Origin of the sequence: Desulfogranum marinum (assembly GCF_016918565.1) — a bacterium.
Taxonomy (GTDB): domain Bacteria; phylum Desulfobacterota; class Desulfobulbia; order Desulfobulbales; family Desulfobulbaceae; genus Desulfogranum; species Desulfogranum marinum.
On record NZ_JAFFQD010000042.1, the window covers coordinates 1 to 42,848 of the forward strand.

Here is a 42,848-nt window from a genome sequence, read left to right on the forward strand (position 1 = left end):
CGGGGCGATTGAGTTGTTCGCTGCAACCCCAAAAACACGAAAATTTAAATGTTGAATTGACCCTGATTTCCATATTTATCGCATAATTAAAGACGCTGGGGAATAAACCATTTATTCGAGATTCCCTATTGGTAGTAGATCGGACTTTTTACGACGCCATCATCCCATGCCAATCTTTGGATAGAGAAAGAGGGGTTACACCTGCTGAGTTCTACGTATGTGGCTGTAATTAAAACCGGCAACAAAAATACTTCCGCCTATCAGGTTACCGACCAGGGCAAGCCCGATAAATTTCAATCCCTGCAATATATGGTACTCATCACTGACCATTAAAACAGTAAACATCTCGACAGACCCGGCTATTGAATGATGGAGTCCCCCCAGGCCGATAAGAAAAGTAACAATATAGATGCAAACAATCTGGCTTAATGCAGGAGAGGTTACCAGAACAAGCCATCCGCCCAAAGCCATCAACCAGCCTGCCAGCAAAGCGCTGACAAGGAGGGTCAGGTTATCCTGGTGCACCAGATGATGACCAATCAGGATATACCCCTCCCGGGCCATTATCACCTTGTCGGCAAGTGTCAGAAGGCCTGCGCTACCAAGCGCCCCTATTAAATTACCAAAGATAACAACCAGCCATAACCTCACAAGTCGTTTCATGGTGATCTTTTTAGCAAATAAAGGGTATACCGCAGTGGCTGTATGCTCGGTAAAAAGTTGGGTCCCGCTCATTATGCATATAATAAAACCCAATGGATAAACAAGAGCCATGGAGATTCTTAAGAATTGCGATGCATTCAACTCACTGGTAAGAGTAGCCATGACAGCCACTGCCATAGCGGTGAACCCCAGAATCAGGCCGGCGCCAATCGAAGATAACAACAGTGACCAAAATGGCCGCTCCACTTGTTCAAGGCCTTCACCTATTGCCTTCTCAAGCACATCATCAGGGTGACGGACTGTTTCATCGCTCCGCTTTATGATAACCGGAACATATTTTTCGTCTTCGTTTTTCCGCTCTAGCCCTCGCTCTGTATAGACTTCCTCAGTAGATTGCTCAATATCTTCATCTGAACGTCCGGAAGCAGGCCGGCTTTCAGCTCCATGATTATTCTTTATTTCTGCCATTGTACAATCGCCCTTTTCCTCTCATTGATATTATAAGTTGCCCCATTGTGCCATGATATGGAGGTAGATGATATAGCTTATCAAATAAAAAATTCCACTTGGAGGAAAAACAAAGGTAATCCTGAATTCAGGCGACAGGTTTATCCCGGCGCTTTCGACCCTACTCCTCCAATGCCCCATGCAAAGAAATGGCAACGATTTCATTACCCTCACCCGTCGAGGAGTCTTATAATGTAGTATATATTTAATAATTATATTTTCGCACGAGATTAAGGCATGCTCAAAAAGATCTCCTTAGTCATATAATCCATGCTCGAGTCTTAGCTTACCTCTGAGGATATTTTTTTGAGCATAACAATCTAGACACTAACAAAAACACTACACCTGGTACCGCCTGAAATGACGGAAAATCTGGGCTGAATCCGAGAGAGTGGACAATAAGGCAATTATGCTGGATGGTCTCTATATTGCGTAAGAAATAGTGTACTCATAAATACCCGCAAGATGTCTGCGAGGGAGAATGTGATGCGCGAGAAATTGAAGAAATGGCTGGACCTGATTTTGTTCATGGGCAAACCAGAGGACTCTTCTGCAGGTCATGTCTGTCATGATTACAAAGAAGAAATGCCATCGGCTGTCAATCCGAGGTGGGCAGGAGTGGTTAAGATACTGCTCTTGATAGCGGCTGCAATTTTGATCTTATGGCAGCTTATCCAGCTCCTTCTTTAACGGGTTGGTGAACACTGTTAAAAGGCAGGCCATGGAAAATACCTCTCGACCTGCCTGCTGCTTGTCATATGCCGGCTGTATACGGAGTCTGCAGTGCGTCTTGTGCACCCCAGTGATGTTCTTTGCTTCATCAACTCGCGCAAATCAGGCCGGTAACAGGGGGGCTGTTACCTTGACCTCTGTAAAGAATAAACACGTTATCGAAAAAGCCGTTCTCTAGTATTTCCACCCTGTTTGTGGCTGCTCTGCAGGCTCCATACAGAGACAAAAAACGAGTGCAACAATCGGCTTGCACATGCCCTTTTAAAGAACCGCAAACAGAAAGAGCAAGGGTAACGCAATACCTGCAGAAGTAAAAAGAATACCACGGAGTTTATTTTTCCCCCTTATCATTAACAAGCCTGTTACAGCAAGGAGTCCCAGAGCAATGGCGTAGATGTCTGCGATCAAGGTCCAACTTTTTTTGTGTTTATTCAGATGTAGGTAGTTCATCTCAAACAGACCTGGTTTTCGGGCAATTTTTTCTTGGATTACTGCCCCTGTTGCAAGGGTTACATCAATGCTGTTACCTTCAATAAAAATTCGCATGGTACTGGGATTAAGCATGGCAACATTTTTAAAAGTGCCGGTTTCCCCGAGCTCAGCCAACACCTGGTTCACATACTCTCTATCCGGTTGTTTACCATCCTCAAGCTTTGACACAGTGGCAGCACTTTTTTCAATGGTGTAACTGGGATTGAAACTATGAGAGGTGTGATTAACCGCTACCCCGCTTATGGCATATATCAGGGTCAGGCCGATACAAAGATAGCCGATATCTCTGTGAAGAATAAAATTCCATTTTCGCCAACGCATGGGTCAACCTAGGTAGAGTAAAAAAGCTTAACTCTTTAATTTAAACGAAGGGTTCGAGAGAAAGGCATTTTTTTAATTTTAGGCTGCTTTATTGTATAATAGCACCCAAGCCCCGAATACGAAGGAAACTTACAGGACCGGTTATACTGGATGGATCAAATTCCCCCCCCTGCTCCTCGGCTCGGTGCTTGCCCATGGCAATTGCCTGTTCTCTAGAGAGTTTGAGCTCTTCGGCAATTCCCTCTACTTTTGCGTTACGTCCTTTGGCTTCCATGGGAAAGACAATTTCACCATCAACTACTTTTACTTGAATCTTTTCAAAAGGCACATCACTGGCAATATCCATCCAACATCCGCGGGCAGCGCAAACATTAATTATCATTCCTTCAATCAAAACTTTCTTCCCTTTGTATTTTTCGGGGTGTGCATTAATTTCAGAGACTTTGGTAACCTCTGTCAGGGTTATTGGATCCCCCAACTGGAGTTCTTGTGCATATACAGACGGAGAAAAAAGGAGAGTGACGAACAAAAAAGACAAGATTTTAGACATAAAAGTGCCCCATTATTATTATTTTTTTGGATTGATTTAAATGAAACCGTGTACCACAAAGTGCGAATTCAGTCAATAGGCGAACTTACCCGCAATCAACCCAAAACAGCCCTCGACAGAGCACACAACACCGGTGTCGAGTAGTCCACCGCAAGTGTTTATCGAGTTGTAAAAATTGGTCGAGCAATAATGGAACTGCCTAGGCCCAAGCTAACCCTGGGAGCTGTGCTGAGATTCCGATAACCGGCTATCGGAGTCTACGTTTTCCTTTTACTGTTAAAATAGTGAAGAAGATGGTACCGCATGGACTGACTTTTGGTGAGCATTTTGCTACTTTTATATCTGATTGGTTTTAATAACAGGAGTCTGGAATTACCAATTTTTCTAAAAATGACAAAATGCTCATGAGAAATCCGGGTTGATAGTGCACGAATTGCGTTATTCGGCCATATGCAAATATTCCTTTTTCAAGGTTGCCATCTCACCTTTCAGGATCATCTGGTCCATCATAAAATTAACCGTATCCTGCAAACGTTCGGCGCCAGCCGACATGAGATAACCAAGTTCAGCGCGGGTGAAAGGTTTATCTGCCAGAGGAGCGCTCAGCTTTGCGTCTATAGCGGCATAATAAAGCGCCTCTACACTGTCGGTGATCATCACATCCACTTCTTGAGCAGCAACCGCTTCGGGAATCGCAAGGTTGGATTCATAAAGAATCACCTCCGCATTATGAATATTTGCCTTCACAAACTTTTCATTGGTACCACCAGGATTCACGCCTATCTTGACCCCTTTTTGGTCTATGTCCGCCAGTGATGCGTACTTTTCTGCATTACTCGCTGCAACTAAAGGGGTTTTGCCAAACATTACATATCCTTGAGAAAATCGAGCCTCTTTCTGCCTGGTGACTGTTCGCGTAATACCACTCATTCCGATATCATATTTCCCCTCTTTCAAATCACCCATCAGTGTCGGCCAAGAGGTATTAATCAACTCAAGCTTTACCCCCAGTTTAGAGGCAAAACTCTTTGCTACGGCAATATCAAAACCTTCGTAGTTTCCAGCGTTGTTAAAAGAAAAAGGTTTATAATCGCCGGTGGTTCCGACTTTCAAAACACCTGTCGAGAGTATTTCATCAAGACTACGAGCATATGCAAAATTCGCTGTTATAGCTACCAAGACACAACACATTAAAAACGATACCACTCTGCTCATGATTACCTCCGATAATTAGGTTTTATCCAAACAACGTCAGCCATTATTTCCCAGGATACACTCTACCTGCAGAATTACAATCAACAAATCAACAGAAAAAATATTACAAAATGGGGTAAATTGAAAATTTATAGATCTTGTCTGAACAAATTGCAAAATGGGTAAAGCTGGTGTGGAATAATGTGATGCAGGTGCTCATCAATGTGTGAAAAAGGATCGAGCAACGATATAACAACCCAACAGGAGCATAAAAGAGAAAAAAAGTTTGCGAAAAAGCTGTTCTGAAATGTTTCTCCGCAGTCGGTTGCCTATCAGCATACCCAAGTAGGCAGGCAAAAATGAAATTGCTGATAGCAAAAGCAACTCTCCGGTAAGCAATTTGTTTTTTTGCAAGGCAAAGGCAAGGGTAATGGTCGAGACCAGAAAAACCAGCCCCATCGTTTGGATCAATTTCTCCCTCTCCATAGCAAGACTCTGCAAATAGAGCACCCCGGGAACAATAGCTGAGCCCGTCATACCCGTGAGCAGGCCGTTTATAGCTCCAATTAATGGATTAAGCCATTGCTCAGCCTGACCAGGAGGCTTCAACTCCTTGGAAGACAGGCCAAAAAGGGCATACAGGAAAAGGATGCATCCCAACAAAGCTGAAAGCCATGAAACATCTACTCTTTGCAGAAGAAATGCCCCTAGCCAGATAGTACAGAAAGTTGCCAGAAAAAAAGACCAGCTCCTGAAAACAATGGCCTTAAAATACCCCCCAAAGACGCCCTGTTGAATATTCGTCAGGATGGAAGGTAACAAAATTATAGCCATCCCTTCTTTTATGCCAATGGTTGCTGTCAAAAGGGCCAGAGCGATTGTAGGGAGCCCGGTTCCTATGATGCCCTTTACCAGCCCCCCCACTAAAAAAGAAACAAAGAGAAGCAACAGGGTCTCAACCGAGGCAATAGATGTCATAGATCTATCTCTTTTTCAAGAAAAGCGGGAGCTACTATTTTAGTCGAACTTACTGATAGGAGGACTACATTAAAGTAACAGAACACAGCCAACCTGCATACCATTGAAAGAGCTTTTTTTGATATCAAGAAAGGTGCTTGGCCCGAATTTCTCATGAACCTTTTGGTTTCAAACTCAATTATTTGATATTATTACTTAAAAAGCAATTATGCAAATAACAGTCTGTTTTTCGTTTAAAATCAAAAAGTAAAGGTAAGACCCGCTCGGACGGCAACATTATCAAGAGGGAAACTACCATCTTGCTCTGAGGTCAAAATTCCATATTTATAGCTTGAAAAAGTCGCATCAGCTTCAACAGCTGTGTAGTGCATGGACACATCTAACGAAAAATGCTCAGTAACACTATATGCTACACCAATACCAATAAGAAATGCGATTTCATTATCAATATCCATAACCCTGGTTACACCGTTATACGACGTTGTTGGACTACCCAGGGCTGCGTACTCAGCTGGATCATAATACCCGAGGGCCCAGTCATCCGCTTCCTCAAAATCCCCCGTAAAAAAACCAAGCCCCATTGAAACATAGGGAGTAAATGAGCTTGAATTGGGGTAGCGGCCAACAAGGCTAACCGTGGGACCAGCCAAAGAGACATCACCATCAGTCTTCGTCGTAGTGTAGACTGATGGTGCTACGGTTTCAGCCTCTACACTATCGTAGGCAAGCTCGACTCCGATATATTTTGAAAAATAGTATCTGGCGAATATGTTTTTGGGGGTATAGTCTTGGATTTCATCAAGCGCATAGATTGTTCCCAAAAAAGTGCCTTCTCCTTGGGGTCCTCCTGCTGCCCCGGAATCAGAATCAGTAAGAATGGTAGAGGTTACCCGCGTACCAATTTCTAATCTGCCTGCTAAATAGTCAGCATAGAAGTGAGATTGTTTCTCGCTTGAATCTTTTTCACTTACTTCATTTTCCTCACTTTCATGCCACGTCGCATCAGAAAAGCCTTGCAAAGCAATATCCAGCTCATTGTTTTCTTTATTACCAGAATCGTCACCTGCCATTGTTTCCACCGGCGGAAAAAACAACATCAAAGTTAAAGATACAATAAAAATTATGGATACAACTTTTATTGAATTAACTCTACTCACAAAAAAATGCAAAACGCTAACAAACATTCTACTTATCAAGCATTCCCTTACCATCCTACCTCTCCTCTTTTTCTATAAAAATGCATCAAAAAACCAAACAACAACAAGCAAATAGCAAGAGAAATAAGATGAGCGGAGCAACTACCAACTGACGTAAAAATAGAAAACACACAGAATTGACATGTTACATGCTAAAGCCCTATATCTCTTAGCCGGCTTAAAACAGTACTGGAAAATGTAGGACTAAATATGAATGGAATATGGAAACCGAAAAAAATATTTGACCAAAATATAATGATGATCGGTCAAGCGTAATGGATATTTGTGAGGCTGGAAATAACCCAGAGAGGCAAGATACTTCTCTGTGCTGAGACCAATAATTGAGGATAACTACTCAGTGCTGCTCAAACTCCTTTATTGCAATTGCCACTGACCATTAGCATCACGACAGGCAGTGGTATACGTTTTTTGCTTTTTACCGTCAATAATTGCACTAATTTCCGCCTTCCTGCAGATTTGGTCAGTTGTCGGATTTTTAAAAGCCGGTTGCGGAGTGACGGCGTACTGGTTGCCGGTGTCAGGGTTAATCCATGATGATTGTTGGTTTGAAGCTCCGCGCTCATACACGTGGTTTAATTGTTGCTTATCGTATTTATCCATTTCATTGCCGACGATATAACCGAGCATAGTTCCCACAGCTGCACCTATCAAAGTGGCCTCGGTGTTATGGCCGATCATCTGCCCAATAAGAGCACCACCGGCAGCTCCGCCGACAGCCCCTGTTTGGGCTTTATTCAAATTTGCACAACCTGATAGCAAGGTCAATACAACAATTGCGGTAACAGTGATATGCCTCATGGTACTTTTTCTCCTCAGTTGATTGATATCTTGAGAGTGTCAGCCACGACTCGAGTAACTTACACTCACAAGTATTGACATGCTCAGCCCTTTGATGAACAAGTGCTGCGACTTTAGAATGGATGAATCCTATTTTTTCAAAAATTAACGACTGCTTACATCGCGTACCAGACGGACATAGTTGTATATACGGATAGCGTCTCCCTGGGGCCCGTACCCTTCTGGAAAATCATCAGGGTTGCCCACTTTAGGATCACTGCGCTGGGCTCCGGCACCATGAACATCAACCCAGCCGCTGACCATTTCTCCCGTAGTTTCATCAAGCGTACTCATAAATCCCATTGCCCTGCCAAAAGCTACGTAGGCCCCATGAGAGCCTGGATTGTCGGTCCAGTTGGCATGGGTAGTGCTGCTCCAGTAGCAGGGGTAGTCTGGTTGCCCCGCCTCATTAGTAATACTGGTGGCATTAAAAATCGGATCAATAGCCGCTGAATCGGTAGCATCCGGAGAACGAGTATAATCAACAATTCCTTGCAGCTCTTTTACATTGGGCAAACGCCAATCATTGTACCCCATATAATGGAGAGCATTCATTTCTTCTACCCAGCTCAAGGCCTCCTCCCAGTTGAGACCAATGGTACTGTCATCTTTTGCCCACATCAACTGCGTCGATGTATCCGTGATAGTACCATTGCGGTTTTCTTTAAACTGATTCCGCCCGTAAATAGCATTGCCACGGACATACATAACAAAGAATTTCTTATCGCGGCCAAATAGTGTAAGGCCATATCCTTTGATTCGCCCATCGGCAAAATTCACCCCGAAAAGAAGATTGTTTTGACTGTTACCTTCTGTATTAGCAGCGTACAGGGTACTGGAAGCGTACTGGGAATCGATAATACGCTCACCTGCTGCGGTATCACCATAATTAAAATCAAAGTAACGGGTATCAATAAACGGCACCAGGAATGCTCCATCCCCTTGTTCGTAACCGCTGGGATCGATACCCCGGAAATCGATCAGCGAATAGAGTTCTTTGATTGTCGGCAGACGCCAATCGTCGTATCCACCTAGTTGAAGCTCCTCCGCTCCAAAAACGGCGACAACGTACGATACCTTATCATCAGCATCTATATCACCATCTCCATCTCTATCAGGACTTTGTTGCCACATCAGGCCGGTAACATTGTCAGTGACCGTGCCATCACCGTTGTCGGTGTAGCTGGGCATTTGACGCGAGTACTGAGCATCTTGACCGTAAAAGGCCTCCCTTTCAAAGGGGCATGTTATCTCCACGCCATTGTCGTAACATTCGTCTTGGCTGGTATCGACCACAGGAAAAGTACTTGGCATTTTCCCATTGCGAATATTGTATGCAGTTGGGGGGGAGCCTAGACGGTCTGCAAAATCTGAACTATGCCACTGGTCTCCATACGAATAACCAGCACTCTGCCGACTCCCTGATTGAGCTACCGCCCCTGTTTGTGGGCCCAGCGTGAGACTCAGCAAAACTAACAGGATGGTGGTACAATTTTTCATCTGAATTTCCCCTCTTCTTTTCACAATTTCCATGAACTCCTCACTGTTTACGATGCTCTTTCCCAAAAGGCGGAAAACCCTCTAGTAAAATGGTTTATCGTCACATTAACGGTCATTCATGGAGAGAATATGGAGGAAAAAAGGTTTTCCAGTTTGCGCTGGACGTTCTTTTGGTGAGTTAAAAGTATTCGCTACTGACTATACAGCCTTCCGAAAATGAGATACCCTACATTGTGACAAATGGCAGAGCATACAAATCTGTGAGCGGCAAGTGATGCTGATGGCCTGCGACCTCGCTTCCCCCCGGCGTCATAGAAGCTATCAGCCGGCACTCGGACATCTCAACTTGAATAGTTAGGAATATGTATGGATATTAAAGCTATTAAGGATCGCCATACCGACAAAACCAAAAAAAAATCAGGCAATAGAATCTTGCTGGTCCGACATGGGGAAACTGAATGGAACCGACTGCACCGCTTTCAAGGCCGAAGCGATATACCGCTTAACCCGAAAGGGAATCACCAGGCCCGTGCCCTGGGTTTGGCTTTAAAAAAAGAAACTATTACAGCCATTTATTCCAGCCCCCTGGAACGTGCAGTTGAAACGGCTTCTCATATAGCTCAATTTCACCCTTCCGTACCGTTGATGAAAGAATCAGGATTAATAGAGATGGATTTAGGAGACTTCGAAGGAATGGAAGCGCAGCAGTGGAAGAAAGAGCATCCTGCTTTTCGAAAAGCCTGGGAAAAGAGCCCTTCCTTTTTGTCCATGCCGGGAGGAGAGAGCCTCAATCAAGTCCAGCAGCGGGCAGTTGGTACGCTGCTGCGTATTTCCGAGTCCTGTGCCCAAGGGAGCACCCTCGTGATCTGCTCACACAATTTCGTTATCACATCCTTATTGTGTTTTGCATCCCAAACGCCGCTGGACCACTTTCGAAAATTGCGGCAGGGTACAGCAGCCCTGAATATCCTCTATCAGGATGAAACAGGTTTTCAAGTTGAAAAGGTGAATGACCGGACGCACCTCTAACCAGGACTTCTCATGCAGGCTAAACATCTCCTCTCACTGTCAACGAAAACGTTTACGTACCGTGCTATATAGAAAATAGAAAAAAGGAGGAAAAGACTTGGGGTATTTTTTGAACTGACAGGCCCCGACAAATCCAAAACCTGTCAGCTCAAAGCCGAACTACGTCCGAACTACTGCAAATGGCAATATGATCACATCTCAAAATCGACAGCTCGTCTTTCGCCGATAACTTCCTTGCCAAAGGCGAGAACTTTTTGGTGTTCAGGATGATTGTTATATGTATCAAGATCTTGCAACGATTTGAATTCTGAGAGTAAAATCAAATCAGAACCAGTTTCAGCCGGCAGAATATTCTTTTCCACTTGCAAGCTGACAATCTCATCGATCACGCCGACAAGCGCTTCCAACTTGGAAGCGAACTCGTCGATATTCTCCTCTTTTGTATTATTTAACGCACTTTCCTTGAATTTCCACATTACGACATGCTTAATCATTATTTTCCCTCTTTAATTTCTGTAATGGCTGTTCTACCAATGGTTGACAATTGGACCCTGCCGGAGGTTTCATGTTTTTCACATTTCATCCTCTTTCAAACAGTAACGATTCTATTTTATTACTCAACGAAAAAACGTCTCCCTGACAAGAGTATCAGACTCCTCCAAATCAGCAGGACTAAATACTTCCAAATTTAATATACCGCTAAAGCCGGCCGTGTGTAGAATTTGCATCCATTCTGTTACCAGGGGTCGCGGCAAGGCAGAAAGACTCACGTGTTCTTCATGCCCTTTCACACCGTGCAGATGAATTTCAGGTGTTACTTCAATATACCGGGTTAATACATCTGTGACCTTTTCATTGCCAAGCATTAAATGGCCCAGATCTAGGCAGAGTTCACAAAATTTGCTCTGCAGGAAAGGTTCTAAAAAACAAGGTGAATAGTTAATATTTTCAACAAGTATCTTTTGCCTATTGTCTAAAGCACCATAAAGAATTTCCAAAGATGCCAGAGCCCGTTGGGGCCAATCGCCCCATTGTGTGGAACGATCCTTTGCAATATAGCTTCCTGGAACCGGAACCAACGTGGGAGGCGTAAAGGGAATATGCAAAATATAGTATAAAGGCTCAAGAATGGACATTTGCAAAAACAACTCTCTTGCCAGCTGGACAGAAGCTTCCCTTTTTTCTCGCTCCGTAGAGGCTATCTCCAAAGATGTCGGCAGATGCACTGAAAACGAAATTTTTTCCCGCGCCTTTATCTCAAGCAAGGCGTCAATCTCTCTGGAAGAAGGGAAATTGTGCAGCCTTGGCGTATGAAACAGGACAATCTCGACATGGTCTACGAGTTTTGATAATCGCTGCACATTATCAACCAGGTCTTCCCCAAAAACCATGGAAGGCGCACTCATTTTATAAGGCAAGTGGGACGCTGCTTTCTTCACAATCAACAACCAATTATGACGAGGGGCTGACCACGTACTTTTCTCTTAACAACTTTTTATTGATCTTGCCGACACTTGTTTTGTCAATCGCGTCTACATACATAATCTTGGTCAGCAGAGCGACCTTACTCATCAGTCCCTTGTCAATATAGGCTTTTACGTGCCGAATAATGTCTCTTGGCCTCGGCACATCCTCATTCTCTTTTACCACGATAAGGGCAAGTGGCTTTTCCCCCCACTTTTCATGGGGCATTCCGATCACAGCAACTTCTAAAACTACGGGATGCAGATTTATAACATCCTCCAATTCAAGTGACGATAGCCACTCACCACCAATTTTTATAACATCCTTCATTCGATCAGTGATTTTGACATACCTTTTTTCGTTGATATGTGCGACATCACCGGTGTGAAGATGCCCGCCTTTCCATAATATTTCAGAGTTTCGGTTGTCTTTCCAGTATCCTTGAGTAAGCCAGGGAGCACGTACCACAATCTCGCCCACACTTACACTGTCCTTGGGTATGTCATTCATTTGTTCATCGACGACTCGCATTTGCACCAAAGGCAGCGGACGACCGGTTTTACAACGAATCTCCACATCTTCATCCTCAGTAAGCTCCTTATTTCCAACGTGAGCAATGCTTAAAATCGGACATGTCTCAGACATTCCATAGCCTGTGAAAATATCAACGCCTTTTTCTCTTCCTGATTTACACATTTTTTTCGACATGGAAGCACCACCTATCACGACTTTCCACTTCGAAAGATCCATTTTTTGATACTCAGGACTAGCCATAAGCATACTTAAGATGGTCGGCACACAGTGCGAAAATGTCACCCCTTCTTTTTTAATGAGTTGGAGCAAAGTGTTCGGCACATATTTACCAGGATATACCTGCTTCACCCCTAGAGCTGTTGCCACAAAAGGAAACCCCCAGGCATGCACATGGAACATTGGAGTGATAGGCATATAAACATCATTTTGGTGAAACCTTCCTTGCTCTGGAGATGTTGCCAGCGATGCAATGGTGCTCATGGTATGCAGAACAAGTTGGCGATGGCTGAAATAAACGCCTTTCGGCATTCCGGTAGTACCGGTTGTATAAAAAGTGGTAGCCCTGGTGTTTTCATCAAAGTCTGCAAACTCAAAGGTAGCAGCTGCATTGTTCAGCAGCTCTTCATATTCGCCTGAAAACTGCAGCGAGGTATCAGGGTGAGACGCATCGTCTTGCAAAAGAATATATTTCCGTACTGAATCAATACGACCTTTAATCTGTTCAAGAATGGGGATAAATTCGCCATTGACCAAAAGATAATCATCTTCGGCATGGTCAATGGTGTAGAGGATCTGCTCAGGAGAAAGACGGATATTGATCATGTGAAGAACAGCACCAAGCATGGGCACGGCATAATAACACTCCAGATAACGATGGCTGTCCCAATCCATAACAGCGACCGTATCTCCAGGTTTCACCCCAAGCTCAGTCAAAGCATTTGCGAGCTTGCAAACACGCTCGCGAAATTGATCATAGCTGAAACGGAATAGATCTTTGTACACAATTTCCTGCTCGGGATTTTCTACAACCGGGGCAAGAAAAAGATTTTTTATCGATAACGGATACGAGTAAGCCGATGGGGTACACTGAATCAAATTGTCTGTCATTCACTCCACTCCTTAAGGTAGTGTCTGTCCAATGGGATTAAAGGTTAAAAATTTGAAAAGGTAGATTGTCTTTTGCAAGGTGCTTTATGTTGAATATTTCAGTCCAGGTGCCAATGAGCAGTTAGGAACTATTTACAATTATATAACTAATATGAATTTAGCAGCAGCTGTTTCCTCTCAGATCGTACGCAGCTGGATGCTGCTCAATACTTGCAAACAATTTACACAGCCGGCCGCAGGTTTGGCGGCCAACTTACCATATCCTGGACGCAAATCAATATAGACTCGTTGTGTTAGGCTATAGCTATCGTTTTTATATGTAAATCTGGGCAGTTAAAAAATCAGGAAACAGCAGAGGCGGTGTTGGCAGAAAATCGATAATACACTTCCAAACCAAGAAATACAAAATAAAAGAGGCGGCTGAATTGCTGATAGGATAGCCTATACCAAACAGACAGCCGCCGCACATAAACAAGCGTATATTGACCGGAAGGGGGAACTTATTGATTGAAAACGAAAAACAGACTGTAACTGTTCGATTGCAATTTATATAATAATATCAATCAATTGAATTTAAAACTAAAAAGCTCATGAGAAATTCGGGTTAGCGCAGCAATTTCTCTAGTTCACCCTTATTTTCAAGTGCATAAAGGTCATCGCAACCGCCTATATGGGCATCATTGATAAAAATCTGAGGCACAGTTCTCATGCCGTTGGCCTTTTCCACAAGCCGACGTCGCGCTTCATCATCATTGGTAACATCGATCTCTTCAAAACTTGCTCCCTTTCGCTCAAGCAAGGCCTTTGCCTTGACACAATAGGGGCAGCGATCACTGGAATATATCTCTATTTTTGCCATATGTTTTCCTTGGTCTCATGGTTTATCAAAATCAGTGGTACGCATAGAGTAAGTATTCCCGGATAAAAAACAAACACCAACACCATTTTTTCTCCATGGTCTCGACCAGTCGCGTACTCCCCCTGGTGGTAAACACATACGCTACCCACACATTGTGCCCCCTGACATACCCCTCTGCATTCTGCTACAATGTCAACATGTTGCAAACAGCTACAAGCGATGATATACAAGAAAGCAATGATCATACAATTTTACTACATACAATTACCTGCAATACCTACTCTTTTACGAGGTGATTGACAGGCGGGCATTCAACCATTGAAATATGGATGGAGGCAATGCATGAATGACACACAATCGTTTTGGACTTCATTACCTGGTATTTTAAGTGGTATAGCTGCTGTTATCGGCGCAATCGTGAGTCTTCTTTTGGTGCTCATCCAACTGAACATACTTCCGGTAAATAATAAGCCACCACTCACAAGCGATCAAAAAGAACTATCTTCTTTGCCGACGATTCCACCTCCCCCATCACCTGACCAGGTAGACAAACTGGAAAGCAGAATACACGAGATTTCTGTGACAATAAATGAATTGGAAGAGAAATTTGCCACGATTCCACTGCCGACCGGCCTTATCGAGGAATTGGAACATCACCGAGAAGAAATTGAAAAGAATATTCGGGAACTGGAGCAAATGCTTGCAGCAGCCAGACAAGAGCGAGATGAGCTTCGCGGACAGGAAAGAACAGCACCTGATATCAGCGCTCATATTCACAAGCTGGAAACAGAGACAATACCCGACCTGGAAACGCATAAAAGGCATATGGAAAATGAACTCAATTCAGTGGCAGAGGAAATCCCAAAGGCAAAAGAGAGAAAAGAGGCAGAAGAAACGCTTCATCAACTACAAGGGGAAAAACAAATTTTGCAGGACCAATTAGACGGCCTGAGGATGGCAGAGAAATTGGAACGGTAAAATTGTGCACGGGGCCAGGTCTGCCCACCCGGAACTCAACCTATAGGGTATACTACAAACATGAACACTATAAAACCTGGTATTTATAAGCATTACAAAAGCAAGAACTATAAAGTTATCGGCGAAGCGAGTCACTCTGAAACCGAAGAAAAACTCGTTGTTTACCAATGTCTTTATGGCGACTACAGCATGTGGGTACGGCCCAAAGAGATGTTTACCGAACATGTTGAAGTGAATGGCAACCTAGTCCCACGATTTGAATTTGTGTCTGAATCCGAATAGAAGCCCCACATGGAACCATAAAAAATGGTTAATCAGCAAGTTAAACGAAAAAGCTAACCAATAAAGTTATCCACATTTTGAATGCATTTTAACAGTTTCTGCTACTCCCCCGACAATTCAAATAAGAACAGAGAATACCATCTCTGCTGGTTGAACGTAGCTAGTTGAACAGTTTCCGGCCGGAGGCGATGTAGCAATTACTAAACCCTGCAAGCTTGTTAATCTGACCTTGGTTAGTACTCGAGTTGCCGACATTAGCTTAAAATGCAAGTCAAATATATTTTTTGATTTCTGCTTACTGGATCTTTGCCGATAATAAAATTCCCCGATGTTGCCGAGCCAATATCCTCCTTATATAATCTCCTCTTTTTTCAAACCTTTTTTGCAAGTTCCCGCTGGCAACCATACAGCAAGCGGTGCAGGCTCTATGGCGGTATTGATCGGAAAAATAACGCAAGCAGCCGCTTTGAAGGTGGGAAAGAACCGTATAAAGAGGTAAGAACCTTGTACTGTAGTCTACCTTAAATAATTGCCATCTAGCCCGCTTTCTGCGTTATGCTCAAAATTTCATCCTCGGAGATAAGCGAAGACTCCGATTTTTATTATAGACCTGTGGTAAAATTTATCACATGCCTTAGAGTCAAGGCTTACCTGAACTCTAACTCAATTACTATTAATTGAAGATACCCTCTAGGTTGAAAAAAGGGATTCTATTAAAAATCCCCAAAAAATAAAAAAAGTATACTCTCCCGATACACTCTGGATTATTCATGCAGCCAAATAAAAAACGAAACTCATTACTCTGTCCCAATTGCCGTAAATTAATCAGCCGTTCTGCACCCGTATGTCCGCACTGTGGCTTAAAAAAGCCGGGTTCCATGTGGAAGGATAATATTTTCACGAGAAATTCCGTGGACCATGCAGGTATAATAAAGGTCATTATCATCGCTAACATTGCCATGTTTGTGCTCTCCCTGGTTATTGACCTCCGTCCATCAGTATTTTCCAGCAGCCCTTTTACCTTTCTCTCTCCAAGCAACAACAGCCTGTTGGTACTCGGCTCCACTGGGACCATACCACTGTTTCATTACCACCGCTGGTGGTCGCTCATTTCGGCCAGCTTTCTCCATGGCAGCCTGCTCCACATCATCTTCAACATGATCGCATTGAACCAACTAGGGCCACTCATTATTCAGGAATATGGGAAAAGCAGGATGCTCATTATCTACACACTCAGCGGGATTGTTGGCTACCTTCTCTCTGCTCTGCTTGGTGTGCAATTTACGATTGGTGCCTCTGCAGCAGTCTGCGGGCTCATCGGCGCGGCCCTTTATTACGGAAAGAGCCGTGGTGGCACCTATGGGCAAGCCATCTATACCCAAATCGGTGGCTGGGCAGTGGGGATAATCATTTTTGGTTTTATGGTTCCGGGAATCAACAATTCCGGCCATGTCGGCGGGATGCTGATGGGAGCGCTTGCTGCCTATTTGCTTGGCTACCGCGAGCGAAGAAAAGAAAATGCGGTCCACCGTGCCCTGAGCATGACTTGTATTATCTGTACATCCGGGGTACTGGTTTGGTCGGTTATTAATGGTCTATGGTATGGTTTTGCTTAACGGCTACGCGACTCGGTAAATACCGTTGGCAGGTGAAACCGATTGTTTTCGTTAAACAATAGCGCCTGATCCAAGTTTTTGAGCGTACAAGGACAAGATAACCACCTGGCTACGGTGGGAACTTTACACCATGAACTTTCTGAGGTACCAAGACTCTTCTTCCAGCAAGACAATCTATTGAAAAAATATGATTTATGATATTATTGGTGACATACACGGACAAGCGAACAAGTTAGAGAATTTACTTCTCAAGCTCGGGTACGTCATGGTGAATGGGATGTATCAACATCCTGCGCGCAAAGCTGTTTTTGTTGGAGATTTGATTGATCGTGGTGAACAGCAGCGCAGGGTTATTGAGGTGGTCAGGACTATGGTTACCCATGGGCATGCTTTCGCGGTGATGGGTAATCACGAATATAATGCCATTTGTTATCATACGCCCAAATCGGCAACCGATTATTTGCGTCCTCATAGCAAAAGCAAATTTCGTCAGCATGAATTTTTTTTAAAGGAATACCCCTTGGGGCAAAAGGATACCGATGAGTTGATAGCATGGTTTAAAACATTGCCCTTGTTTCTGGAATTTGACTGCTTTCGAGTCATTCATGCCTGTTGGGATGAAACGGCAATCATGCAGGCCAAACCCTATCTCAATACAGACAATACTATACATGAAAGATATCTCGCCAGGTCGGCCACTCAAGGAACTTCTTTTTTCAACTGTATAGAACGATTACTCAAAGGTGTTGAGGTGCGCTTACCACCGCCGCACTCATTTCAAGATAAAGATGGTAAGATACGCCATTCCATACGAGTGAAGTGGTGGGCGGGCCGAGATGCCGGTTACCAACAGCTTGCTTTTGGATACGGTGTAGGAAAAAAGAGTTTTCCTGATACCCCTGTCCTAACCTCTGCAGATATTCCTTTTTACGACTCAACAAGAAAACCGGTCTTTTTTGGCCATTACTGGCTGACAGGTACCCCTGCTTTGCAACAAAGCAATGTGTGTTGCGTCGATTACTCCGCCGGCAAAGGCGGCAAACTTGTCAGTTATAGTTTGAAAAATCCTACAGGCAGCAGCCACTTGAACGTGATGAATTTCACTTTCTCAGATTAGTTTAACCGCCAAGACAATGAATTAAGCTTATCATATCCCTTTTCGATATCCATTACCCGGTGCTCCGCTGATAATTATGATTTGGAAGTAACACTACTTATCAGTAGAGTTGCTGCTTATTCGATTTTTGCCGGTGGCAATTCCGCTCCTTCGATAATACACAACCACCTTTTACCTAAATCTTGCATGTCAAACATGACAAAAACGCTTTTAGTTATGTTTTTCCAGACTGTTATCGATTTTATCAACAAGAAATCAGTTCACTTTTTATGTGAGTTAGGTTTAAGAGCATTTTTCTCATGCTTGCCACCCCTCGGGATTGCCGATTTTACCGAATCTGCTTTCTTTGCACACACTTGAAGTACTACAGTACGTCTGCGTGTACGCAGCCTCGCACCTTCCGCAAACTTGGCAATTGCAGGATTTAGGTTTTATAAGAACACGTGTATATTACGTAGTCTTTTTAAAGCAGCTTAAATAGCAAATCGTAGATGATGACATTATTGAGAATCCTTCGCAAAAAAGTATCGAACGAAACCCGAAAAAAAAACAAACGTGTAAGGATTTCAGCTCATCCATGTCTTTGTGAGTTTTTCGTTAGGTATAATATTTTTTTTGAATCTTTGATACTTCGCTGATACACTTTTATATAGCCAACGTTTAATTTTCACCTTTTTTAAACGGCACTTTTTGTTGGAAACGCTCATAAAGACCCCTTTTTTTCATATATATGTGCAGATACATCGTTTTTTTCCTTTTTAGTTTTTTCATTGTCCACAATGGATCGGCCTCTAGCTCGAATATCGAACTCAGCTCCGAAGAATTACTCTATATAGAAAACAATCCAACCCTTAGAGTTTCGGTGGCGACCGACTGGCCTCCTTTTAATTACATGAGTAAGGGGAAAGCAAGCGGTTATATAAACGATTACATGCGATTACTTGCGCATAAGGCTGGGCTTACGTTAGAATTTGTACCAGGAAAGAGTTGGCCTGAATATATGGAGATGGTGGCCGATAATGAACTCGACTGTATCTCCAACATGACCATTACGGAAAAACGAAAAGGAAAATTCCTTTTTTCCCGTGATGCCGTGGTTGATGTTGTGAATGGACTGCTGGTGAGAAGTGATGAGAGACAACCAGCAAATATAGAGGCATTTCGCAACCGGGTTATTGCGGTTGCTCGCGGTTATTCGCAGCAAGAGCTACTCACCACCTACTATCCTGATATTGAGCTGTTGCTCACAGATAACCTGCAGGCAGCCATGTGGGAGGTTATCGCTGGTCGTGCCGACGCCGCTGTTGGGGCTCATGCTGTTTTTAAGTACTACATTAACAAATATTTACTAACAGAAGTGAGATCAACACCTATTGCCACCAATGACCTCTTTCCTTCCGCCCCGCACTATATAGCTGTTAATCCTCAGAAAACAACGTTACTTTCCATACTGGACAAAGCAGCCGCCACTATTACGCCTCAGGAAATAAATAAACTGCAAGATTACGGCTACATCACTTTTTCACAAGAAGAAAAAATACACTTTACCGAAATAGAACGCCTTTATTTAGAGAAGAAAAAGGTGTTATCCGTCTGCGTAGACCCCAATTGGATGCCCATAGAAAAAATCGAAAAGGGTGAACATGTAGGCATATCTGCGGAATACATGAAATTATTTTCGGAAAAAATCGGCATTCCCATTACCCTCCATCAAACCGCAAGTTGGGAAGAGACTGTAGAGGCTGCTACAACACGAAAGTGTGATTTTATCTCCATGGCGATCTCTACACCAGAGCGCAGAAAACACTTTCTTTTCAGCCATCCTTATTTAACCTCACCCCTGGTAATGGCCACAAAAAGCAATAGTGGTTTTCTACCTGGGCTTACTGCAGCAAATTATAAAAAAGTTGGTATTACAGGAGGATATGCCTTTGCCGGTGAGCTGGCTGGGAAATATCCAGATATACAGTTTGTGCCCGTCACATCCATCGACAAAGGTTTGTCAATGGTACGTGACGGCGAGCTTTTCGGCTATGTAGATTCCCTGCTTTCTTTGGCCTACACGATTCAAAAAAAATATACAGGTGAACTTAAGATAGCCACTGAAGCGAATCTGCGACTGGAATTGAATATGGCCATAAGAAATGATCAACCTGAGCTTTTAGCCATATTTAACAAGGCGATCCTCTCCTTAGACAACAGTGATCATCAGCAAATTCTAAATAAATGGATCTCTGTAAAATATGAAGAAGTAACGCACTACCGCCTGCTGCTGCAAATTTTTGCCGGGGCTGTCTTCCTTTTTGGAATATTGCTCTATCGACACTACACGCTGAGAAAACTGAATCGAAAATTACAGCTTCAAAACCTGGAAATTCGCAAAAACTCTGAAGCTCTCAAAAGTACCCAGCAACAACTGTTGATGACCCAGCACGCCATTGACAGCTGTGCTTTTCCCATTTTCTGGATATGCATGAACAAAGAGATGCAGGGGGGCAGAGTTGTCCATGCAAATATTCAAGCTGCCACTACTCTGGGTTACTCACTGGATGAATTTCTAGCTCTCAGCATGAACGAGATTACCCAAGGTGAGTCCGCAGACTCTCTGCTGCATTTTAATGATGCACACAATGGGGGCAGTGCACACTCTTCAATTTCCAGCTATAAAAGAAAAGACGGAACATCACTGCCTGTAGAACAGTATATCAGCTCTTTCAAATACGCTGATATATACTGTAACTTCGTCTTCTTTCAAGACATCTCCAAAAGGCTTGAAATGGAGGCTCGTCTGCACAGGTCCATGAAGATGGAGACCATCGGCATGATGGCCGGTGGCGTTGCTCATGATTTGAACAATATCTTATCTGGTATTGTTTCATACCCCGAACTCGTTTTGATGAAGTTACCTAAGGAAAGCAAAATCTACGGCCACGTAGAAACTATTCGTCAATCCGGTATAAAGGCTGCAAATATTGTGGCAGACCTGCTTACTGTTGCCAGAGGCGCAGCGGCAACAATTAAAAACATTAATCTCAACGCATTGATTCAAGAATATGTTTCATCCCCGGAATGTAAACAACTTAAAGCATCTCACCAGGGAGTGACCCTTGAGCTGCACCTTGCCCCTGATCTGGACAATGTCTCGTGTTCGCCAATTCATATTTCCAAATCGGTAATGAACCTGGTAACGAACGCCTTTGAGGTAACCAAAGCTGGTCAGTCAATAGTTCTTTCGACTTTTATCTCGGAACATCCACCGAAGACGTTAAAATCAGGGCGGTATGTGGTTATATCTGTAGAAGATACCGGTGGTGGTATTCCAGAGGATTTCCTCCCCCATATCTTTGAACCTTTTTATACAAAAAAGACCATGGGCAAAAGTGGAACCGGTCTGGGCTTAACCATTGTCTGGAACAGTGCTCAAGATCATGGAGGTGGAGTTTTCGCGGAAAATGTTGGAGGCGGTAGCCGCTTTCGTTTTTACCTGCCGGCAACAACGCAGACAGCTCCACAATCAGAGGGAGAAATACAGGTCAGCGCTTTACACGGAAGTGGAGAAAAAATCCTGGTGATAGATGACGAGTTGCAACAACGGAATGTGGCTCGACACATGTTAGAGATTCTTGGATATCAAGGAACTTTTGTAAGTTCAGGCGAATCCGGCATAGAACGGGCACTCACTGAAAAATTCGATTTGATTCTCATCGATATGATCATGGCCCCAGGTATTGGGGGACGAGAAACCTATGAGAAAATTATCGCTAAAAGAAAAAACCAGCGAGCAATTATTGTCAGTGGTTTTGCCGATGACATTGAAGTGAAAACAATGATGGCTTTAGGCGTGAGTCAGTTCGTCAAAAAACCCTATTCGCTCAAGGACTTGGCTGTGGCCATTAACAAAGGGCTGACCAGTTGAATTTATGAGAGTATTCGATTGGTCACAAAAGCTTCGGATCGTCTTGAAAAAAATCGAAAATCGGTTCACATTTGTGACCATCCACGATATTACCATAGGAACTACATTCCGATAAAAGCCTTCTCCTCTTTCCAGGGGTACTATTTTTTCCGGAACAGAGACGCCGGACAATTGAGTAATTTCTTTCAGCAAATAACTTTATGTAGTACTTCTCATCACCCAAAGCTTGGGTCTTGCCAAATAGGATCGCATCGAGTATCTGAATTGTTTTTCCAACTTATGGAAAAAAATTAAGGTAGCAATTTTACCCATCTGGTTCAAGCGTAATCCAGATGGGTGAAAAGAAAAGACGATAGAACTCCCAATAAAAAAACCTTAACTTCCCAAATATCCAACACAATGGCGATAGAATCGGCTCAAAAATACCGACAGCTGCTCTTTTTGCAGCCTTTCATTTCCCTTTGCATTCTCCTGTGCATCGGTGTCGATGGTCATGCAGCATCTTTTTCCACCCCGCAGGAGTGTATCCAGCATCTTATTTTGACCGGTCCGGACACCATGACCATGGGTGAAGCCAGAGCCGCCTGCAACACCACCACAGCAAAACCGGATGATAAACAGGCAATAGTACAAAAGAGTGATGGACCAGTGGAAGGACGTCTGAAGGTTGACAAGACGAACCTCCGTAAACCTTTCACGTTGATGTCCCACAAAAATAATTACATTCTTTTCGCTGCGTATAATTTTCAAGGCTGGGATATAACTCCTTATGCCGTAGCCTATGGTCAAGATGGCTTGGAGATAGACAACGCTGAGGTCCAGTTTCAGCTGAGCATCAAAACACCGCTTGCCGTGGAACTGTTTGACCAGCACCTTGATATTTTTGCCGGATACACAGCCCGGTCATTCTGGCAGGTCTTTAACAAGGATGCCTCCTCGCCATTTCGGGAAACCAATCATGAACCCGAGATATGGCTCCAGGAAAGGCCTCAAGATCGGACAATTTTCGGTTTTAAAAATACGGTTAACGCAATCGGCTTCAACCACATGTCCAATGGTCAGGGGGGATCGTTGTCCCGCAGTTGGAATAGAATATATGGTTTTTCCTCGCTTGAACGCGGCAATCTCGCCATAATACTCAGACCATGGATTCGCATTGCAGAAGACGTTGAAGAGGACGATAATCCAGATATTACCGACTACTACGGTCATGGAGAATTATGGCTGAGCTATAAACATAATCGCCACACCTTCAGCTTTATGACTCGTAATAATCTGGAGTCTGGTTTTTCCCGAGGTGCAGTGTCACTCGACTGGAGCTTCCCGCTTTTCGGGTACCCTTACCTCAAAGGCTACATCCAGTACTTCACAGGGTACGGCGAAAGCCTGATCGATTATAACAAGTACGTGAACCGAATAGGTATCGGCTTACAGTTCACAGACTTTTTATAGACGCATCATCTCGTACCTCACCATTATCATTTCCCCAATTCAATTGAATCTACCTGTCCGTCATCAAAATCATTACAGCTTGTCGTACATCCCAGTTAGACCACATCTATTGAAAACGAGATGCCACTTTAAAAACAATGCGTTAACAATGATGATAAGCTCCATTTATGGTATAATTGTCTAAAAAACAAATCAGGAGAACTCATCATGACACCAGCTGAGATAAAAAAACTTGTCCTCAAAACCATCTCCACGATTGCGCCGGAATCAAACCTCGACAGCCTCAAGCCTGATGTTGTTTTTCGTGATCAAATCCAATTTGATTCTGTGGATTGTGTTAATTTTATCGAGCAGCTCCAGAAAGCCCTTGATATTAAAATTCCAGAGACAGATTACCCTCAATTGACGACCCTCAATGGCTGCATTGACTACTTGAGATAACTGTTCCCGTGTCTATGCTATAATTTGAGCGAAACAGTTTTCATTCCCGGCTCGCCCGGGCTGGCTTTGACGGCGAATCCAAATGCGCTGCAAAGCCTGAGCATGGTGGTATTGTCATCTAAGACTTCACCATAAATCTCCCCGATTCCACGGTTGCGAGCATACTCAATGATGCGCCGCAAAAGCATGGGCCCCAGCCCCAGGCCGGTCATGTCACGATGGATCAAAATAGCATATTCAGCACGCTCGTTATCCGGGTCAGCACTGATGCGCACCCCACCGTATAGTTTTGCTTCTCCTTCCTGATCTTTACCTTCCACCACCAGCGCCATTTCCCGGTCATAATCGATCTGGGTGAGGCGGGCTGCCAAGGTATGGGGCATAACTTTCATCGGATGCAGGAATCGTAAACGTATTTCTTCCGGGGACAAGTTGTTAAATATTTTTTGAATATTGGGTTCATCTTCCGGACGAATCGGCCGAATAAGCAGGTTTTGCCCATCCGGAAAGGTCAGCTTTTCCTCCAACTCTTTAGGATAAGGAAGGATAGCCAATCGATCAACTGGTTGGCCAATGCTCTTCACTACCTTGATACGAGCATCCAAAGCCAGTACTCCATCCTTATCCACAAGCAGCGGATTAATATCCAACTCGTCAATATCACCAAGGTCACAGATCATCTGCGACACCTTTACCAGGGTCAAGGCTATACTGTTAAGATCTGCAGGCTGGGTCAACCGGTACCCCTGAAGGAGCTGATAGATTTTTGTCCGTTCCATTAAATCTACAGCCAAATGCATATTGAGAGGCGGCAAGGCCAATGCTTTATCCTGGATGACCTCTACTGCTGTACCGCCATGACCGAAAAGAAGCACCGGCCCGAATTGAATATCATTCTTCATGCCGATGATCAGTTCATAGGCATTGGATTTGGAGATCATGGGCTGAACTGTAAACCCCTCCAACCTGGCTTCGGGCCGGAGGTGCTGGACACGTTCAAGCATAGCAGCAGCATTATGGCTGACAACCTCTGGTGTTTCAAGGTTGAGGCTAACCCCGTTGACCTCGGATTTATGGGTTATATCCGGTGAATAAATTTTCAACACCACCGGCGCGCCAAACTTTGCTGCAATCTCAGCGGCTGCCTCTGGAGAAGCGGCCTTGTGGGTTTCGACGACGGGTATATCATAGGCTGCAAGAACGGCCTTGGCTTCCGGTTCCGCCAACCAGGCACGATTTTCAGCCAACGCTCTGTTGAGAATTTCCCTGGCCTTGTCCGTATCCGGAGTAAAAACCTCGGGTATATTGGGCGGGGTTTCTATCAACATTTCCTGACTTTTGCGGTAGCGAACCATTTGCATAAACCCACGTACCGCCTCAGTAGGGGTTGTATAGGTTGCAATCTTATTTTCAGTAAAAATGTGCCGAGCTGCCACCGCAGCCCCATTTCCCAGCCAGCAAGTAAACAACGCCTTACGATTGTATTTAAGACTCTCCTTTTGCAAAGTATCTATAACTGCTTGAGCGGCATCACTAGTATTTGCTATAGCTGTAGGGCAATTGAGCACCAGCACCGCATCCGACCCTTTATCACGTAACAGTATTTCCAGCGCATCACCGTAGCGATCGGGCGAAGCATCACCGATAATATCCACTGGGTTGGACCGAGACCAGGTGGGCGGCAAAACCTTATTGAGAGCTTGAATAGATTCCGGGGTAAGCGTTGCCAGGTGACCGCCACGGTCAAGCAGGCTGTCTGTTGCCATTACGCCGATACCGCCACCATTAGTTACAATAGCCAGCCGTTCCCCGGCAACCTGTCGTACCATTGCCACCGTCTGGACCGCATCAAACAGCGCCTGCATATCGTTGACCCGCAGTATTCCTGCTCGACGAAAAGCTGCTTCATACACCGCATCAGTGCCGGCTAGGGCACCGGTATGGGAAGCCGCTGCTTTCGCGCTTGCAACATGGCGGCCGGCTTTCACGACGATCACCGGTTTAACGCGGGCTGCAGCCCGGGCCGCAGACATAAATTTTCGAGGCTGGGTGATCGATTCTATATAGAGAAGAATTGCCCTGGTTGAGGTGTCGTTTGCCAGATAATCAAGCATATCCCCGAAGTCGACGTCGATCATATCCCCCAGAGAAACGCAGTGGGAAAAACCAATCTTACGTGAGGTTGCCCAGTCGATAACCGCTGTCAGCACGGCTCCGGATTGAGCCACAAAGCCCAGATTGCCAACCAGGGGCTGAACATGGGCAAACCCGCCATTGAGACCAACCCCGGGCACCATGATCCCAAGACAGTTTGGTCCGACAATCCGTACCAGATGCGGCTTAGCGGCTGCAAGCATGGAGCGGGTCAATTCGCGACCATGCAAGTTGGTCCCTTCAGCGAAACCAGCTGTAATGATCACCACTGCACGGGTTCCCCGTTTACCCAACTCGGCTATCAAGCTGGGAACCGTATCCGGCGGAGTAGCAATGATTGCCAAATCAGGCGCCTGGGGAAGACTCGCAATGTCTTGATAGGCTGTAACCCCTTCAATGGCCGAATATTTAGGATTCACCGGGAACATTTTTCCCTGATAGCCAGCACTAAATACATTGCGCGCCAGTACACTGCCGATGGTTCCTGGTTTTTGACTGGCTCCGATCAGTGCCACTGAAGAGGGGTTGAACATGGAGTTAAGGTTTCTCATTGACATAGCCGTTTCCTGTGTGTCGGCGTCTTTTTCGTGCCGGCCTGATGTTATTCGTTTTCGGTTTCCATGGTCGAAACATCGCCTTCAGGCATACCAAGTTCACGGTCCTTGAGAAGGCGTCGCATAATTTTGCCTGCCCTGTTTTTGGGGAGTTGGTTTTGGAACTCGATCTCTCGCGGAGCTACAGCCGGACCTAGACGACGACGGGTGAATCCTATCAGCTCAAGACGGAGTTGATCATCGGCAACAGTTCCAGGTTTAAGAGCGACAAAAGCTTTGACCATTTCCCCGAGCAGGACATCGGGTTTACCGATCACTCCGGCCTCTGCTACTGCTGGATGGGCCATCAGAGTGCTCTCGACTTCAAAAGGGCTGACCATATGGCCTGCAGTTTTAATAATATCGTCTGCGCGCCCGACAAACCAGAAATACCCATCACCATCACGCCGGACTATATCTCCGGTAAGATACCATTGATCAACAAAACACTTGCGATAACGGGTGTCCTCGTCCACATAGGCACGAAACATGGAAGGCCACCCTTTTTGCAGGGCCAGTTCTCCCTCAACATTATCCTCTGTAATGACCTCGAGACTATGATCCTTTTGCCGTCGTATAACAGCGGCTTGAATACCAGGCAGGGGACGCCCCATGGAGCCGGGACGAATTTCCATGGCAAGGTAATTGGCAATCATTATCCCCCCTGTTTCCGTCTGCCACCAGTTGTCATGAATGGCTGTGCCTAAAGCATCCTGACCCCAGATTACAGCCTCGGGATTGAGGGGTTCACCAACACTGTGGACAGCTCGGAGGTGCCGGAGATCGTAGAGGCAGCGAGGTTGAATATCCAGACGCATCAAACGTCGAATTGCGGTCGGTGAAGTGTACCAGATACTCACCTGCTCACGTTCCAGAATCTTGTACCAGCGTTCAGCATTAAAGGGTTCGGAATCAATAATGCAGGTAATGCCGGCCACCAGGGGCGCAATAATACCGTAAGCCATTCCTGTCACCCAGCCAGGATCGGCAGTGCACCAGAAGATATCGTCCGGATGAAAATCAAGGACAAATTTCCCGGTCGCGTAATGGGTGAAGACTGCTTTGTGTACATGCAATGCTCCTTTGGGCATACCGGTGGTGCCACTGGTAAAGTGGAGCAAAGCCGGATCTTCCGGATCAGTTGCCTCGATGGTGAAGTCCTCGGAAGCAACCATCATTTTTTGCGGCAGAGACCAATGTCCTTCGCAGAGGTCATCAGACGCATCTATGAGCAATATATGCTGCAATTGCGGCAGGCGCTCTCGCAGTTGCTCCACTTTTTGCTGAAAGATTTGGGTGGTGGTGACCAGAACCTTGGCATGGCCCCGCTGTAAACGCTGGTAAACCGGTTCCGGTCCGAATGCTGAAAAGAGCGGACAAAAAATACTGCCGTTTTTCAGCGATCCCAGAGCGGCAAAGTATAAAGCCGGTATCCGGTCTGCAAAAACAAAGACCGCATCACCCTTGCCTACCCCCAGCTGCCGCAATACATTGGCAAAACGGTTACTCTGTTGCTGAAGATCGGTGTATGTATACTCAAGGACAGTGCCGTCAGGTCCCAGCCAGCGAAGAGCCGGATGATGCGCCAAATGCGTGTTGGCATGACGGTCCACAGCCTCATGGGCGATATTGAGCCCTTTACCACCGGGTAACCCGTTTAACTCACGACCAATGGTTTCCCAGGAAAAATGTGCACAAGTCTCTTCGTAATCAAGCAGATGCGGGGTGATCCTGTACAAGGTCGGGGTCTTTTTAATTGCTTTCCAGTGCACATACCCACCTTTTGTTATCTAAACTTTCAGCGAACGTAACTCGTCACCGGGTTGTTTTGAGCAGTTCTCCAGCCGGTTTATTTTTTTTTGTCATTCCCTTGTTCTAATTTGCAAAATTACTGCCAGAACAAGCTATATAAACCAACGGTACAATCGATTCTGTTGAAGCCTTCTCTCCGAAATTAGCCGCATATGAATGCTGCAATTCCATAGAGCAACAAATAAGAATAATTACTAATTGGTGCTTGGTTCAAATGCACCACCAAAGTTGGTTCAAATGCACCACAATCTCTTTTCTGCATACCCATGAAACCCAACCATTTTTTCGACCTCGGCAGTTGAATTGTTTATTTTAGTAGAGACAGAAGACACTCATTCATTTTCATGTTTTTTCATGAGAATAGATCTGGCGCCTGTTTTCCAAAAAAGAAAAATAAAATCAGTCTTCTGTCTATCTATACGCATAACAGGCTAAGCATTGTACGCAAATAGAATCTATTTACTTTTTCCATTTGATTTTGGTGGAATATCCACTGAGCAAGGAATTAAATCTAATTGAAACTTTTAGGAAACACAGGAACAATATTTGCTTTGAAAGCTGTAGATGTTTTAGAACTTGTTGTGTTTATTGAAATATTAACATTTTTTAATCTCTATCCAGCTGGAAAAATACTTTTTCCACAAATCATTATTAACTAGGGAGTTTGGCAAATGAAAAAAAGGCCTCATGCAAAATACGTTATGAGCGCATGCATTTTGTTCCTATTGTTCGGCCCTAGCTTAGCAATAGCAGACGATTACTGGAGTGTGCAGTGTACTACTCAAGGATACGGCATAGATTTCAACCTCAAAGAGCAAAAGGCATTTATTATTTTCAGCACTGATAGTGGAGGCACAATTCCTGCCGCAAGCACAACAAAGATTATAAAATTCGTTAATAAGCCGAACGACAAATATGCAATTTTCGATTTTGGCAGTGCAACCAAAATTGGAGTGAACGTAAGTCGACCTGATCGGACTATTATTTATCGGCTTTTACAAGGCAAGACTTATCCAGTTTGTGATGCTAAGGCTACGATCCGGACACCCTAGATGCCTGAAGCATAAACAAATTCATGTGTATCATAGCTCAACCAGCAGGTACATTTTTTAAGGCAACTCCCATTACTTGAAGGGAACTTAATTGCTTGCAAAGCAATCTTCCGGCGCTGTTTTTTTAAGGATAGAGGAGGTCCGGCAGAAGAAACTGAGTAACAGGTGTTGCAAACCCTAAAAACGTTTCCAGGAGGAAGGTCATGCAAAACATTACAAAGATTGTCGTCCCTGTAGATTTACAACAACACACCGAAAAGCTGACCGAATTTGCCATCAACATTGCCGGTAAACTTGACGCCGCAGTAAGTTTTATTCACGTTGTAAAGCCGCTTGACAGTTATTCCGGCGTTGTTCACCCTTCCTGGGATCAAATAGAAAAGGAACTCAAGGAGCATGCACAAGAAAAAATAGATAACCTTGTCACTGATAATAAAGCTCAATGTGCAGGCTGCAGCGGCAAAGTAAGCTATGGAGACGCCGTTGATCAAATCTTGGCCTATGTAGAGGCAGAAAAGGCATCGATGATTATTATCGGTACCCATGGCAGAAAAGGTCTTGAAAAAATCATGTTAGGCAGCGTGGCCAGTGAAATTGCTAAACAAGCACCCTGCCCGACGCTCCTTTTCAACCCTTATAAGTAAAGTCGAGTTTGTAAGGCAACCATGAGCCACAAACCTCAAGAAAGTAGACAAGGAGAAAATGACAGGGTGACTTTTTCACAAAAAGTATCGGCATTCCCTGCATGTAATTATCAAACCGAACCAGGAAGATAATCATGGCAAAAAAAGAAAAAAATACTGAATTGGTCAGAAAGGAAGAAAGTCATCCTGTTTCTCCGTTTGAGGATATGGAGAGATATTTTGACAAATTTTTCAAACATCCCTTTTCTCTTATGGCACGTCCCTCATGGTCTGGTTTTGATTTTCCAGCAATGGAAGAGATGTCGCCATCTGTTGATATTTATGAAGAAAAAGGCAAGATGATAGTGAAAGCCGAAATTCCAGGAATCAACAAGGAAGACTTGGATGTATCCATTACGGAAAATACGGTGACTATCTCAGGAGAGAAGAAACAGGAGGAGAAGGTTGAGAAAAAGGATTATCACCGGGAGGAACGTAGATACGGCTCCTTCTGCCGCAGGTTCCGACTGCCCGCAGATGTAGATGCAGATAAAGCAGAGGCCTCGTTCAAAAATGGGGTGCTTGAAATCAGCCTTCCCAAAACAAAGGAAAGTAAACAAAAAAAGGTAACTATTAGTTAGCAACCCTTTTTCAGGCTAACAAGAAACCTACAGATTACACACAATGGGGGATATACTTATCCCCCATTGTGTACTCCGGATTTACCAGAGGCCAAATACCAGTTGGCCACATTAACCCGAATTTCTCATGAGCAATCGGAGTTGAGCAACCTACTGTTCCTGTAAAACTTCATTAACAGCTGTCACAAGAATTTTACTGTCGACCGGCTTTTTGAGTAATTTAATGACCCCAAGCTCTTCGGCCTTTTTTTCTGAAATAAGCCTACTGTAACCACTACAGAGAATGATAGGAGTTTGGGGGCTGTTTTTTGAAATTTCACGTGCCAATTCAACCCCTGTTAAATCAGGCATGGTCTGGTCTGTTATAATAAGATCAAATTTATCCGCAGAGGCTTGAAATGCTGCAAGGGCTTTCTTGCTGTCGCTCATGGCTGTGACCGTGTAGCCGACATTCTCAAGCATCTGCTTAAACATGTCGGCAATCAGTTCTTCGTCATCAACCACTAAAATAGATTTGCTTGCTTTTGCAGGCAATTGTGTATCTGCCTGTTCCGGTTCGGGCCCTGGAAGCTTTCCATTAGAAATCGGAAAGTATATATGAAATGCGGTTCCCTTGTCGAGTTCACTCTCAACATGGATGAACCCTCCAATCTTTTCAACGATACCATGGACCATAGCTAATCCAAGTCCACGGCCCTGCCCGCCACTTTTTGTGGAATAATAAGGTTCAAAAATACGGCCGAGTGAGTCGGAATCCATACCACGACCTGTATCCTCTACGATGAGTTCAACAAAAAAGCCTTCGCAAACACCTGGCTTTTTTTCAATGTCAGCGGCTTTTAAAAATATTTTGTGCAAGTGTACCGTTATCACTCCTTTCTCGGCTTCCATTGCATGGAGGGCATTGGTGAACAGATTGATTAAAATACGGTGAAGACCTATTGGACTTGCCACTATTTTTCCGCAATTCGGTTCAATCTCTTTTCGGAACTCAACCGTTGTCGGCAGGGAGGAGCGAAGAAGCCTAAGTGCTTCCATAACAACAGGCACCGGATTCATAGGATACGGGCAATCCGGATCTTTTTTACTAAATGTTAAAATTTGTTGAACCAATTCTTTTGCCCGATTACTCCCTTTAAAAATTGGATCTAGGTACTTTTCCAGGTCGCTAGAGTCAGGAATTGAAGATTGAAGCAGATCGGCATAACCGATGATAAGAGTTAAAATATTATTGAAATCATGTGCGATTCCACCTGCTAAGGTGCCAATTGCCTCCATTTTTTGAGCATGCGAAAGTTCCGCCTCAACTTGTTTTTGAACGGTGATATCTCTGGCAATATGCACAATATGGGTACATGTTCCATTGTTGTTCAACAAGGGAGAAGTTGATACCTGAAATATTTTATGCAGATTAGGGCAGGCAATGGTAGCGGACTGAGTTTGTTGTTTTTTTAAGGTCTCTATCTGGGGGCATTCTGCACAGGGATTGCCGGCTTCCCGGAAGAGTTCGTAACAATACTGTCCATTGAGACTGCCGAGTTCAGCCTGAAACATCTCATAAGCAGCCTTATTGGCCCGAACAACGCGCATATCTGTATCATGAATTGTTACAATATCAGCGATGGCATCAAATGTACGTTCCCATTCCCTCTTCGCGTTTTGTAGTTTTTGTTCCAGTTGCTTTTGCTCTGAAACATCCGTCAAGGCAATGCGGAACTGCCCCAGGTGTCCATCAATTTCGGGATTGATAGTACATTCCAGCAAAGCATGGAAAACGCCTCCATCTGTTTTCAGCAATCGTAGTTCACAGGTCTTTTTTCCACCAGTTGTGGAAAGCTGTTTGCGACACTGGTAATACAGTTGCTGGTCTTCGGGCACAATAAAGCTGCTCAAAGGACGCATGACAAGTTTTGCCCTTGGCAGAAACAACATATCAGCAGCCATGAGGTTAGCTTCTATTATCAGTCCTTTTTCATTGACAGTTACATAACCGACAGGTGCAAAGTCATACAGGTCTGTATATTTTTGTTGGGACAGCTCAAGCTGCTCCTGTGTGCGCAGCAAATCCTCATTCTGAATTTCCAGCTCTACCTGGTGGGTATACAGTTCATGGATCAGCTTTCCGGCCTCCTCTGCGGAAAGTTGCGAAAAATTGCATTGCTCAGGCTTGCTGAATTCCTCTGCACGTTTTCTCAGTTCAGCAAATTTTTTTGTTGAAGAACCAATTCCATCCCCCATGCCCCCCCCGTTTAAACACTTAAAATAATTACCTTATTTCAACATCTCCATATCTCTTTCAGTGGTTGCTATCAAACCAAATCCATTGTTGCCATCCACCAGTCGCGTGACGGTAAGCCAAACAGTCATTTTTTTGCCACTTTTATGTAACCGTTCGGTTACGAAAGATGGAAACTCCTCCCCCCCTACCGAACTCAGGATTCGCTGCAATTCCTCCTTCTTCTCATCAGGGATAAGATGCTCTACGTTCATACCAAGCGCTTCCAGCTCAGAGTAGCCATATAGCTTTTCCGCCCCTTTATTCCATGCAATTATTGTCCCATCATTCTCCTGCAGGGTAATAGCATCGTTAGAATCTCTGACAACCGCAGCGAGTCTCTTTTCCTTTTCCAGTAGTTTCTTCAACTGGGTGATGTTTTCGAAAGTTACCACTATACCATCGATCACATTGGTAGAGGTTCTGTAAGGACGTAACTTCATGGTATATATCCCTCCATTGGTGTCGACTACTTCCACCTCCTGCTTCTCAAGATCATGCAAAATCTTATCGGCATACTGCTGCAGGTCTACGTTTATAAGAGTAGAGGAAAAGTGGCTGATTGGTCGTCCTATATCGACACTCGTCAAAGGAAAAATTTCTTGTGCTTTCGTTGTAAACCTTCGGATATGGAATTCGGTATCAAGAAATATGGTAGCTATGTGGGTTGCATCCAGTAAATTTTTAATATCGTCATTTGCTGACAACAGTTCATCTATTCTGCTCTGAAGCTCGGCATTAACCATTCCCGATTCTTCGTTTAATGATTGAAGTTCTTCTTTAGAGGTCTCAAGCTCTTCATTTGTGCTCTGCAACTCCTCATTAGTGGACTGGAGCTCCTCGTTGGTTGATTTTAACTCCTCGTTTGTCGTTTCGAGCTCTTCAATGGTTGTTTGCAGGTTTTCTCTGGTAAAGAAAAGTTCTTCCTCCAGCCTTTTAACCTCATCACTTTTTGGTGTCTTTTTTCTTCTCGATGGCTTTTTATTTTTATGCTCGCCGGGTTGCTCAACAACATCAAAAATGATCAACATAAGCCCTTGGTGATGGAGCTGAACATCAGGCAAGGGTTTAATAATCAAATTAAGGTGGATTGAATCACCGTTGTTCTTTATCTCTAACCCTGTAAGTTCGGTCTCTTTTTTTTCGGACGCCACCTTGCGGATAGCAGTAGCTAAACCAAATTTCATCCCGGGTCGTGCCATATCCAAAAGATTCATCCTGGCCTGCCCTTCAGCCGGTTCCCAAAAACGACCTGTTCGACCGTGTATATACACAATATCAGCCGAATCATTGATTACCACACAGGCAGGCACATCAATTTGATCAAGGATAGCCTTTAAAAAGAGCGGGGTATTCATTTCAGGAACAAATTGCTGTTTTTTTTCAAAAGTGTCTTTAGTCATTTTGACATGCGGCTGAAAAGTTGGAAACTCCAACAGAGATTTTTTGAGTTTATCGCCGGGAAGGCGTTTGAAGACCTTGACCTGTTTCTCAACCCCTCGAAAAAGGTCGGTTGCCTGTCCGGTTGTTTCCGAAGTTCCAAGCAACAAGAGGCCTCCTTCTCTCAAGCTGTAATGGAAAATAGATAATAGTTTTTTTTGCAGCTCAGGCTGGAAATAAATGAGAAGATTTCGGCAGCAAAGAATATCCAGGTTTATAAACGGTGGATCCTTAATAATATTTTGCGTGGCAAAGACGACCAGCTCACGGATCTTTTTCCTCACCGTAAAATGCTTTTCAGTACGATGGAAAAACCTATGTAAACGTTGTTTACTGATATCACTTGCAACTGATTGAGGATACATTCCCAGGCGGGCCTTGTTGATTGCTTGTTCATCAACATCCGTGGCAAAAATTGAAACAGGATGAAATCTTTTTAACTTTTCCATACACTCTGCCATAACGATGGCAATGGAATATGCTTCTTCACCTGTACTGCAACCCGGCACCCATATTCTCACTTCAGCCTCTTCCGGCTTCCCTTGAAGTAACAGTGGCAGGTATTTTTCTTGTAGCACGTCAAACACTTCAGGATCTCTGAAGAAAGAGGTAACTCCTATCAGGAGATCTTGAAAAAGAATGGACGCCTCATTGTCGGAATGTTGAAGGAAGCTCACATAATCTTTTAGCTGGTCGATATTGTGAGCATCCATCCTCCTTTCAATTCTTCGATAGATAGTATTTTTTTTGTACAATGAAAAATCATTGTTTGTTTTTGCTCGCAACAAGGCAAAAATTTTTCGAAGAAGATTTTGTACATCCTTTTGATCGTTCAGGGGGTGGGGTTTTTGAACGTTTGCCTGGTGCCGAATATAACTCATTAATTGTTGCGGCATTTGATTGGGCGGCAAGACAAAATCAATACATCCCGTGGCAATAGCACTCCCCGGCATACCATTATACTTTGCCGAATTGGAATCCTGCGCCATGGTCATACCTGCCGCCGCCTTTACATCTCTAATCCCATGACTTCCATCAGTACCTGTTCCGGAAAGTATGATACCAATCCCACTGTTGCCGCAATCCGAGGCAAGAGAAGTTAAAAAGCTATCAATAAGTCCTAGCTTTTCTTTGAGCACGATCCTATCAAGCAATTGCAATCTACGGTTTTGAATTATCAGTGTCTTGTTAGGAGGTATAACAAAAATACGATTGGCCCTTACATGAACCCCATCAACAATTTGCTCTACCTCCATGTTGGTTTTCCTGCCGATGAGTTCTGGAAGTAAACTGACTTTGTCTGGAGCGAGGTGGGTCACGACCACAAAAGCACAGCCGCTGTCTGTTGGCACAGCTGAAAAAAAATCCTCCAAAGCTTGTAACCCGCCTGCAGAAGCACCTAAACAGACCACAGGAAAAGTAAGCGGAGCAATGTCAGCCTGTTGAGTTTTTTCAGGTGATGGCGTATGGGTGGTGGAAGAATCTTTTATGGGCATCTCGTCAAACCAAGTATTTGAAAGTATTATGCTAACACAATAGTACCCTTTATTCAAAGTGCTACCCTATATATAAGTGGCAAATAGAAGTTTCAGAGAGAGACGATGCCGAAAATGAGGATGAAGCGTTAAAGGAAAAAAACCCGATATGACTGGAGGGTATCTTGGATGAGTAGCGGTTTCGTTCGAGGTCAGGCAAGTCTAAAAGTCCGGAAAATCAAGCTAAAGGGCAATTATTCAGGACACCTACAATCAGATCCGATTATCCGGCAGGGTCCCAATGATCGAGGCTGTTCGCATTTTATCCTGACTCAGCTCACCCAGTGTCACCCGCAGGTGTTCTCCATTCTTGTGGGCCAGCTTAAACCAGTTCTGGATTTCCTTATCAAGGATCTCCTCCCCTACCCCTTTGCTCAAACCGCGCTCACCAACAGGATTATCCAATCTCCCGGAGTTGATAAAGGTCCAGCGCTCATCCTGACGGGAAACAATACCAGTATGCCCCCTGGTTTGAGTGGAAAAAGAGAGAATCTGGCCACTATTCAAAAGCGGTTCGATCTCACTGATCAAATCAGCGGCATTCTTTTGCCAATCGGCAACGTGTGCGTAGTTTTTGGACAAGACGGTTGAACCAGCCGCCTCAACAATGCCTTCTCCATTGAGATAGGCATTTGCAGCCATTCCCCGGTCAACGGCCATGCTGGTCAACCTGGAGTACAGACCATTGCGACCCCCGTAAGGAATATCGAGCTGTTTCAAGCCATTGACCAGCAGTTCATAACAATTGATTTCCTGGTATGATTTCCCCATATATGGCTGTACTGCTTGACTGAGGTCTGCAACCGGCTCATTCGCGCTATTCCCAGGTTCCATTGGCAGAGAATTTTTTGTTGGCGCCATCGCAACTGCATTGGGGGCAGATGGTCGTGTATCCGTCCCGGCTTGCCAGGAGATCTCCATGGTTGCGGGGCTCAGCAATACCTCAGAACCGACCTGCATGCTGTGAAACGGTTTATCCGTATTGACTGCCTGACCAAGGATATCCCAGGTCTGATTGCGAAAGCGTGCATCCTGACGCAAAAGATGAGAAACCGTAGGGGTTTCATTGCTGATCATACCAAGACTAACAGGTTCGCTTTGTTGGGCAAGAGATGTCTCTTGTACAACAAGGCCGCTCTCAAGCTGCTGAGGAGATGAAGAGGTGGCACGTGTTCCGACAACAGCTTCCTGCAACATGACTGTTGGCTGCTTTTGCTCTGCACCTGACCAGGACAATTCACCGGAGGTCCGGTCAATATATATCTTGGTTCCAGGAAGGATGGATTTGTAGTTTTTGTACTGATTTTGGTTATCAGAGAGGATATCCCACGTTTGCCCTTTGAGTTGTTCATGCTTGCGAAGCAATTCGGATACAGTTGGAGTTTGCCGTGTGATGGTCCCTATTTCCTGCAGATTGCCTGTTTGCTGTTGTCCTGAAGCCTGCTTTTTCGCAGCCACCGTCCCGGAAAGCACCTCATCAAAGGAACCGGTTGCTTTGTCTGATCGTTCCCTGGTTGTTGTTTGCCCGGCGGTATGTATAGTCTTTTGTATTTCCATCATTTGGCTGTGTGTCGAAACGAGTAATCGTCAATGGAAAAAATGGAAGAAGTGTCCTGTCAGCGATGAATTGTCGGTTTATTTCATTCTTTTTTTCGTTCCTGTGAAGTCGGGCCATGTGGTGCATAGTTGTGCTATGTGCCACATGGCCCGACTTCGCAGGCGCGGAAAAAGACATGAAAGATGCGACAAGGCAGCATTGACAGGACACTGGGCTCACCATCCCTCTCTTGGAATGTAAGCAAGTAGTGATCCATAATGCACTTCGCTTAAGACTATATCGGCTGATTGCTCACTTTTGCTTATTTTTATCCGTAAAAAATACTCCCTGACCAAAAAAGAAAGTTGTTTTCTGTTCCTTGGATGCGAAGCTGATCCTGTACGAGCCAACTTTTCGACACACCTGACGCGAGGAAGACAACAGATGTGATTAAGGGCCTATCGGGCAATATCTTTGTTCCGACAGGCTCTTCTAACCATGCTAATCAATTTTGATTACGCACACGAACAACCGGGATTACTCTGTATCCTGGCAGTATTTGGGAGTTATCCCAAAGGTGTACCACCCTTTGAGAAGGGAGGCCGGCAAGGCAGTAAAACGGTTACCGGCCACACACTCGTGGGGCACTACTGACCACTGTTTGCCTGCCATGTCAGCAAGGCAGCGCCAAACGCTCCCATGGCCTGAGGATCGTCAGGGATGAACACGCTTCGTCCGAGTTTCTCAACCAACAAGCTGACAATGCATGGATTTTTACCAACACCTCCTGTAAAAACGATATCGCCCTCTCCTGCAACACGATTGACCATAGCCGCCGCCCTTCTGACAACACTCTCATGGACTCCACGGGCAATTTCACGCCTGTTCTCTCCTTTGGCGATCAGCGATGTCACTTCCGACTCGGCAAACACGGTACACATGGAAGAAATGTTTATGTCCGTCTCGGCCAATAATGCCTCGGTACCGAATTCATCAAGCCCATATCCCAGGCTCTTGGCCATAATTTCAAGGAATTTTCCGGTCCCAGCAGCACAACGATCGTTCATTTCAAACTTTTTCACTCGTCCGTCATTGCGCAGAGAAATAGCCTTACTGTCCTGCCCACCAATATCGAGCACCCCTAAAGCTTCTGGAAAAAGAGTCCAGGCCCCTGTGGCATGTGCCTTAATTTCGGTAACAGTCGACGAATCAAATGCTATTTCAAAAAGACTCCTCCCATAGCCTGTAGCCGTTATATGATCGAACTTCACCTTAGCTATCAGTTCTTTGGCCTGGGCAATAGGATCGAAACCGGTTTCGGTCTGCAGGCTGTCCTGTTGTTCTCCCCGGTCATCTACAGTCACCAGTTCTATCGTTCGGGAACCGATGTCAATTCCAGCATAACGCATAATCGATCCTTATGCTGATTATCTCAGCTGTTCAATGAACGCTTCGACGCGAGTCTTCAATTGCCCGGCATCTTCCAGCGAATAGTCGGTGTCTATCCTCAGACAGGGTATACCGTCCTCTTCAAGGGCATTCTCAACGGGAATGGATTCCATGATGTAGGGTTGGCAGAACTGCAGCCCGTAATGGATGACACCCTCGGCCTTGTATGCTGCAGCCATTTCCTTGATATGATCAAGTCTATCTGAGTTAGGGGTGAATACGGCACAATCGACCTTGAAGTAGCGATCGACCAGACTTTCCATCATTTCGTCTACTGTAGTGCCGGACTCTCCGGTAAGATTGCGGGTACCGCGCTCTCCGACGCATGACTCTTCCCCGACAATTACCGCTCCTGAAGTTTCAACAATCATCGGTAACTTCCAGTTAGGCACGGCCTGAGGGCATCCGGAAACGAGAATACGCGGTGTACGTTTTGGGAACGCTCCCTGGCCGGCCTCTACCCTCTGCTCCAATTCGTCACAGATCTTGTTGACGGATTCTGTAAAGCGGGCAGGATTATCATAAAAAAAGACCTGGTTGGCGAGCAGTGCATCCAGTCCTGAAATCGGCGCCGGATCGGCTTGGCGAAGGAGAGAGAGACGGTGAATTGCAGCCCGCTTGGCATTAACCGTCTGGATTCCCTGCTTGAGGCTTTCCGCTGTTACAGTAACACCGGTGAGCTCCTCAACAGCCTCCATGAATCGATAAAATTCTGCCTTCAGCAAGGCCCGGCCATTTTCTGATTTGACTTGGGGAAGATCCATCACGTAGAGATTATCGACCATATTCCCAAGTGTTTCGTATGCCTTTTTTTTGCCGTCGCAGGTATTTTCGCCAACCACCATGTCGGCACCTTCAAGGTATGGGCAGACTTTACCGATCTTAAAACCAAACGACGATTTAATCAGGGCACAGGTGTTTCTTGGCAGCAGCTTCTCCACCTCCTCTGTGGCAAAGTCTGCTCCTGAGCACAATCCGACAAGCGTTGCATTGGCGGCGAGTGCGATTTCTTCCGGCACAAAGACACAGTACGAACCTATAATTTTCCGTCCTGCCTTTTTCTCGTCCAGCAGCTCCCTGATTCGTAAACCGTGAACCTCACTCATCACAAAATCAAAATAAGCCATCCCCTCAGGTCTGTTTTTCTGGGCTAAGTAAATATCCTCATATGCCTGCCCCAGAACTCCGAGCAGAGCATCATGGGCTTCAAGATCAAGTCCCATTTCCTGCCACATTAAACGATAATCTTCTGCCATTCCTCTCTCCTTGTGTTCTATTTCGAGGGTGTCGATAACGAATGGGGCCGTAACGTGTACCCTTTACCTATGTCGCTACATGCCACCTTTCTAAAGTACGTATCTGTTCTAAACGCACGCAATACTAAATAGATTACCCTGATATGTCCAACTGGAAATACCTATGGCAAGACAACAAGCTATCGTGAAGTTCAATGCGAAAAAAATAAGCTAAAGGGATAACCTCAGCTTTAGTAGAGTGAAAATTAAAGGAGCCACAACAAAGTGGTAATTTTGGATACTCAATGCCGCAGAAGAAAAAACGGCTGAAGACAACAGGTCATTAATTTCTTCCGGCATCATATAATACGCATCATATAATACAGTAGCGGTAAACAATTCTGCAACTTGACCGTCAGCGTATTTTTTTGATGTATACGGCGTGGCATTCGCCGGAACCTGCCTGATCGCGTTCAATACGAATCTCGATGCGGTCACCCGGTGAGAGCTCTCCCGGTGACAAGGGTATTCCCTCTGACTCGACCATTGCATCTGCAGCAAGCTCAATCATCATGTCTGTATCGCCGATAGAGAGCCTGAGCTGCAGCGGCCAGCTTTCCATGATGTCTGTGATTGTCGCTGTCGTCCATCCAGACGACGACGGCAGTAAAGGTGGAGGGGGGGAATCGCTACTGCTTACAGCGTTATCATCACTACCCATTGTTTACTACTCCTTACGCCCCTTGTGGTCACCTCATATGCACCGCTGTTGCGGCCGCAGCCTGCATCGAGGAACGCATAGGCAATACGGCCCAGCGCTCCATAATGCAGTTAATAACCAGCTACATGTTTTTCCAATTCTTCATGTTGTTAAAAACCGGTTTGGTGATCCTGGTTGATTTGTTGGGACAACCACCATAGGCATGAATACCGATGGCGTGCCTTTTGCCGTCACGGTATCGCCAGGTAGGGCTTCCGCTTTGACCGCCGAAGGTGTCGAGCATGTAATAGAGACGCCTGGCCTCTACCTTGCTGATTCTTCCTGCGTTATACCACTGGGTTCCAAAAGGTTTATCTCCTGCATAGCCGCAATTGTTGGCCAGCAAGTTGCGGAGGGAAGCTGCAGATAAATTTGCAAAACCAAACCAACCTACGCGGCGCCCAAGGGTATCATTAGGGAGAATGATGCAGCCATAATCATGGGTGGATTTCTTACTTTTTGTCCAACCAGTGACACTCCTGAATGAGGTACCAATCTGAGAGCCGTACGGTTTGACGGTGCCGTTCATACCTGGGATTACCTCAATCTTTTTTGCCCAACCGCCCCTGGTATGACTGTAAACACAGTGTCCAGCCGTCATGACCGTCCTTGGGCCAATGAACCAACCTGTACAACCTGACCTGCTGCCGCTGGCAGTGGTAATGATGAGCTTACAGATCATTCGCCATGGTATGGATGTGGTTCCGGAAATTTTTTTACGATCATCCCTGCCACAGACAGATTCAGGCTGGTCATAGGTTTCATCGCAGGCCGGAGGAACCGTGGCAAGATCGATGGCTTCGCCCTCGTCCAGTATGGTAAAGCCCTCGGTGAGTGCATACGAGCCGTCGAACTCTGCTACATTTTCCAAACTGCCGCCGCCATGGGTACCGACATCAAACCCGTCTTCTTCAAAATCATCTTCTGATTCCGGCTTATAGGCCGCTGTGGTTGCTGCGCTACCTTCACTTGAATCCTCGGTATGCAATTCGAGCTCTTCCTCATCCCAATCATTTGATGAAACACTTTCATAATCAGACATGGTTGTTTCTCCTGTTATTGTTTTGGTGATGGTGATTGACGCATCAGGCAGTGCAGTGCTTCTCCTCAGCAGATGGGTGCAGTATTTTCCCTGCACACTATCAAAGATAAATCTGCAGATGCTGTGCCATGGCTTTTGAAAACCAGAATCCATGCTAAGTGGCTAGATTGTGTAAGAAATAAAAAGAGGAACCAGGAGAGAGGCAACTACTGATGGTTGATATGCACCAATAGTGGTGGTGCATATCAACCAAAAACATCGGAAAGGTGGCGGGATTTTTCAGGGCAGAGATGGTCTTGGGGATGCAGGCAAGCTATCAACCGGACGGTCTACTTCCATTTATTACTCAATATCAGCACCATAGGAAACAGAAGGCGGTTAATACTTTTCGTCGCAGTTGAAGAGTCGAGAGTGAGGTTAAATTTTACGAGTGTTAATTTCACCCTGCTCCCTTTTAACCTCTATCCCACTTTATTGTCCCTGTAGAAAAGTTTTGACAGAGTCGTCGGCAGCACCACCATTATTGACAAATTTAATATTATGAGCAGTTAAGGCTTGTTTCATCTTGTCACCGATGGCTTGAGCAATAATAATGGTGACATTGTTGGCAGACAGTAAGGAGGCAACGGTACGGCTGATACCACCGGCCTGATCCTTGGCCGGATTTTTCATGGCTTCTATAAAATGTCCCTTTTCGTCAAACAGAAGATAATAGGGTGCTCTACCGGTTTCTTCGCTAATAAGGGAATTTTTTTCAGCCCCTGTTGCAGGAACAGCAATCTTCATTGGGTGCATCCGACGTTTATGGAATGCGTAAGCTGAGCACACTGAGGAACGATTTAGTTAGTAATTTTAGACAGTTAAGTTAACTTTTCAGTTCAAAAGTAAACGTTTTCATGGTATAATACTCTGCA

At 44.9% G+C, this 42,848-nt stretch carries 34 protein-coding genes; 12 read left to right on the top strand and 22 right to left on the bottom strand.

The window, feature by feature from the left end; all coding sequences use genetic code 11:
• Positions 1-195 precede the first annotated feature (195 nt).
• A complete protein-coding gene (locus JWH17_RS18870) occupies positions 196-1,131 on the bottom strand; it encodes a formate/nitrite transporter family protein (RefSeq protein ID WP_205224221.1) in 936 nt (311 codons plus the stop codon).
• A gap of 525 nt (positions 1,132-1,656) precedes the next feature.
• Here JWH17_RS18870 and JWH17_RS18875 point away from each other — a divergent pair.
• Complete coding sequence (locus JWH17_RS18875; protein ID WP_205224222.1) at positions 1,657-1,860, top strand: hypothetical protein; 204 nt, start codon at positions 1,657-1,659, stop codon at positions 1,858-1,860.
• Positions 1,861-2,163: 303 nt separating this feature from the next.
• On the opposite strand, the gene JWH17_RS18880 is transcribed toward JWH17_RS18875, so the two are convergent.
• From JWH17_RS18880 to JWH17_RS18910, 7 genes are all read right to left on the bottom strand, one after another.
• The gene (locus JWH17_RS18880) at positions 2,164-2,715 is read right to left on the bottom strand and encodes a PepSY-associated TM helix domain-containing protein (RefSeq protein WP_205224223.1); all 552 of its coding nucleotides are present in this window, start codon (positions 2,713-2,715) and stop codon (positions 2,164-2,166) included.
• 88 nt (positions 2,716-2,803) lie between these two features.
• On the bottom strand, positions 2,804-3,265 hold the full coding sequence (locus JWH17_RS18885; RefSeq protein ID WP_205224224.1) for a DUF4920 domain-containing protein: 462 nt from the start codon (positions 3,263-3,265) through the stop codon (positions 2,804-2,806).
• Positions 3,266-3,703: 438 nt separating this feature from the next.
• Positions 3,704-4,480: a transporter substrate-binding domain-containing protein gene (locus JWH17_RS18890; protein WP_205224225.1), complete on the bottom strand. Its 777-nt coding sequence runs from the start codon at positions 4,478-4,480 to the stop codon at positions 3,704-3,706.
• Positions 4,481-4,678: 198 nt separating this feature from the next.
• Positions 4,679-5,437, bottom strand: a complete 759-nt coding sequence (locus JWH17_RS18895; protein WP_205224226.1) for a sulfite exporter TauE/SafE family protein — start codon at positions 5,435-5,437, stop codon at positions 4,679-4,681.
• A 239-nt stretch (positions 5,438-5,676) separates the two neighbouring features.
• Positions 5,677-6,507, bottom strand: a complete 831-nt coding sequence (locus JWH17_RS18900) for an outer membrane beta-barrel protein (RefSeq protein WP_205224227.1) — start codon at positions 6,505-6,507, stop codon at positions 5,677-5,679.
• 501 nt (positions 6,508-7,008) lie between these two features.
• The gene (locus JWH17_RS18905) at positions 7,009-7,452 is read right to left on the bottom strand and encodes an RT0821/Lpp0805 family surface protein (RefSeq protein WP_205224228.1); all 444 of its coding nucleotides are present in this window, start codon (positions 7,450-7,452) and stop codon (positions 7,009-7,011) included.
• A gap of 144 nt (positions 7,453-7,596) precedes the next feature.
• Complete coding sequence (locus JWH17_RS18910; RefSeq protein WP_205224229.1) at positions 7,597-9,024, bottom strand: Lcl C-terminal domain-containing protein; 1,428 nt, start codon at positions 9,022-9,024, stop codon at positions 7,597-7,599.
• A 333-nt stretch (positions 9,025-9,357) separates the two neighbouring features.
• Here JWH17_RS18910 and JWH17_RS18915 point away from each other — a divergent pair, with 333 nt between their 5' ends.
• The gene (locus tag JWH17_RS18915; RefSeq protein ID WP_205224230.1) at positions 9,358-10,020 is read left to right on the top strand and encodes a histidine phosphatase family protein; all 663 of its coding nucleotides are present in this window, start codon (positions 9,358-9,360) and stop codon (positions 10,018-10,020) included.
• Positions 10,021-10,211: 191 nt separating this feature from the next.
• Here the strand turns inward: JWH17_RS18915 and JWH17_RS18920 are convergent, their stop codons facing one another.
• The 4 genes from JWH17_RS18920 to grxC all read right to left on the bottom strand — a co-directional run bounded on the left by JWH17_RS18920 (position 10,212) and on the right by grxC (position 13,984).
• Complete coding sequence (locus JWH17_RS18920; RefSeq protein ID WP_205224231.1) at positions 10,212-10,514, bottom strand: Dabb family protein; 303 nt, start codon at positions 10,512-10,514, stop codon at positions 10,212-10,214.
• A 123-nt stretch (positions 10,515-10,637) separates the two neighbouring features.
• Positions 10,638-11,459 (bottom strand): cobamide remodeling phosphodiesterase CbiR, encoded by an 822-nt coding sequence (cbiR, locus tag JWH17_RS18925; RefSeq protein WP_205224232.1) that lies wholly within the window; start codon positions 11,457-11,459, stop codon positions 10,638-10,640.
• 13 nt (positions 11,460-11,472) lie between these two features.
• On the bottom strand, positions 11,473-13,125 hold the full coding sequence (locus tag JWH17_RS18930) for a fatty acid--CoA ligase (RefSeq protein WP_205224233.1): 1,653 nt from the start codon (positions 13,123-13,125) through the stop codon (positions 11,473-11,475).
• 604 nt (positions 13,126-13,729) lie between these two features.
• Complete coding sequence (grxC, locus tag JWH17_RS18935; protein WP_205224234.1) at positions 13,730-13,984, bottom strand: glutaredoxin 3; 255 nt, start codon at positions 13,982-13,984, stop codon at positions 13,730-13,732.
• A gap of 342 nt (positions 13,985-14,326) precedes the next feature.
• Between grxC and JWH17_RS18940 the strand changes: the two genes are divergently transcribed.
• From JWH17_RS18940 to JWH17_RS18970, 7 genes are all read left to right on the top strand, one after another.
• Positions 14,327-14,962, top strand: a complete 636-nt coding sequence (locus JWH17_RS18940; RefSeq protein WP_205224235.1) for a hypothetical protein — start codon at positions 14,327-14,329, stop codon at positions 14,960-14,962.
• A gap of 60 nt (positions 14,963-15,022) precedes the next feature.
• Entirely contained in the window at positions 15,023-15,244 is a 222-nt protein-coding gene (locus JWH17_RS18945) for a DUF1653 domain-containing protein (RefSeq protein ID WP_205224236.1), read from the top strand.
• Positions 15,245-16,014: 770 nt separating this feature from the next.
• Positions 16,015-16,860, top strand: coding sequence for a rhomboid family intramembrane serine protease (locus JWH17_RS18950; protein ID WP_205224237.1), 846 nt, complete (start codon positions 16,015-16,017; stop codon positions 16,858-16,860).
• A 187-nt stretch (positions 16,861-17,047) separates the two neighbouring features.
• Positions 17,048-17,977, top strand: a complete 930-nt coding sequence (locus JWH17_RS18955; RefSeq protein WP_205224238.1) for a metallophosphoesterase — start codon at positions 17,048-17,050, stop codon at positions 17,975-17,977.
• Between the two features lie 862 nt (positions 17,978-18,839).
• A complete protein-coding gene (locus JWH17_RS18960) occupies positions 18,840-21,893 on the top strand; it encodes a transporter substrate-binding domain-containing protein (RefSeq protein ID WP_205224239.1) in 3,054 nt (1,017 codons plus the stop codon).
• A 399-nt stretch (positions 21,894-22,292) separates the two neighbouring features.
• Positions 22,293-23,345 carry a phospholipase A gene (locus JWH17_RS18965; RefSeq protein ID WP_205224240.1) on the top strand — a complete coding sequence of 351 codons (1,053 nt, stop codon included), beginning with the start codon at positions 22,293-22,295 and terminating at the stop codon, positions 23,343-23,345.
• Positions 23,346-23,552: 207 nt separating this feature from the next.
• Positions 23,553-23,786 carry an acyl carrier protein gene (locus tag JWH17_RS18970; RefSeq protein ID WP_205224241.1) on the top strand — a complete coding sequence of 78 codons (234 nt, stop codon included), beginning with the start codon at positions 23,553-23,555 and terminating at the stop codon, positions 23,784-23,786.
• A gap of 17 nt (positions 23,787-23,803) precedes the next feature.
• On the opposite strand, the gene JWH17_RS18975 is transcribed toward JWH17_RS18970, so the two are convergent.
• Positions 23,804-26,497, bottom strand: a complete 2,694-nt coding sequence (locus JWH17_RS18975) for a bifunctional acetate--CoA ligase family protein/GNAT family N-acetyltransferase (protein ID WP_205224242.1) — start codon at positions 26,495-26,497, stop codon at positions 23,804-23,806.
• A 44-nt stretch (positions 26,498-26,541) separates the two neighbouring features.
• On the bottom strand, positions 26,542-28,305 hold the full coding sequence (gene acsA, locus JWH17_RS18980; RefSeq protein ID WP_205224243.1) for an acetate--CoA ligase: 1,764 nt from the start codon (positions 28,303-28,305) through the stop codon (positions 26,542-26,544).
• Positions 28,306-29,016: 711 nt separating this feature from the next.
• On the opposite strand from acsA, the gene JWH17_RS18985 reads away from it, so the two are divergent.
• From JWH17_RS18985 to JWH17_RS18995, 3 genes are all read left to right on the top strand, one after another.
• On the top strand, positions 29,017-29,397 hold the full coding sequence (locus JWH17_RS18985; RefSeq protein ID WP_205224244.1) for a hypothetical protein: 381 nt from the start codon (positions 29,017-29,019) through the stop codon (positions 29,395-29,397).
• 203 nt (positions 29,398-29,600) lie between these two features.
• Positions 29,601-30,041 carry a universal stress protein gene (locus JWH17_RS18990; protein ID WP_205224245.1) on the top strand — a complete coding sequence of 147 codons (441 nt, stop codon included), beginning with the start codon at positions 29,601-29,603 and terminating at the stop codon, positions 30,039-30,041.
• Between the two features lie 134 nt (positions 30,042-30,175).
• Positions 30,176-30,661, top strand: a complete 486-nt coding sequence (locus tag JWH17_RS18995) for an Hsp20/alpha crystallin family protein (protein ID WP_205224246.1) — start codon at positions 30,176-30,178, stop codon at positions 30,659-30,661.
• 150 nt (positions 30,662-30,811) lie between these two features.
• Here the strand turns inward: JWH17_RS18995 and JWH17_RS19000 are convergent, their stop codons facing one another.
• The 8 genes from JWH17_RS19000 to JWH17_RS19035 all read right to left on the bottom strand — a co-directional run bounded on the left by JWH17_RS19000 (position 30,812) and on the right by JWH17_RS19035 (position 42,720).
• Positions 30,812-32,899, bottom strand: coding sequence for a PAS domain-containing hybrid sensor histidine kinase/response regulator (locus tag JWH17_RS19000; RefSeq protein WP_205224247.1), 2,088 nt, complete (start codon positions 32,897-32,899; stop codon positions 30,812-30,814).
• A 33-nt stretch (positions 32,900-32,932) separates the two neighbouring features.
• On the bottom strand, positions 32,933-35,872 hold the full coding sequence (locus tag JWH17_RS19005; RefSeq protein WP_205224248.1) for a CheR family methyltransferase: 2,940 nt from the start codon (positions 35,870-35,872) through the stop codon (positions 32,933-32,935).
• A 252-nt stretch (positions 35,873-36,124) separates the two neighbouring features.
• Entirely contained in the window at positions 36,125-37,471 is a 1,347-nt protein-coding gene (locus JWH17_RS19010; RefSeq protein WP_205224249.1) for a hypothetical protein, read from the bottom strand.
• Positions 37,472-38,095: 624 nt separating this feature from the next.
• Positions 38,096-38,857, bottom strand: a complete 762-nt coding sequence (locus JWH17_RS19015; protein ID WP_205224250.1) for an acyl-CoA dehydratase activase — start codon at positions 38,855-38,857, stop codon at positions 38,096-38,098.
• A gap of 18 nt (positions 38,858-38,875) precedes the next feature.
• Positions 38,876-40,153: a double-cubane-cluster-containing anaerobic reductase gene (locus JWH17_RS19020; protein ID WP_205224251.1), complete on the bottom strand. Its 1,278-nt coding sequence runs from the start codon at positions 40,151-40,153 to the stop codon at positions 38,876-38,878.
• Between the two features lie 394 nt (positions 40,154-40,547).
• Positions 40,548-40,853 carry a hypothetical protein gene (locus JWH17_RS19025; RefSeq protein ID WP_205224252.1) on the bottom strand — a complete coding sequence of 102 codons (306 nt, stop codon included), beginning with the start codon at positions 40,851-40,853 and terminating at the stop codon, positions 40,548-40,550.
• A 121-nt stretch (positions 40,854-40,974) separates the two neighbouring features.
• Positions 40,975-41,934 carry a trypsin-like serine peptidase gene (locus JWH17_RS19030; protein ID WP_205224253.1) on the bottom strand — a complete coding sequence of 320 codons (960 nt, stop codon included), beginning with the start codon at positions 41,932-41,934 and terminating at the stop codon, positions 40,975-40,977.
• A gap of 471 nt (positions 41,935-42,405) precedes the next feature.
• Complete coding sequence (locus tag JWH17_RS19035; RefSeq protein ID WP_232371191.1) at positions 42,406-42,720, bottom strand: NifB/NifX family molybdenum-iron cluster-binding protein; 315 nt, start codon at positions 42,718-42,720, stop codon at positions 42,406-42,408.
• Positions 42,721-42,848: the final 128 nt, after the last annotated feature.

Excerpts from the sequence above, each read along its gene's own strand:
- JWH17_RS18875 (WP_205224222.1), top strand. The coding sequence starts at position 1,657 with ATGCGCGAGAAATTGAAGAAATGGCTGGACCTGATTTTGTTCATGGGC.
- JWH17_RS19015 (WP_205224250.1), bottom strand. The coding sequence starts at position 38,857 with ATGCGTTATGCTGGAATTGACATCGGTTCCCGAACGATAGAACTGGTG.
- JWH17_RS18970 (WP_205224241.1), top strand. The coding sequence starts at position 23,553 with ATGACACCAGCTGAGATAAAAAAACTTGTCCTCAAAACCATCTCCACG.
- JWH17_RS19020 (WP_205224251.1), bottom strand. The coding sequence starts at position 40,153 with ATGGCAGAAGATTATCGTTTAATGTGGCAGGAAATGGGACTTGATCTT.
- JWH17_RS18880 (WP_205224223.1), bottom strand. The coding sequence starts at position 2,715 with ATGCGTTGGCGAAAATGGAATTTTATTCTTCACAGAGATATCGGCTAT.
- JWH17_RS18990 (WP_205224245.1), top strand. The coding sequence starts at position 29,601 with ATGCAAAACATTACAAAGATTGTCGTCCCTGTAGATTTACAACAACAC.
- JWH17_RS18955 (WP_205224238.1), top strand. The coding sequence starts at position 17,048 with ATGATTTATGATATTATTGGTGACATACACGGACAAGCGAACAAGTTA.
- JWH17_RS19030 (WP_205224253.1), bottom strand. The coding sequence starts at position 41,934 with ATGTCTGATTATGAAAGTGTTTCATCAAATGATTGGGATGAGGAAGAG.
- JWH17_RS18965 (WP_205224240.1), top strand. The coding sequence starts at position 22,293 with ATGGCGATAGAATCGGCTCAAAAATACCGACAGCTGCTCTTTTTGCAG.
- grxC (WP_205224234.1), bottom strand. The coding sequence starts at position 13,984 with ATGGCAAAAATAGAGATATATTCCAGTGATCGCTGCCCCTATTGTGTC.
- JWH17_RS18985 (WP_205224244.1), top strand. The coding sequence starts at position 29,017 with ATGAAAAAAAGGCCTCATGCAAAATACGTTATGAGCGCATGCATTTTG.
- JWH17_RS18940 (WP_205224235.1), top strand. The coding sequence starts at position 14,327 with ATGAATGACACACAATCGTTTTGGACTTCATTACCTGGTATTTTAAGT.
- JWH17_RS18885 (WP_205224224.1), bottom strand. The coding sequence starts at position 3,265 with ATGTCTAAAATCTTGTCTTTTTTGTTCGTCACTCTCCTTTTTTCTCCG.
- JWH17_RS18900 (WP_205224227.1), bottom strand. The coding sequence starts at position 6,507 with ATGGCAGGTGACGATTCTGGTAATAAAGAAAACAATGAGCTGGATATT.
- JWH17_RS18890 (WP_205224225.1), bottom strand. The coding sequence starts at position 4,480 with ATGAGCAGAGTGGTATCGTTTTTAATGTGTTGTGTCTTGGTAGCTATA.
- JWH17_RS18920 (WP_205224231.1), bottom strand. The coding sequence starts at position 10,514 with ATGATTAAGCATGTCGTAATGTGGAAATTCAAGGAAAGTGCGTTAAAT.
- JWH17_RS19025 (WP_205224252.1), bottom strand. The coding sequence starts at position 40,853 with ATGGGTAGTGATGATAACGCTGTAAGCAGTAGCGATTCCCCCCCTCCA.
- JWH17_RS18895 (WP_205224226.1), bottom strand. The coding sequence starts at position 5,437 with ATGACATCTATTGCCTCGGTTGAGACCCTGTTGCTTCTCTTTGTTTCT.
- JWH17_RS19035 (WP_232371191.1), bottom strand. The coding sequence starts at position 42,720 with ATGAAGATTGCTGTTCCTGCAACAGGGGCTGAAAAAAATTCCCTTATT.
- JWH17_RS18975 (WP_205224242.1), bottom strand. The coding sequence starts at position 26,497 with ATGTCAATGAGAAACCTTAACTCCATGTTCAACCCCTCTTCAGTGGCA.
- JWH17_RS18910 (WP_205224229.1), bottom strand. The coding sequence starts at position 9,024 with ATGGAAATTGTGAAAAGAAGAGGGGAAATTCAGATGAAAAATTGTACC.
- JWH17_RS18905 (WP_205224228.1), bottom strand. The coding sequence starts at position 7,452 with ATGAGGCATATCACTGTTACCGCAATTGTTGTATTGACCTTGCTATCA.
- JWH17_RS18915 (WP_205224230.1), top strand. The coding sequence starts at position 9,358 with ATGGATATTAAAGCTATTAAGGATCGCCATACCGACAAAACCAAAAAA.
- JWH17_RS19000 (WP_205224247.1), bottom strand. The coding sequence starts at position 32,899 with ATGGGGGATGGAATTGGTTCTTCAACAAAAAAATTTGCTGAACTGAGA.
- JWH17_RS18950 (WP_205224237.1), top strand. The coding sequence starts at position 16,015 with ATGCAGCCAAATAAAAAACGAAACTCATTACTCTGTCCCAATTGCCGT.
- JWH17_RS19005 (WP_205224248.1), bottom strand. The coding sequence starts at position 35,872 with ATGCCCATAAAAGATTCTTCCACCACCCATACGCCATCACCTGAAAAA.
- JWH17_RS18870 (WP_205224221.1), bottom strand. The coding sequence starts at position 1,131 with ATGGCAGAAATAAAGAATAATCATGGAGCTGAAAGCCGGCCTGCTTCC.
- JWH17_RS18995 (WP_205224246.1), top strand. The coding sequence starts at position 30,176 with ATGGCAAAAAAAGAAAAAAATACTGAATTGGTCAGAAAGGAAGAAAGT.
- JWH17_RS18930 (WP_205224233.1), bottom strand. The coding sequence starts at position 13,125 with ATGACAGACAATTTGATTCAGTGTACCCCATCGGCTTACTCGTATCCG.
- JWH17_RS18945 (WP_205224236.1), top strand. The coding sequence starts at position 15,023 with ATGAACACTATAAAACCTGGTATTTATAAGCATTACAAAAGCAAGAAC.
- JWH17_RS19010 (WP_205224249.1), bottom strand. The coding sequence starts at position 37,471 with ATGATGGAAATACAAAAGACTATACATACCGCCGGGCAAACAACAACC.